General features: G+C 63.4%; 49 protein-coding genes and 1 riboswitch (1 of these 50 running past the window's edge). Of the genes, 21 read left to right on the top strand and 28 right to left on the bottom strand.

The window, feature by feature from the left end:
* Nucleotides 1–679, top strand: the 3' portion of a protein-coding gene (locus Bravens_RS10165) for a glycerate kinase (protein ID WP_062023148.1). 434 nt of this gene lie to the left of the window's left edge; only the last 679 of its 1,113 coding nucleotides appear in the window; its start codon lies off the left edge, out of view; it ends in the stop codon at nucleotides 677–679.
* Here the strand turns inward: Bravens_RS10165 and Bravens_RS10160 are convergent.
* Together Bravens_RS10160 and Bravens_RS10155 are read right to left on the bottom strand one after the other, a co-directional pair.
* On the bottom strand, nucleotides 663–1,274 hold the full coding sequence (locus Bravens_RS10160; protein WP_244878160.1) for a copper resistance CopC family protein: 612 nt from the start codon (nucleotides 1,272–1,274) through the stop codon (nucleotides 663–665). The genes Bravens_RS10165 and Bravens_RS10160 overlap by 17 nt on opposite strands.
* Nucleotides 1,275–1,314: 40 nt before the next feature.
* Nucleotides 1,315–1,827 (bottom strand): low molecular weight protein-tyrosine-phosphatase, encoded by a 513-nt coding sequence (locus Bravens_RS10155; RefSeq protein ID WP_062023144.1) that lies wholly within the window; start codon nucleotides 1,825–1,827, stop codon nucleotides 1,315–1,317.
* Between the two features lie 79 nt (nucleotides 1,828–1,906).
* On the opposite strand from Bravens_RS10155, the gene Bravens_RS10150 reads away from it, so the two are divergent.
* The 3 genes from Bravens_RS10150 (at nucleotide 1,907) to Bravens_RS10140 (ending at nucleotide 5,208) form a co-directional block, all read left to right on the top strand.
* Nucleotides 1,907–3,865, top strand: coding sequence for a M13 family metallopeptidase (locus Bravens_RS10150; protein ID WP_062023141.1), 1,959 nt, complete (start codon nucleotides 1,907–1,909; stop codon nucleotides 3,863–3,865).
* Between the two features lie 54 nt (nucleotides 3,866–3,919).
* Nucleotides 3,920–4,528, top strand: a complete 609-nt coding sequence (locus tag Bravens_RS10145) for a PepSY domain-containing protein (RefSeq protein ID WP_062023138.1) — start codon at nucleotides 3,920–3,922, stop codon at nucleotides 4,526–4,528.
* 83 nt (nucleotides 4,529–4,611) lie between these two features.
* Entirely contained in the window at nucleotides 4,612–5,208 is a 597-nt protein-coding gene (locus Bravens_RS10140; RefSeq protein ID WP_062023135.1) for a PepSY domain-containing protein, read from the top strand.
* A 177-nt stretch (nucleotides 5,209–5,385) separates the two neighbouring features.
* On the opposite strand, the gene Bravens_RS10135 is transcribed toward Bravens_RS10140, so the two are convergent.
* Nucleotides 5,386–6,792, bottom strand: coding sequence for a DUF1684 domain-containing protein (locus Bravens_RS10135; protein WP_062023132.1), 1,407 nt, complete (start codon nucleotides 6,790–6,792; stop codon nucleotides 5,386–5,388).
* Between the two features lie 75 nt (nucleotides 6,793–6,867).
* Nucleotides 6,868–8,052 (bottom strand): MFS transporter, encoded by a 1,185-nt coding sequence (locus Bravens_RS10130; protein ID WP_157452753.1) that lies wholly within the window; start codon nucleotides 8,050–8,052, stop codon nucleotides 6,868–6,870.
* A gap of 136 nt (nucleotides 8,053–8,188) precedes the next feature.
* On the opposite strand from Bravens_RS10130, the gene Bravens_RS10125 reads away from it, so the two are divergent.
* Nucleotides 8,189–9,535 (top strand): M18 family aminopeptidase, encoded by a 1,347-nt coding sequence (locus Bravens_RS10125; RefSeq protein ID WP_082791139.1) that lies wholly within the window; start codon nucleotides 8,189–8,191, stop codon nucleotides 9,533–9,535.
* Between the two features lie 10 nt (nucleotides 9,536–9,545).
* A complete protein-coding gene (locus Bravens_RS10120; protein WP_062023126.1) occupies nucleotides 9,546–11,666 on the top strand; it encodes a thioredoxin domain-containing protein in 2,121 nt (706 codons plus the stop codon).
* 72 nt (nucleotides 11,667–11,738) lie between these two features.
* On the opposite strand, the gene Bravens_RS10115 is transcribed toward Bravens_RS10120, so the two are convergent.
* The 3 genes from Bravens_RS10115 to Bravens_RS10105 are packed head-to-tail and all read right to left on the bottom strand — an operon-like array spanning nucleotide 11,739 to nucleotide 14,113.
* Nucleotides 11,739–12,869 (bottom strand): alcohol dehydrogenase catalytic domain-containing protein, encoded by a 1,131-nt coding sequence (locus Bravens_RS10115; RefSeq protein WP_062023123.1) that lies wholly within the window; start codon nucleotides 12,867–12,869, stop codon nucleotides 11,739–11,741.
* Nucleotides 12,866–13,300: an FmdB family zinc ribbon protein gene (locus Bravens_RS10110; RefSeq protein ID WP_062023120.1), complete on the bottom strand. Its 435-nt coding sequence runs from the start codon at nucleotides 13,298–13,300 to the stop codon at nucleotides 12,866–12,868. The genes Bravens_RS10115 and Bravens_RS10110 overlap by 4 nt, the downstream gene beginning before the upstream one ends.
* Nucleotides 13,301–13,309: 9 nt before the next feature.
* Complete coding sequence (locus tag Bravens_RS10105; RefSeq protein WP_082791140.1) at nucleotides 13,310–14,113, bottom strand: N-acyl homoserine lactonase family protein; 804 nt, start codon at nucleotides 14,111–14,113, stop codon at nucleotides 13,310–13,312.
* 146 nt (nucleotides 14,114–14,259) lie between these two features.
* Here Bravens_RS10105 and Bravens_RS10100 point away from each other — a divergent pair, with 146 nt between their 5' ends.
* A complete protein-coding gene (locus Bravens_RS10100; protein ID WP_062023114.1) occupies nucleotides 14,260–16,035 on the top strand; it encodes a helix-turn-helix domain-containing protein in 1,776 nt (591 codons plus the stop codon).
* A 9-nt stretch (nucleotides 16,036–16,044) separates the two neighbouring features.
* Here Bravens_RS10100 and brnQ read toward each other — a convergent pair whose 3' ends face one another.
* On the bottom strand, nucleotides 16,045–17,430 hold the full coding sequence (gene brnQ / locus Bravens_RS10095; RefSeq protein WP_062023111.1) for a branched-chain amino acid transport system II carrier protein: 1,386 nt from the start codon (nucleotides 17,428–17,430) through the stop codon (nucleotides 16,045–16,047).
* A 129-nt stretch (nucleotides 17,431–17,559) separates the two neighbouring features.
* Here brnQ and Bravens_RS10090 point away from each other — a divergent pair, with 129 nt between their 5' ends.
* Both Bravens_RS10090 and Bravens_RS10085 read left to right on the top strand, forming a co-directional pair.
* Entirely contained in the window at nucleotides 17,560–18,762 is a 1,203-nt protein-coding gene (locus Bravens_RS10090) for an aminotransferase-like domain-containing protein (protein WP_244878159.1), read from the top strand.
* A gap of 192 nt (nucleotides 18,763–18,954) precedes the next feature.
* A complete protein-coding gene (locus Bravens_RS10085; RefSeq protein ID WP_062023106.1) occupies nucleotides 18,955–20,436 on the top strand; it encodes an alanine/glycine:cation symporter family protein in 1,482 nt (493 codons plus the stop codon).
* 12 nt (nucleotides 20,437–20,448) lie between these two features.
* Here the strand turns inward: Bravens_RS10085 and Bravens_RS10080 are convergent, their stop codons facing one another.
* Entirely contained in the window at nucleotides 20,449–21,471 is a 1,023-nt protein-coding gene (locus tag Bravens_RS10080) for an alpha/beta hydrolase (RefSeq protein WP_062023103.1), read from the bottom strand.
* A 171-nt stretch (nucleotides 21,472–21,642) separates the two neighbouring features.
* Between Bravens_RS10080 and Bravens_RS10075 the strand changes: the two genes are divergently transcribed.
* Genes Bravens_RS10075 through Bravens_RS10060 form a run of 4 tightly spaced genes read left to right on the top strand, consistent with a single transcriptional unit; the run spans nucleotide 21,643 to nucleotide 27,467 of the window.
* Entirely contained in the window at nucleotides 21,643–22,623 is a 981-nt protein-coding gene (locus Bravens_RS10075) for an ABC transporter permease (RefSeq protein ID WP_019174325.1), read from the top strand.
* Nucleotides 22,620–23,597 carry an ABC transporter permease gene (locus Bravens_RS10070; protein ID WP_244878158.1) on the top strand — a complete coding sequence of 326 codons (978 nt, stop codon included), beginning with the start codon at nucleotides 22,620–22,622 and terminating at the stop codon, nucleotides 23,595–23,597. Before Bravens_RS10075 ends, Bravens_RS10070 begins: the two co-directional genes overlap by 4 nt.
* Entirely contained in the window at nucleotides 23,590–25,749 is a 2,160-nt protein-coding gene (locus tag Bravens_RS10065) for an ABC transporter ATP-binding protein (RefSeq protein WP_062023097.1), read from the top strand. Before Bravens_RS10070 ends, Bravens_RS10065 begins: the two co-directional genes overlap by 8 nt.
* 23 nt (nucleotides 25,750–25,772) lie before the next feature.
* On the top strand, nucleotides 25,773–27,467 hold the full coding sequence (locus Bravens_RS10060) for an ABC transporter family substrate-binding protein (RefSeq protein ID WP_062023094.1): 1,695 nt from the start codon (nucleotides 25,773–25,775) through the stop codon (nucleotides 27,465–27,467).
* A gap of 888 nt (nucleotides 27,468–28,355) precedes the next feature.
* Here the strand turns inward: Bravens_RS10060 and Bravens_RS10055 are convergent.
* The 6 genes from Bravens_RS10055 to Bravens_RS10030 form a co-directional block, all read right to left on the bottom strand.
* On the bottom strand, nucleotides 28,356–28,919 hold the full coding sequence (locus Bravens_RS10055) for a hypothetical protein (protein ID WP_157452752.1): 564 nt from the start codon (nucleotides 28,917–28,919) through the stop codon (nucleotides 28,356–28,358).
* Between the two features lie 209 nt (nucleotides 28,920–29,128).
* A complete protein-coding gene (locus tag Bravens_RS10050) occupies nucleotides 29,129–30,544 on the bottom strand; it encodes an L-serine ammonia-lyase (protein WP_062023088.1) in 1,416 nt (471 codons plus the stop codon).
* Nucleotides 30,545–30,672: 128 nt separating this feature from the next.
* Nucleotides 30,673–31,071 carry a glycine cleavage system protein GcvH gene (gene gcvH / locus Bravens_RS10045; RefSeq protein ID WP_019174319.1) on the bottom strand — a complete coding sequence of 133 codons (399 nt, stop codon included), beginning with the start codon at nucleotides 31,069–31,071 and terminating at the stop codon, nucleotides 30,673–30,675.
* Nucleotides 31,072–31,134: 63 nt separating this feature from the next.
* Entirely contained in the window at nucleotides 31,135–32,313 is a 1,179-nt protein-coding gene (gene gcvT / locus Bravens_RS10040) for a glycine cleavage system aminomethyltransferase GcvT (RefSeq protein WP_062023085.1), read from the bottom strand.
* Between the two features lie 13 nt (nucleotides 32,314–32,326).
* A complete protein-coding gene (gene gcvP, locus Bravens_RS10035; protein WP_425304155.1) occupies nucleotides 32,327–35,293 on the bottom strand; it encodes an aminomethyl-transferring glycine dehydrogenase in 2,967 nt (988 codons plus the stop codon).
* 115 nt (nucleotides 35,294–35,408) lie between these two features.
* A riboswitch (glycine riboswitch) is annotated at nucleotides 35,409–35,507 on the bottom strand.
* Nucleotides 35,508–35,592: 85 nt separating this feature from the next.
* Complete coding sequence (locus Bravens_RS10030) at nucleotides 35,593–37,272, bottom strand: amidohydrolase (RefSeq protein WP_062023082.1); 1,680 nt, start codon at nucleotides 37,270–37,272, stop codon at nucleotides 35,593–35,595.
* Nucleotides 37,273–37,425: 153 nt separating this feature from the next.
* Between Bravens_RS10030 and Bravens_RS10025 the strand changes: the two genes are divergently transcribed.
* Genes Bravens_RS10025 through Bravens_RS10010 form a run of 4 tightly spaced genes read left to right on the top strand, consistent with a single transcriptional unit; the run spans nucleotide 37,426 to nucleotide 41,243 of the window.
* Nucleotides 37,426–38,409, top strand: coding sequence for a siderophore ABC transporter substrate-binding protein (locus Bravens_RS10025; RefSeq protein ID WP_062023079.1), 984 nt, complete (start codon nucleotides 37,426–37,428; stop codon nucleotides 38,407–38,409).
* A complete protein-coding gene (locus Bravens_RS10020; RefSeq protein ID WP_062023075.1) occupies nucleotides 38,406–39,359 on the top strand; it encodes an ABC transporter permease in 954 nt (317 codons plus the stop codon). The genes Bravens_RS10025 and Bravens_RS10020 overlap by 4 nt, the downstream gene beginning before the upstream one ends.
* The gene (locus tag Bravens_RS10015) at nucleotides 39,352–40,491 is read left to right on the top strand and encodes an iron chelate uptake ABC transporter family permease subunit (protein ID WP_157452751.1); all 1,140 of its coding nucleotides are present in this window, start codon (nucleotides 39,352–39,354) and stop codon (nucleotides 40,489–40,491) included. Before Bravens_RS10020 ends, Bravens_RS10015 begins: the two co-directional genes overlap by 8 nt.
* A complete protein-coding gene (locus Bravens_RS10010; RefSeq protein WP_062023072.1) occupies nucleotides 40,488–41,243 on the top strand; it encodes an iron ABC transporter ATP-binding protein in 756 nt (251 codons plus the stop codon). Before Bravens_RS10015 ends, Bravens_RS10010 begins: the two co-directional genes overlap by 4 nt.
* Nucleotides 41,244–41,304: 61 nt before the next feature.
* Here the strand turns inward: Bravens_RS10010 and Bravens_RS10005 are convergent, their stop codons facing one another.
* Entirely contained in the window at nucleotides 41,305–42,219 is a 915-nt protein-coding gene (locus Bravens_RS10005) for an inositol monophosphatase family protein (protein WP_062023071.1), read from the bottom strand.
* 23 nt (nucleotides 42,220–42,242) lie between these two features.
* Here Bravens_RS10005 and Bravens_RS10000 point away from each other — a divergent pair, with 23 nt between their 5' ends.
* The 4 genes from Bravens_RS10000 to Bravens_RS09985 are packed head-to-tail and all read left to right on the top strand — an operon-like array spanning nucleotide 42,243 to nucleotide 44,864.
* Nucleotides 42,243–42,632 carry a universal stress protein gene (locus tag Bravens_RS10000; RefSeq protein WP_061944770.1) on the top strand — a complete coding sequence of 130 codons (390 nt, stop codon included), beginning with the start codon at nucleotides 42,243–42,245 and terminating at the stop codon, nucleotides 42,630–42,632.
* Nucleotides 42,633–42,685: 53 nt separating this feature from the next.
* Nucleotides 42,686–43,432, top strand: a complete 747-nt coding sequence (locus tag Bravens_RS09995; RefSeq protein ID WP_061944767.1) for an HAD domain-containing protein — start codon at nucleotides 42,686–42,688, stop codon at nucleotides 43,430–43,432.
* Nucleotides 43,429–44,196, top strand: a complete 768-nt coding sequence (locus Bravens_RS09990) for a glutamate racemase (protein WP_019174308.1) — start codon at nucleotides 43,429–43,431, stop codon at nucleotides 44,194–44,196. Before Bravens_RS09995 ends, Bravens_RS09990 begins: the two co-directional genes overlap by 4 nt.
* A 14-nt stretch (nucleotides 44,197–44,210) precedes the next feature.
* Nucleotides 44,211–44,864 carry a DUF308 domain-containing protein gene (locus Bravens_RS09985; protein ID WP_062023068.1) on the top strand — a complete coding sequence of 218 codons (654 nt, stop codon included), beginning with the start codon at nucleotides 44,211–44,213 and terminating at the stop codon, nucleotides 44,862–44,864.
* A gap of 10 nt (nucleotides 44,865–44,874) precedes the next feature.
* On the opposite strand, the gene Bravens_RS09980 is transcribed toward Bravens_RS09985, so the two are convergent.
* The 12 genes from Bravens_RS09980 to rpmB form a co-directional block, all read right to left on the bottom strand.
* A complete protein-coding gene (locus tag Bravens_RS09980; protein ID WP_062023065.1) occupies nucleotides 44,875–46,068 on the bottom strand; it encodes a hypothetical protein in 1,194 nt (397 codons plus the stop codon).
* 16 nt (nucleotides 46,069–46,084) lie between these two features.
* On the bottom strand, nucleotides 46,085–46,792 hold the full coding sequence (locus Bravens_RS09975; RefSeq protein WP_062023062.1) for an IclR family transcriptional regulator: 708 nt from the start codon (nucleotides 46,790–46,792) through the stop codon (nucleotides 46,085–46,087).
* Nucleotides 46,793–47,047: 255 nt separating this feature from the next.
* Nucleotides 47,048–47,794 carry an IclR family transcriptional regulator gene (locus tag Bravens_RS09970; protein ID WP_061944746.1) on the bottom strand — a complete coding sequence of 249 codons (747 nt, stop codon included), beginning with the start codon at nucleotides 47,792–47,794 and terminating at the stop codon, nucleotides 47,048–47,050.
* A gap of 1 nt (nucleotide 47,795) precedes the next feature.
* Entirely contained in the window at nucleotides 47,796–49,184 is a 1,389-nt protein-coding gene (locus Bravens_RS09965) for a formimidoylglutamate deiminase (RefSeq protein ID WP_062023059.1), read from the bottom strand.
* The gene (locus tag Bravens_RS09960) at nucleotides 49,181–50,398 is read right to left on the bottom strand and encodes an allantoate amidohydrolase (RefSeq protein WP_244878157.1); all 1,218 of its coding nucleotides are present in this window, start codon (nucleotides 50,396–50,398) and stop codon (nucleotides 49,181–49,183) included. Before Bravens_RS09960 ends, Bravens_RS09965 begins: the two co-directional genes overlap by 4 nt.
* Nucleotides 50,398–51,978: a histidine ammonia-lyase gene (hutH, locus tag Bravens_RS09955; protein ID WP_062023053.1), complete on the bottom strand. Its 1,581-nt coding sequence runs from the start codon at nucleotides 51,976–51,978 to the stop codon at nucleotides 50,398–50,400. Before hutH ends, Bravens_RS09960 begins: the two co-directional genes overlap by 1 nt.
* Nucleotides 51,975–53,183, bottom strand: coding sequence for an imidazolonepropionase (hutI, locus tag Bravens_RS09950; RefSeq protein ID WP_062023051.1), 1,209 nt, complete (start codon nucleotides 53,181–53,183; stop codon nucleotides 51,975–51,977). The genes hutH and hutI overlap by 4 nt, the downstream gene beginning before the upstream one ends.
* Nucleotides 53,184–53,192: 9 nt before the next feature.
* Nucleotides 53,193–54,890, bottom strand: a complete 1,698-nt coding sequence (hutU, locus tag Bravens_RS09945; protein WP_062023048.1) for a urocanate hydratase — start codon at nucleotides 54,888–54,890, stop codon at nucleotides 53,193–53,195.
* Between the two features lie 1,201 nt (nucleotides 54,891–56,091).
* Complete coding sequence (locus tag Bravens_RS09940) at nucleotides 56,092–56,376, bottom strand: HU family DNA-binding protein (RefSeq protein WP_019174298.1); 285 nt, start codon at nucleotides 56,374–56,376, stop codon at nucleotides 56,092–56,094.
* Nucleotides 56,377–56,434: 58 nt separating this feature from the next.
* Complete coding sequence (gene rpsN, locus Bravens_RS09935; protein WP_019174297.1) at nucleotides 56,435–56,740, bottom strand: 30S ribosomal protein S14; 306 nt, start codon at nucleotides 56,738–56,740, stop codon at nucleotides 56,435–56,437.
* Nucleotides 56,741–56,746: 6 nt separating this feature from the next.
* Nucleotides 56,747–56,914 carry a 50S ribosomal protein L33 gene (gene rpmG / locus Bravens_RS09930; protein WP_019174296.1) on the bottom strand — a complete coding sequence of 56 codons (168 nt, stop codon included), beginning with the start codon at nucleotides 56,912–56,914 and terminating at the stop codon, nucleotides 56,747–56,749.
* Nucleotides 56,914–57,150 (bottom strand): 50S ribosomal protein L28, encoded by a 237-nt coding sequence (gene rpmB, locus Bravens_RS09925; protein WP_019174295.1) that lies wholly within the window; start codon nucleotides 57,148–57,150, stop codon nucleotides 56,914–56,916. Before rpmB ends, rpmG begins: the two co-directional genes overlap by 1 nt.
* Between the last annotated feature and the right edge of the window lie 521 nt (nucleotides 57,151–57,671).

Below are 57,671 nucleotides of genomic sequence, written 5' to 3'. Positions count from 1 at the left end.
GCTCATGGGGCTTGGCGCTGTCGTCTTCGACGCGCACGGCCAGCGGGTTGACGATCCGCGTGGAGCGCTGGGGCGTGCGACTGAAGTTGATATGTCGGGCCCGCTGCAGCTTCTGGACGGCATTGAGCTCACGGTGGCGTGCGATGTCGACAATCCGCTCACCGGAGAGCGGGGTGCCGCCGCTGTGTTCGGACCGCAGAAAGGTGCGGACGAACAGACTGTCGAAGAACTCGATGTTCAGCTGGCCGAATTCGCCCGGCTGCTCAAAGCTCAGGACACTGCTGGACTGGCCGGTGCCGGAGCCGCCGGCGGCATGGGCTTCGCAGCGCTCGTGCTCGGCGCGCACATGGAGTCCGGAGCCGATCTTGTCCTGGACCTCACGGGCTTCGATAAGGCGCTGGCTGAAGCTGATGTCGTCATCACCGGCGAAGGGCGCTTTGATGTGCAGACACTCAGCGGAAAAGGCCCCGCTGTTGTCATAGACCGCGCCCACAGGGCCGACCTTCCGGTTTTTGTGGTCTGCGGTTCAGCTGATCCGGACGTACCGAGAGAAGGCCTGGCAGGGCTGTTTCAGCTGACAGACAAGGCCCCGGTCGAACAGGCGATGTCCGATCCGGGGCCCGTGCTCACAGCCGTTGCGGGTGATCTGGCTGCGGCAGTCCTCAGTTGTCTTCGGTGATGTTCTTCTTGCGGGTGAACATCATGATGACCGCGGCGAGCGCACCGAGGCCGGCAACTGCCAGCAGAATCAGGACGACCGGGGAAACTCCGGCGCCTTCTTCACTGGCCTTTTCCTGATCCGAGGCGTTTGACTGCTGGTCGCCTTCGGCCTTGTCTGCTGCCCCGTCCGCGGCTTCGTCATCGCCAGCACCTTCAACTTCGCCGCCGCTGCCGGCGGAGTCAAGGATGGTGAATTCAACCGTGCCGGAAATGGGGTGTCCGTCCTGGCTGACAACCCTCCAGGCAATCGTGTAGTCGCCAGGCTTGAGATCGTCCGGCAGAGCCGACTTGACGGTGCGGCCCTCCACTGTGATTTCGCCAGCGGAGTAGTCTTCACCGTCTCGCTCGACGCGGATTTCCGTGCCGATGTCCTGGATTTCACCCGAATAGTTCAGTTCGATCCACTCGGGCTGTTTATCCAGTTTGGCACCCTGCTTGGGATTCGAGCCGATGAGCTGGTCGTGCGCCTGTGCGGGCACCGAACCGAACGCCAGAGCCAAGCAGGCGAAAAGCGCGGCTGCAAGAAGCCGGGAAAGCGAAGAACGGGTAGTCATCAGTACTTCTCCAGTCGGTGTGCGGGCGAGGTTCGTGCCCTCAATTGTCCCTTATGGCGTCCACCGCGGTGATGATCCCCGGCTGTGCGTCAGCGAGCTCTCGGTAAGTCGTTATGAAATCGTCAGCTGTTCCGTACCAGGGATCAGCGACATCGGCGACCGCCGCTGTTTCAGGGTCTTCATTCGGATTCGCACCCTCGTCAAACTGGTGGAGCATGCGCACCGTCGGCACATGTCCACCTGCCTGCTTCTCCAAACGGCGGATGCCCGCTACGTGACGCGACGTCATGGCGATTGCCAGATCGATATCAGCCAGGTGCTCTGCCCGCAGCTGGCGAGGGCTGTGTTCGGTGACAGGCACCTCGTTCTTCTCCAGTTCAGCACGCGCCCGATAGTCGATCGGGTTGCCGACCTCCTCGTCGCTGATGCCGAATGATTCGACCTCAATATCGGTCCGGCCCAGGCCGGCCAGTTCGTGTTTGAGCATCATTTCGGCCATAGCGGAGCGGCAGATATTGCCGGTGCACACAAAGGCAATGCGGAAGGGCTTCATAGTCACTACGATGGCACATCGACTTTCACCCGGCAGAGCCTGTCAGCGATACCGGCCCCGCCCGGGTAGCGTGGATGCCATGACTTCAGCTGAACTGCCCTACGGAGACCCTTCCGCAACTTTCCGGGACGACCTGTTCCGCCGCGTCAACGGCGCGTGGCTGGAGGGCCACGTGATTCCCGACGACCGCGCCGGCGACGGAGCCATGCGCGGACTGTTCGACGCGGCCGAAGAGAACGTCCGCACCATCATCACCGACCTGCAGCAGGCCGATTCGGATGCCGACCCGGACACCCAGATGCCGGCGGACCTCTACGCATCGTTCATGGACGTCGACACAATCGAACAGCTGGGTGTCAGCCCACTGCGCGGACAGTTCCAGGCGATTGCCGACGCCGGCAGCAAGGACGAGCTCTCCGCCGTCATGGGCCGGCTGGAACAGGAGGGTGTGGGCGGTCTGCTGGCCGGTTTCGTGTCCGCAGACGCCAAGAACTCCGACCGCTACGCACTGTACTTCGAACAGTCCGGCCTCAGCCTGCCGGACGAGTCCTACTACCGGACGGAAGAATCGGCGCCGATCCGCGAAGCCTTCCTCGTCCACCTCGAGGCAATGTCCCGCCTGGGCGGGCTGAGTGAATACTCTGGCCTGTCGGACGCTGATTTCGCCCGCACCGTCTTCGACTTCGAAACCGCAGTTGCCGAACACCACTGGGACAACGTCCGCACGCGCGATGCCGAAGCCACCTACAACCCGACCACGCCCGAACAGCTGCGCGAACTCGCTGCCGGGTTCGACCTCGACTCGTGGCTTGAAGCCCTCGGCATCAACCCGGAGCCGGAGCAGTTCATCGTGCGCGAGCCCGACTTCGTCACCGGAGCAGCCGGGCTGTGGAACAGCACCGAGCTTCCCACCCTCAAGGCGTGGCTGCTGTTCGGTGTTCTCAGCCGCTACGCGGGCTACCTGAGTTCCGACATCGTCGAAGAGGACTTCGGCTTCTTCGGCCGGACCCTGTCCGGCACTCCCGAACTGCGCGAAAGGTGGAAGCGCGGGATCAGCACCGTTGAAGGCCACCTGGGCGAACTGGTGGGCAAACTCTACGTGCAGAAGCACTTCCCACCGGCCTCAAAGCAGGCCATCACGGAACTCGTCGACAACCTGCTGAAGGCCTACGAAAACTCCATCAGGGACCTCGGCTGGATGACAGAGACCACGAAGACTCGCGCCCTGGAGAAGCTGTCGAAGTTCTCCGTCAAGGTCGGCTACCCCGATGTGTGGCGGGAGTACAGCTTCACAGTGGCCACCGATGACCTCGTGGGCAACATCCGCCGGTCCGCGCAGGCAGAACACCGCAGGCAGCTGGACCGCATCAGCGGGCCTGTTGACCGCACCGAATGGTTCATGACCCCGCAGACGGTCAACGCCTACTTCCACCCCGTGCTCAATGAAATCGTGTTCCCCGCAGCCATCCTGCAGCCGCCCATGTTCGACGCTGAGGCTTCCGATGCCGCGAACTACGGTGCGATTGGGGCTGTCATCGGCCACGAAATCGGCCACGGCTTCGACGACCAGGGGTCCCGCTACGACGGTGACGGAAACCTGGTCAACTGGTGGACTGACGAAGACCGGGCGGGCTTTGAAGAGCGCACCCGCAAACTCATCGACCAGTACTCCGCGCTGTCACCGTGGGAAGTTACGGACGGCAGCACCGTCAACGGCGAACTGACGATCGGCGAGAACATCGGCGACCTCGGCGGTTTGGGAATCAGCTGGAAGGCCCTGCAGCTGGCCGCGGAGAACAGCGGACAACCGCTGAGCCAAGCTGACCGCGAAGCGTTCTTCTGCCAGTGGGCCGCTGCGTGGCGCTCGAAGTTCCGCGAAGAAGAGCGCAAGCGCCGCCTGGCGATCGACCCCCATTCTCCCGAGGAGTTCCGCTGCAACCAGGTGGTCAAGAACATGGACGCGTTTGCCGAAACCTTCGGCACCAAGCCCGGTGACGGCATGTACTTGGCTCCGGAAGAGCGCGTCACCATCTGGTGATGCACTTCACCAGCACTGAAGAAACTCTCAGAACCTCTTTTTAACGTGAGGAATATGAAGAAGAACCCCCTGCTGTCCTCGGTTCGCCTGCCCTCGTTCCGCACTGCCGCCGTCATCGGCGGCTCGCTCGCACTCGCTCTCAGCGGCTGCGCCGTCAAGGAGGATGCTCCGAGCGAAGCACCCGCAACCCAGGAAGAACCTTCTGCCTCTGAAGAGCCGGCCGGCGGCATCGCCACGGTCGGCGGCGGGCAGGACTCCAACAAGTCGTCCGACGCAGCACGCACAGCTGTTCTCACAGCTGTTTCGGAAGTGGGCGACAGCGGTCAGGCCGTCGGCCTGAAAAAGGAAGACGACGGCTGGCTGGTGACCGTCTACGACGGCGGGAAGAACACACCGGTTCACGTCAGCGCTGACGGTGCGGAAGTGACGGATAAGGACAAGGCCGAAAACCCGCCGTCGGGTGCCGCGAACCAGTACTCGCCCATGCGCCAGACAGTCGACCAGGCCATCCAATCGGCAACCCGCAACACACGCGGTGAGGTTGTTGAAGTCGGCCCGGACACGAAGGACGGCCAGCTGGCATGGAAGGTCAGCATCAAACAGGACGGTGCTGACAAGCCGAAGGACATCTACATCCACCACCGCTCCGGCGACGTCCTCTGACGGGTCAGCCGTACGCGGGTTGACCCCCACACTGACGGCACTGACTTAGTGCACGCACACAACGAAAGGACAGTGCATTCCTCATGACGAAGCTTTCAACCCTCCTTGCCGCGTCCGCTGCTGCCGGCGCTCTGGCTCTGGCCGGCTGTGGAAACTCTGAAGAAGAACCGCAGATCGAAGATGCCCAGCCGACCACGCAGGCTGAGGACACCGAATCAGCAGACGACGCGGGCGGTGATGACGCCGCGGCAAACGAAAAGGGCGGCAGCCTGGAAGCCGCTCAGGCTGCGATCGACCTGGCGGAAAAGGAAATCGGCGGCAAGGCGATTGAGATCGACTTCGACGACGAAAAGACCTGGGAACTGACTGTTCTCAAGGGCTCGGAAGAACACGAAGTTGAGATCAATGCCGAAGGCACCGAAATCGTCAAGAAGGAAAAGGATGACGACGAGGCCGAAAGGGAAGACGTCGACGCCCTGAAGAAGGCGAAGACTTCGCTGAAAGACGCTCTGAAGAAGGCCATCGACGAGCAGGCCGGCACCATTGATGAGGCTGACCTTGAGTCCGACGGAGAGCCCACCTGGAGTGTTGAGATCTACCCCGAGGGCAAGACTGATTCGGTCGACGTCTATGTTTCGGCAATGAACGGCGAGATCGTCGACGAACCGGAAGACGACTGACGCTTCCGAACAGCTGGCTAAAAGCTGCTCTGCCGTCTAGGGCGTACGCGGAGGCAAAATCGCACTTTTTGCCTCAATATCTGCCCTGATCAGCAGAACGCTCGAATAACAAACGCACGAGGTGCCGCCCGGCTGGGACCGGGACGGCACCTCGGCTGTTTACTGGGTCGGGCCCGTTCAGCTGCGCTCAGTGTGGAGCATGCGGATGAAGCGGTTGACCAGGTCGTTCCACGAGCGGATGAGCGATTCGTCTTCGCCTTCCGTGCTGGCACGCAGCCGGCCCAGCGGGGCGTTGGGGCTGGTGACCATGTTGCGGAACAGCGCGTCTTCGGCAACGTCGTCGCTGAGGCTGACTTCCACCGAATCGACTTCCGACACGAGCGACTGCGGAACAGGGAGATCTCCCCCGTCAATCTGCGCTCCGGCGGCCACCTCCAGCAGTCGGCAGGCGTCACCGACGGCAATGGTTGGAATGTGCGAGCTCATGGCGTCATCGAGGAACCCGATGACATCGTCGCGTGAGACCGTCCACCGCTGTTCGTCGTCACCGTCGGCAAAGCCGAAGATGATGACGCCCTGATAGCCGATGAGGCTCGGCAGCTGTTCGCCTTCGTGCAAGCGTACGAAATCGCAGTGGATTCCGCCTTCGGCCAGCTGGTCGAGCGTGCGGCCGAAGAAGAGGTCGTCGCTGGTCTCGACAATGACGATCGGGGTGCGCAGACCGTTTTCGCTCAGGGTCTGCCGAGGTGCCTGTTCGCCGGCCGTGATCGGTTCGCTGATCCTGTTCTCGGGTACCGGAGCGGGGCACGTGGCAAACGGGGTGAAGGCCATGGGGTAGTTGACGGCGCGGTTGAAGTCGACGATGACACGTCCCGATGAGTCGGGGGTGCCGATCGACAGGCGACGCCACTGCGAGGTGGTGCCGCCGTTGGTGCCGTCGTAGAAGTCCAGGTGGAGACCGGTTTCGGGGTGGCCCGTGGCCAGCAGTGTGTGCGTGGTTCCGTGCAGATCGAATTCGACGGTGCCCACAACATAGGTGTTGATCTGCAGGCCGGGAGCCGCCGTGTCGATCCGCCGAAGCTCCGGCTGGGCGTACGGGGTGAACTGGCCCTGAGCTGCAAAGCTCCTGTCGAGTTCGAAGGCGGGTATGTCGATGAAGCTGCTCAGAAGCTTCGAACGGGAATCGCGGATCCGCAGACCCATGTAGCCGTCGCGGTTGAGGGCTTCGATGACAACGGGCCCGTCGGTCAGCCACATGAGCGAAGCGCCCTGCGGCAGCCAGACGGACAGCCGGCCGGTATCGACGCTGCGCACGACCTGCACGCGCTCGGCCCGCGGGAAGGTGATGTCGTCTTCCATGACGTCAAGAGCTGAGGCCGTAGGACCTGCCGAGCTGCCCGGTTCGGGGTCGAAGTGCAGCCATTCGCTGCTGCGGGTGAACGTCCCGGGAATCTCACGGATTGTTCGCTCATCACCTTCGGCCAACCAGATGAGGCCCGTGAGTGAGAGCCACCCGTTCGGGGTCGCCAGACCGGCGATTCGGGAGTCGTGCCACTCCTCCCAATCTGCTCTGTACTGTTCCACTGATCACCTTCTGTTGAGCAGTTCTGCACGGACCAGGATCAACAATAGCGTCGATGGCTGCACGAGAACAGGGTTCTACGCCCGAAGCGAAGCCGCCGAAACATCAATCCGACGACGGTACATATTGAGGCAGCTGAGCGCAAAGAGCGCAGCGCAGGCACTCGAGGTCACAAGGAAGCCCGCCGAAGTGCCGTAGGCGTCGATGAGAGAGCCGACGATCGCGCTGATGAGTGCCTGGCCGACGACAACGCCCGTGGTCATCATGGCCATCACGGTTGTCACACGGCCCACAGGGGCGACCTCCGCGGCAATCGAGAACAGCGTCACGAGCGTCGGGCCGATGCCCACACCGCACAGAACCAGGCCCACGAGAACCGCGGGGAAGACCGGCAGCACCGTAAACAGGAGGGTTCCTGTGAATGCCACCGCGGCAAACACCATCCAGCGGGCCGCGAAGGTGAAGCCACGAGGCAGAAGCACAACGGCAAAAGCACACAGCGCCGATCCCACACCCATGACGGCGTAGTACATGCCCGCGGCAGCCGCCTTGTCGAACTGCTCCAGGAAGCTGGTGAGGCTGGCAAGCGTCGAACCGAAGAACATACCGATGCAGGCCATACCGGCCGGCGGCAGCAGAACGGACAGCCGGAAGATCTCGGAAGCCGGAGCAACAGCGGGAGATTTCTCCGCCTCGTCAGCTGTGGACTGCTCCATCAGGTTCCGAACGTGGCCGCGCACAAAGCGCGAAGACGGGTGCAGTGCAAAGCCGCTGATGCCGATGAGAGTGGTCAGCGCTGCAACATCAAGCGGCACAACAATGCCGAAGGCCACCGCAATGGCGCCCACAATGATCGGTCCGGCGACAAAAACAGCCTCGTCGGTGAACGATTCATAGGGCAGAACGACCGAGGTGGCCTTCTCGGCTTGGGTGCCGGAATAGGAGCCGCGGATGGCCTCAAGCCAGCGGGAGCGGACCATGGACGCCGCCTGCGGACTCGTGGCGCCGATTGCGAAGGCAGCGGCGTAGAGGACCCACGTGGGGGCGTCAGCCCGCAGTGCCCAGCCCAGACCCCACAGTGAAGCCGCATTTGTGATCGCAAGGCACAGAAGCAGGCCCCGCTGACCGAAGCGGTCGGCAAACCAGCCGAAGAACGGGCCGGAAAAAGCGGTGGCCAGGCCCACGAGAGCAGAGGCCACACCGGCCTGCGTGTAGGAACCGCGTACGCCCACGACAGATGTCATGACGGCTACAACCGACATGGCATACGGTAGTTTTGCCAGTATCGCCAGGGGGAAGAACCCCCAGCCCACCAGCCGCGCTAGACCAGAGAACACCGTGCAAGGCTAACAGGCGGCTCTGAGTCCAGCGCTGTGACGACAAGCTCAGGAGGAGCGCATGTCCACCGCCGCTGAAAAGACAGCCGCGCAGAATTCCTCGGCGCAGACCGCCGCCCAGTTGACCCCAGCGTCATTGACCCCAGCGCAGAAGACCGCGCTGGAACTCGGCGAGTACGCCGCAGCATCGCCGTCGTCCTACCACGCAGCCGACGAAGCCTCCCGCAGGCTCCAGGCTGCAGGTTACGAGCTGCTTGACGAAGCGCAGACGTGGAACCTGGTTCCCGGCGGCCGCTACGTTCTGGTGCGCGAAGGCGCCGTGGCCGCGTTCGCTCTGCCGGCTGATGTTTCTGCTGACGCTCTGCGCTACCGGGTTTTCGGTGCCCACACGGATTCGCCGGGCTTCAAACTCAAGCCGGGAGGGGCACACACCGCCGCCGGTTTCACCCAGGTGGGCGTCGAAGTGTACGGCGGTGTGCTGCTCAATTCGTGGCTTGACCGCGAACTGTGCTTTGCCGGCCGGCTGGCGCTGCGCGACGGCACGACAGTGCTTGCCCGCACGCCGGGCATCGCCCGCATCCCCCAGCTGGCCATCCACCTGGACCGACAGGTCAACGAAGGCCTCAAACTCGACCGCCAGCAGCACACCGTGCCGGTTATCGGCCTTGAGGTGTGCGGCGGCGACGTCCTCGCGCTGCTGGCCGAATCCGCCGGTGTTTCCGCTGACCAGGTAGTCGGCCACGATGTCATCACCGCACCGGTGCAGGAAGCCGCCCTGTTCGGAGCATCCCAGGAGCTTCTGGCGTGCTCCCGCATGGACAACCTGTCCTCCACGTTCGCCGGCCTGCGGGCAATGGAAGAACTCGACACGAAGAACCTGACAGCCGTGTCGGTCTTCATTTCCAACGACCACGAAGAGGTCGGCTCAGAAACCCGCACGGGTGCATCGGGCCCAATGCTCGCAGACATTTTGGAGCGGGTGTCCATCAGCGTGGGAGCTGACAGGGAAGCACACCTGAGGGCAATAGCGGGCTCCATCTGCATCTCCGCTGACGCCGGCCACGCCGTCCACCCGAACTATCCAGAGCGCCACGACCCACAGGTGCGGCCGACCCTCGGTGAAGGGCTGCTGCTGAAACTCAACGCCGTACAGCGCTATGCAACGGATGCTGTGGGGACCGCCGAATGGGCCCGCCTGTGCGACGAGGCCGGTGTGCAGTACCAGCCGTTCGTATCGAACAACGCCATGCCGTGCGGTTCGACCATCGGCCCGCTGACGGCCACCCGCCTGGGCATGACGGTCGTTGACGCGGGAATCCCGCTTCTGTCCATGCACTCTGCCAGGGAAATGGCGGCGGTTGAGGATGTCGAAGCCCTCGTCAAGGTCGCCGCAGCGCACCTTGGGTGAGGACTGGCGGATGACTGAGGCCGGAAGCGCCGGACACGCCAGCCGTTTGGCTGAGGCGACCTCGCCGTACCTGCGTGCCCACGCCGAACAGCCGGTCGACTGGTATCCGTGGGGCCCGGAGGCTTTTGCAGAGGCCAAACGGCGCGATGTGCCGGTCATGGTGTCGATCGGCTACTCCACCTGTCACTGGTGTCACGTCATGGCGCGAGAGTCCTTCAGTGACCCGGCAATCGCAGCGCAGATCAACGAACACTTCGTTGCGGTCAAGGTCGATCGTGAGGAACTCCCCGCCGTCGACGAGCAGTACATGAACGCGCTGCAGGCCATGCGCGGTCACGGTGGCTGGCCCTTGACGGCATTTGCCGATGCCGACGGGGTGCCGTTCTTCCTGGGCACCTATTTCCCACCGCAGCCGCACATGGGTCAGCCGTCGTTTTCCATGGTCCTGCAGGCTGTTGCCAACACGTGGCAGGAGCGGCGAGCGCAGGTTGCGGACATCACGGCGAAGATGCGATCGACTCTTGAACAGCTGGCGGCCGGTCCGGAATCCGCGCAGACTCAAGCGCAAGCTGCACAGACCGGGACACCGGGGCAGGCTTGCCCTGCTGACTCAGCCGCGCAGAACGACCAGCGGCACCTCGACCGTTCCTTCGCCGACGCGGTATCCGCCGACATTCTGGGCGCCCAGCACTGGGCGCTCATGGACGAAGCCGATGCCACAAACGGGGGTTTTGGCTCCGCGCAGAAGTTCCCGCCGCTCATGTCGCTCATGGCTCTCATCAAGAGCCACCACCGCGGTCCGGAACGGCTGAAGTTCATCCGCCGCACGTTCTTGTCGATGGCTTCGCGCGGTCTGCGCGACCATGTTGCCGGCGGGATTTTCCGCTACTGCGTCGACCCGCACTGGTCGGTGCCGCACTTCGAGAAGATGCTGTACGACAACGCTCTCTACCTGCGGGCGACCGCCGCGTGGTTTGGGCTGGAAGAGTCGCTGGAGCCCGGTTCTCGCTGGGCTCGGCTGGCCCGCCGCGAGGCCTATGACACCGCCGAATTCCTGCTGCGGGACATGCGCCTGGATTCCGGCGGCTTTGCCACCGCGCTCGACGCCGATTCTCTCGATGCGCACGGGCAGCCGGCCGAGGGCGCCTACTATCTGGAAAATCACGAGGTGGAGCTCACCGGATCTCCCTACGCACCTGTTCTGTCCGAAGAGCTGGGATTTGTGCTCCACGCTCCGGGAATTGAGCAGTGGGCTGAGGGAGCAGACGGTGCGGCTGGTGACAACAGCGGTGACAGCAGGCCGGAACCGTGGCTGACAGAGACAGCGCTGGCTGCCCGCGAACGCCTGCTGCGAGCGCGCGAAGACCGTTCCACTCCTTTGCGTGATGACAAGCTCATCACGGCGCACACGGCTATGACAGCATCGGCTTTTGCATTTGCTTCAGCTGTTTTTGTCGAGCCCGAATGGCTCACTGCAGCTGAAGAAGCCTTTGCAGCTACCGCAGCTTTGCGCACGGACAGCGGTTTGGCCCGCTCGGCTTTTCAGGGTGAGCCTGGTCCGGGTGCGGCGGGGCTTGCGGACTGGGCGCAGCTGGCGGCAGCCGCGGCGGAACTGGGCAAAACCAGCGTGGCTCAGGAGCTTCTCACCGAGCTCAGCGAGCGCTTCCTCACGGGCACCGTACGGGACTACGAACACGATCCCCTGCTGACCACAGGTGGGATGAGCGCGTTTGATGACACCGAGCCGTCCGGTGTGGCAGCTGCCGCCCACGCGGCTCTGTGCCTGGGGCTGCTGGATGAAACAGCTGACGGTCCGCAGTGGCTGCAGACGGCACAGCGCCTGGTGCTTGCCGCATCGGACATCATGTACCGCGCACCGCGGGCGGCCGGCTGGCTGCAGGTGACGGCAGAAGGACTGCTCAACGCCGTACGGGTTGAAAGCGACGACCCCCACCTGCTGAGCATCGGCGCCCGCCACCCCGTGACGACCGTTCTCCGTCGGCAGGCCCCCGGAAGCGAGGTCGGCCAGCCGCAGACCGGCACGGCAACCGTGTGCCGTGGTTACGAGTGCAGCCTGCCCACAGCGGATCCGCAGCAGGTGCGACGGCTGCTGGACGGCACCTCGTCATAGAAAACGAGCACCTCGTCATAGAAGAGCGGGCGGGGCAGATGGCCTGCCCCGCCCGCACTATTCGCCCGAATGTCAGGCTGTGGCGGTTTCAGCGGATTCGTCGAACACGATCACCTGGCGGATGGCGCGCCCGTCGGCCAGCTGGTCCATGGCCTCGTTGATTTCGGACAGACGGATGCGCGAGGAGATCAGCTCGTCCACCGGCAGCTTGCCCTCCAGGTACAGCTTCGCGTAGGTCGGGATGTCACGGGACGGCACCGCCGAACCCAGGTAGGAGCCCTTGACTTCGCGAGCCCCGGCGGTCAGTGCCAGGGGCGCAATTGTCGAGGTGGCTGCCGGGTTGGGCAGGCCGACCGTCACCATGGACCCGCCGAAGCCGATCGCGCTGTAGGCGGTCTCGAAAGCCTTGGCGTTGCCGGCAGCTTCGATGACCCTGTCGGCGGTGATGCCCTGTTCGGCGACTTCCTGAGGTGTGAAAACGCGGTCAGCACCGAGTTCCTTGGCGCGCTCGAGTTTTTCCTCAAGGGCGTCGACGGCGATGACCTCTTTGACGTCTTGAGCCAGCGCCACGATGAGGGCAGCCATGCCGACACCGCCCAGACCGACGATCATGACGGAGTCTTCCGGGCCGGGCTTAGCAGCGTTGAGCACCGCCCCTCCCCCGGTCAGCACGGCACAGCCGAGCACTGCCGCGATGTCTGCCGGAAGTTCCGGCGGCACAACGACCGCGCTGGCGGCGTCGACAACCGCGTGGGTGGCAAAGCCGCTTACACCCAGGTGGTGGTAAACGTTTTCGCCGTCACGAGTCAGGTGGGCCGAACCGTGCAGCAGAACTCCGTCGTTGTTGGTCTTTGACCCGACAGAGCATGGGAGTTTGCCGTCAGTGCGGCACTCGCGGCATTCACCGCAGCGCGGCAGGAACGACATGCTGACCCGGTCGCCCACAGAAATGCCTTCGACGTCGCTGCCGATCTCTTCGACAATGCCCGCCGACTCGTGCCCCAACAGCATGGGTGTGGGGCGGGGGCGGTTGCCGTCGACCACCGAAAGGTCAGAGTGGCAGACACCCGCCGCTTCGATGCGCACGAGGATTTCAGTGGGTCCCGGGCCTGCCAGTTCGACCTCGGAAATGCTGATGGGCTGCGACTGCGCGTAGGGCCGTTCAGCATCCATGCGCTCAAGCACTGCGCCGGTGATCTTCATCGGGAACCTCCTGAAATCTGGGCGGTGGTCGCCGCATCCGAGCTCGGCGCCGGGCCGAAGGCTGCACGGGCCAGAGCATCGCTGCCAGCGTCACCGGCACGAACTGGACTCGCCTCGAACTTCCCTTCGTGAGCGATGACCGGGCGACGGTCGCCGCCGAGTTCCGGATACTTCTCTTCGAGCTTTTCGCGTTTGCGCATTTCTTTGTGCCACCCGCGAACGAGGTCGCGGTTGCCGTTGCCAATACCGCGCCATGTGTTCGGCATTTCGTCGCGCGAACGGCCGGCAGAGGCTGCGTTTCCCCTGTTGACTCGAGTAATCATGCGCCGAGTCGGCTCACCGCAGGTGCAGTCTGGTGTTGGCGAGTCCATGGTTTTGAGCATCGCCTCAAAACGATGACCCGCACCGCACTTCACGTCGTAAACGATCATCCTCGCCCCTTAGGAGTAGTAGCCGTTTGGCGAAATCTTCATGGTTTTGCGCTGTTCGGCATCGTGACCGAAGATCATCTTGGCTCCGGTCTGCTCCTGGATCCTGCGGAGCTTGTCGACAGACTCGAGCCACTGAACCGAGTCCCACACAATAGCTGCGCCGATCGCCGGCGGCCCCCAGGAAGCCCCGAGGTACACCGCATCGGACGTGAAGATGTGTGTTCCATCATTGGGCAGATCAACGCGAAGGCTCATGGTTCCCCATGTGTGACCCGGTGTGTGGATGACCGAAACTCCGGGCGCGATTTCGTCGTCACCGTGAATCGCTTCGAAAGGCAGTCCGGCGAAGTCCGAAACCAGGTGCCCACCGACGCCTTCCCCCTGAATTGACTTCACACCTTCGATTTCATCGGCGTGGCACAGGATGCGCGTCTTGCCGTTGTTGAAGTCCTGAGCGTTGGCGGCGTGGTCAAAGTGGAGGTGAGACAGCACGAGGACATCAATGTCATCGGGGGTCAGTTCGAGATCAGCGAGGGCGCTGTCAAGATAGCCGGGACCCGCTGGGTCTTCTTGCACCGGGAAGAACTCCTGCATGCCAATAGGAGCCCACCTCTGTTCCCAGTCGCGCGCAACACCGGTATCCCACAGGATCTTCTGGCCGTCGGTTTCGATGAGGACCGCGTGCGTCGGAGCTTCACCCCATGGCGGCGGGTCATTCTTCTGGGATCGGCTCTTGATGGTGTTCCCACCTTCCAGCAGAAGCCAGGTGAGGTCGCAGTCCATGACACCGGTGGAAAGGAAATGAAGTTTCATATCGCTCATGACAGTGCTCTCTCTGTGATTCGGACGAATGTGACTGCTGTCGTCACTGCCAGCAGTCACATTCACGCTATGGCACAGAACACACTCCGCATATAGTAAGTCCTACATACTTTCTGCGGCTGAGTGGAGGTTTTCACATGTCGTCACCTAAAGCCCTGACAGCCGGACATGATCCTCACGTGGTCGATCTAGAAAAGAGCATTGCGTCGCTCGTTGAACGCAGCGAACTTCTCAACGAGGTCGGCGAAATCGCCCGCATGATGACCTCCACGCAGGACATTTCACTGGTCATGCACGATGTCCTCACCAGAACGCGGCGCCTGACCGGTTCAGACATGGCCTACATTTCACTCAACCGAGGCCGCGAAACCTTTATCCGCTATTCCGTCGGCATACGAACGCAGGGATACCGCGACATCCGCATGCCACTGGGCACGGGTGTCCTCGGGCGGGCCGCGACCGGACGCGAGCCAGTGCGAACCATCAACTACCTAGAAGATCCACGGCTTCTGCATCTTCCGGACATCGACAAGCGCGTGCGGGGAGAAGGCGTTCGTTCAATTCTGGGGATGCCGATGACTCTGCATGGCGTCACTCACGGCGCCCTCTTGATTGCAGACCGTCATCCCGTTGAATACAGCGCGGACATCAAAGCGGTGCTTGAGACCTTGGCACTGCACACGGCTGTCGCTTTGGAGTACTCGACTCGTCTTGACGAGGTCGAAGCCGCTCTAGACCGCCTGAACACTCGGCATGAGCTCGAGGCTGAGCGCGTGATTGACCTCCAGGAGGTCCTTCAGCTGGAAAGCAGGTTGCTGGAGTCGATTATGCGCGGTGACAGTCCTGAATCGGCGGCAGAAACAGTGCAGCAGCTGTTGGGTGCGCCCGTCACGGTCCTGCCGGGCACGGAGGAACCTCCTTCGCACCTGCATGAGCCGATTCAGACCGCGCGGCACTCCGCACAGCCGATAACCGTTGATGGTGTGACAGCCGCCTGCGGCTTGGGCGGAGGCGAACACCTGGCAACGCTGATAGTCGAAGCCGAACTTCCGGAAGGGCTGTTTCCAAGGCTGCAGCGGATCGCCACGTTTCTGGGCCTGGCAGTTCTCATGGAGCGAGCACAGAAAGACGAATCCGTCAGGCAGGATCGCGTTCTCCTCGACACACTTCTGGGCACGATCCCCCACAACCCAGAAACCAAGAGGGCGGTAGAGGAACTCGGCATTTCTACTGACCGCCCGTTCCGCCTGCTGAGCGTCTCAATCGAGAGCAGCGATGAACTCGAAGCCGAGCATTCCACCGTTCTGCTGCAAAAGCTTCGATCTGCGCTGGTCCACACCGATCGCGCTGTCGTTGCCCGTCACCACGGCCACATCTGCGCCCTCATTCCAGAAGAAGCGTGGGTCAGGGGCATCGGCGAGCGCTGTGAAGAACTCGTGCGCAGCAAAGATTCCCAAGGGACGCACCCGCGGATCACCGCGGGAGTCAGCAGCACGTTCACAGAGCCCGCCAGTGCCCACGAAGCTCATCGCAACGCAGAACGCGCACGAAGCATGCTGAAGGTACTGGGTGCTTCGGGCCGAATTGCTGTCGGCGAAGACCTGGGAACCGTCGGGCTGCTCTCCGAAGCCCTCGCAAACCGACCGGATGCGGATTCACCGCTGAAACACATTGAGCCGCTCCGGGCCTATGACCGCGCCCACGGCACCAAGCTTCTGGAGACAGCATGGGCACTGGCAGAAACCGGTTCGCGCGTCTCTGAATGCGCGGAAAGGCTGCACGTTCACCCGAATACTGTCCGTCAGCGCATGGAGCGGATTTCCACCCTACTCGGAGCCGACTGGCGAGAGCCCGCGCGATTTCTGGACATCCACGTGGCACTGCGAATGTGGGCACTTGCCCACAACAGCTGAACCGAGGGTTTACAGCGTTCCGCCGGACTTTTCCTTCATCCGGGCGTCAAGACGGGCCGTGTGATCCTGATCGTGGCGGCCCAAAACAAAGTGCAGGACAACGCCGATTGCCACACCCGCCAGAGCGGGCACGACCCAGCCGAGACCATCAGCACCCCACGGCAGCGCGTTGAGGATCGAATCGATCGCCTCGCCGCCCAGACCGGCTTCTTTCAGGCCGCCAAGAACACTGATGACAGCCGTGAAGATGACGGCCAGACGGTAGACCAGACGGTCACCTCGGAAGAGCTTCTCGAAGAAATACAGGAGCACCAGAACCAGAGTGACCGGGTAGACCGCCATGAGCATCGGCAGAGCAAGCGCAATGAGCGCATCCAGACCGACATTGGCAAACAGGAAGCCGATGAACGAAAACACGACCGCCCACACGCGGTAGGACACCTTCGGAACAAGGTCAGAGAAGAACTCCGCCATCGACGACACCAGACCAATCGAGGTGGTCAGGCAGGCCATGATGATGACAGCCGCCAGAAGAGCACCGCCGATGTCACCGAATAGGGCACGCGACACCTCGGCAAGCAGAGCCCCGCCATTGTCCTGCTCACCCACAGCGGCACGGCTGGTGGCTCCGATGTAGCCCAGCGAAATGTAGACCAGCGACAGCCCGATCGACATGACGAGAACAACCCACGGCATCTTCCGGCGAATGATGGTCGGGTTGGTCACCCCAACACCGGCAAAGCCGGAAACAACAAGAATGCCGAGCACCAGGGCGGCAACCGCATCAACCGTCAGATAACCCTGCACAAAACCAGTCTGCAGAGCCGCATTTGAATAATCGCCCACCGGCTCACCGAACCCGCCCAGCGGGCTGATGAGCGCTTTCACGGCAAACACCGCAATAACCAGCACCAGCACCGGCGCGAGCATTTTGCCGATCCAGTCGACGATCTTTGTGGGGTTGGCGGCCAGCACCAGGGTGATGATGAAGAACACCAGGGCATACAGCACCAGCGGCCACTGCGAATCACCCGCGTTCGGCAGAAGCGGGGCAACCCCTACCTCGTACGACACGGTTGCGGTACGCGGGATTCCGAACGACGGCCCGATCAGCAGATAGGCGATGATCGTGAACACAACACCGAAGGCGTGGCCGACCCGGGCGGACAGGCGCTCAAGCCCTCCCACTCGGGACACAGCCACAAGCGCAAGTGCGGGCAGACCCACACCGGTCAGTAGAAAACCGATCATCGCCAGCGGAAACGCGGTTCCGGACTGCTGCCCCAGAAGCGGCGGGAAAATAATGTTCCCCGCACCCATGAACACTGCGAAGAACATCAGCCCCAAGGCGATGACGGTTCTGAAAGGCACGGTCTGAGCAGTCTGATTCGGCACGGGATCTCCGTTGTTAGAGCGGGTCTGAGCTCCCCGGGGAAGAGGGTGTTTCCCCGCGGCACAGATTCGAGAACGAACACTACCCCTTTTGTGCCCCTTTCCGCTTCCTGATGCCTTACTATTCCTCTCATGACAGATTTTCGTTCAGCGTTGAACAGGCATCTGGCAGGCATTGGAGCCTCCCCTATCCGCACACTCTTCGACCTTGCCGAATCCCCCGACATCATCAGCTTCGCCGGCGGCCACCCCGACCCCGAACTGTTCGATGTTGAAGGCATCCGCGAAGCCGCGAACATCGTACTCGACACGATCGGCGGTGACGCTCTGCAATACGGCAGCACCATGGGCGAAAGCGGCATGCTGGCCGCAGCAGCCCGCGAACTGTCCCGCAAAGGACTGCCCACAGAACCCGAAGACGTCGTCATCACCTCGGGATCCCAGCAGGGACTCGGGCTGATCGCCCAGACCCTCTTCAACGAGGGCGATGTTCTGCTGGTGGAAAACCCCACCTACATGTCCGCCATCCAGGCTTTCGGACTGCAGGGTGTGGACTTCCAGCCCGTTCGGGTAGACGAAGACGGCGCCGACCCGGACCACCTTGCCGAACAGATCCGCAAACACCAGCCGCGCGGGGTCTACCTGATCCCCACCTTCCAAAACCCCACCGGCGTGACAATGCCGCAGTCCCGCCGCGAACAGGTCGCCGACATCATCGCCGAAAGCGAAACCTGGCTGATCGAAGACGACCCCTACTCAGCCCTGTGGTTCGACCAGATTTCGGACCTCCTGCCCATTTCCGCCGACCCGCGCCTGGCCGACCGCAGCCTGCTGTGCAACACGGTGTCGAAAACACTGTCACCCGGTCTGCGAGTGGGCTGGGTGCGCGGACCGCGTGGTGTCCTGTCGCACATCGGTCTGGCCAAGCAGGGCAGTGCGATGCAGACGGGAACCCTCGATCAGCTGATCACCGCCCAGTACCTGGACACCACCGACCTGGACGCGAAAATCGCCGTCCACCGCGCCGCCTACAAGCAGCGCATGGAAACCATGCTGGAAGTGCTCGGCGAAATCCTGCCGGAAGGGTCCGAATTCAACCGGCCGACTGGCGGCATGTTCATCTGGGTTCGCCTGCCAGAAGGCTACCGGGCCTCCGAAATGGTTTACAGCGCAATTGAACACGGCACCATCTACGTGCCCGGAAAAGAATTCCACGTGGCAGACCACGACGACCGCACCCTGCGCCTATCGTTCGTTTCCCACACACCCGAAGTCATCCGCGAAGGCCTCAGCCGCCTCGTGCCCGTCTTCGAAAAGTACCGGGCACAGGACTGAACCTTTCGTTCGCTTCTCTCTTATTCACTCTCCCCGCGGGGCGCAGCTGCTGACAGGCACTGCGCCCCGCCGGCATTTCCACGCCTTTTCCTGCCCTACAGTGGAACCCGTTCTACAGTGGAAGAAGCGAGCGCCGACAACAGACGCATCGTGTGACCACCACACCCCCGTCAGAAACCTTGGGAGTCCCCTATGGAAGCCTTCAACGAACTGCTGTCGACCGTCGATGGATGGCTCGGGTGGGTCTTGCTGTTCGCCCTGCTGCCGCTGGGCCTGTACTTCACAGTGCGCACCGGGGTTGTGCAGCTGCGACTGCTGCCGGAGATGTTCCGCGTCATCAAAGAACCGGCAGGGCACGACAAAGACGGCAACAAGAACATCTCGCCTTTCCGCGCCTTCTCGATCTCTGCCGCATCACGCGTGGGCACCGCCAACATCGCAGGTGTCGCGCTGGCAATTTCAGTCGGCGGACCGGGTGCCCTTTTCTGGATGTGGGTGACCGCAATCGTCGGCGGTGCCACCGCTTTCGTCGAATCGACCCTCGGACAGCTCTACAAAGTGAAGGACGGCGCGGCATTCCGCGGCGGACCGGCCTACTACATTGCCCGCGGGCTCAAGAGCCCGTGGCTGGGCTCCGTTTTCGCCGTCATCGTGATCGTCACCTACGGCATCGTGTTCAACACCGTGCAGTCGAACTCGATCGTGGATTCCCTGTCCACCTCGTTCAACATGGATACCCCCGGCTTCGGATTCAAGGCAATCGTCGGCATCGTCCTCGGTGTCGCCGGCCTGGCGATCTTCCTCGGCGGTGTGCAGCGGATTTCCAACGTCACCGCGTTCATCGTGCCCGTCATGGCCGTCCTGTACCTGTTCCTCGGCATCCTCGTGGTGATCACAAACCTGTCGGCCGTCCCGCCGATGCTCGCGCTCATCGTCCAGCAGGCGTTCACCATGGAATCCGTGTCCGGTGCCGCAATCGGCGTCATCATCACCCAGGGCATCAAACGCGGTCTGTTCTCCAACGAGGCAGGTATCGGTTCGGTGCCGAACGCCGCTGCCACCTCGTCGGCCTCGCACCCGGCCAAGCAGGGCCTCGTACAGGCACTCGGCGTGTACTTCGACACGATCCTCGTGTGCACCATCACCGGTTTCATCGTCCTGCTGTCGAACCCCGAATACGACGAAGCAGTCGGCGCTCAGCTGACCCAAACCGCCCTGGCTGCCCAGCTGGGCCAGTGGGCCGTGCACTTCCTGACGATCGCGATCTTCTTCTTCGCGTTCTCGTCGATCATCGGCAACTACTACTACGGCGAATCGAACCTCGAGTTCATCACGAAGTCCAAGGGCGCAATGCTCGCCTACCGCATCGTCGTGATGGCCTCGGTGTTCATCGGCGCCGTCGTCGCCCTCGACACCGTCTGGACGGCGGCGAACATCTTCATGTCGATTATGGCGGTCATCAACCTCGTGGCCGTCGTCATCCTGTCGGAGAAGGCGTTCACCGTCCTGCGGCACTACATGCAGCAGCGCCGCAGCGGAGAAGAGCCGATCTTCCACCAGAAGGACTTCCCCGAGTTCGAAGGCGTCACCGCGTGGGACGGCACCGACGAAGTGACCACGAAGGAATTCTGGGAACGCCAGCGCCAGAAGAAAGCCGACAAGAAGAAGAGCTGACCGCAGCGAGGGTCAGTCTGCGATGTAGCCGCGGGCAAAGCGGCGCAGCTGCTCGGCGGCAACATCAAAAGCCCCACGGTCGGACAGAAACACGTCGTGAACAGCATCCGGCACGCGGGCCAGCACGGTTTCTAGGCCCAGCCTGACGGCGCGCCGGGCGATCCGATCAACGTCCAGCACAATGTCCGAATGCGCCATCTTCGTCGTGTACGAGGTACCACGGAAGCTTTCCTGGGAGATCTGCACGAGCACCGGTTCCTGAATGTCTAAGCCGGCTGCCACCTCCTCGTGCCCATCGAAGATCGCGCGCAGCCACTGCCCGTAAACCGGGAAGCCGTTCGGCGGTTTGAGCGCCAGATCCCACGGCGGGGCGCCGTGATTCTCGCTGGCCGCCTGCACGTAGAAGTTCGGGATGGCCAGCGGAAGTGCACGAGGCGCCCTCTCCTTGCGCTTGCTGCTTCCCAGGAATGGGGTGGTGATCCGCCGGGCCGCGGCAGAGAACTGAAACTCAAGCCACGGCGCGTTGAGGGCCAGGGCTTTAAGCCGACCCGGATTTCTGTTGGCCCACAGTGCCGCAATGAGCCCTCCAGTGGAGTGCGCCGCAAGAACTGTCCGACTAGTCGGATTCTCTGCGCTGATGATGGCGAGCGCGGCCTCAATCTCTTCGTCATAGGCCGCCAGGTCATCGATGTAGCCGGGCATTTGGTCAGGATCGCCGGGCCGCAGGTTACGGCCGTAGTCCCGCAGGTCCAAGGCGTAGAACCGCGCACCGAAGCTCGTCCACAGGCGCGCCAAACGGCGGTTGAAGAAGTAGTCTGACCAGCCGTGCAGGTAGAGAACCGCTGTGTCGCGCAGGAAATTTTCCCCTGCCGGCTGACTTCCCGATTCGTCTTCGGGCACGCGCTCTGCCGCAAGTGCCGCATCAAGTGCCGAATCGCACCGGACAAGTGTCGCTCTCTGCCCGTCGGCAAGCGGAAGGGCGAGCTGCTGAAAACCGGGACCGAGGATGTCCCGCTGCCATTCGCAGGTTTCCATGACTCAACTTTACTGGAGGGTTTTTTGACGATTTTTTGAGGGTTCGGCCACAGGTGTCCGTGACTTGCATTACTATCGATGCATCTGATGTGCTTCACATCACGGCACTGGTGCCGAGATTGAAGAACATCGGGCACCCCCTGTGAATGTCCCCGACACCAATGAGACCAGATGATCGCCTACATCCTTCGGCGGGTTGTCAACTACGTGATCCTCACGGCCTTGGCAACCACGTGCGCGTACATGCTGACCTCCAGCTTTATGGACCCGGCGAAGCGCTACCGCGGTAAGAATCCCCCACTTCCCGAAAGCACCATCACCGCTAAACTCGATGAACTCGGCGTCAACCCCGACACTCCGCTCATCACCCGCACCTGGAACTGGGCGACCAACATCCTCTTCCACGCAGACTTCGGTCTGACGGTAGGCGGGCAGCCCGTGCTGACCGAAATGCTCGGCCGCTCCGTTGTCAGCCTGCGCCTGCTGATCGTCGGCAGCATCCTCGGCGCCCTCCTGGGTGTGGCAATCGGCGTGTGGGGCGCGGTCCGCCAGTACAAAGCGTCCGACAACATCATCACCGCGCTGACCTACGTCATCAACGCAACCCCGACGTTCGTCTTGGGCATCATCCTCATGATCCTCGCGACCGGGTTCAACAACGCGGTGGGCACGCAGCTCATCAGATTCGTGGGGCCGGCAACGCCCGGGGTGCACGGCTTCTGGCCGCAAGTGGCCGACACGATATCCCACATGCTCTTGCCCACCATCGCACTCGTCGTGTTCGGTGCGGCCATCTACTCCCGCTACCAGCGATCAATGATGCTCGACGTCCTGGGAGCCGACTACATTCGCACGGCCCGCTCCAAGGGCCTCACCCGCAAAACAGCGCTGTGGAAGCACGGCGTGCGCGTCGCCATCATCCCCATGTCCACGTACTTCGCGTACAGCTTCGGCACAATGCTCGCCGGCTCGACGTTCCTGGAGATCATCTTCTCCTGGAACGGCATGGGACAGATGGCCCTTGACTCCATCACCGGCTCCGACATCAACGCGGCCGCCGGCACCACCTTCTTCGCGGCAGTGCTCGTTCTGATCTCCTCCACGCTGTCAGAAGTGCTCTACGCCGCGCTCGACCCCCGAGTGAGGTCATGATGAACAAGAAAACCGCGCACAACGCAGACCCCTCAATCAACGCAGCACCCACCGCAGACATCGAACGTCCGGCAGGCAACATCGGCGAAGACGCTCTGAAGACAGTTGCCGACACACAGCCGGTGTCCCGAACCCGCCTGATCTTCCGCAGGCTGTTCTCATCACCGCGCTTCTGGATCGGCGGTTCGATCCTTGCGTTCATGGTTCTGTTCGCCGTGTTCGGCAACATGTTCAACATCTACGGGCCGAACGATCAGGACGCCTTCAACCTCAACAAGGCGCCGTCGGCCGAACACTGGTTCGGAACCGACACCGACGGCTACGACATCTACGCCCAGGTGGTCGTCGGCCTGCGCAAGTCGATCATCATCGGTCTTGCCGCCGGCATCATCGGCACCATCATCGCCGCCATCATGGGCTCGCTCGCCGGCTACCTGGGCGGCAAGGTCGAAATGGCCATCAACTGGCTGATCAACTTCATGCTGGTGTTGCCGTCGTTCTTCGTCCTGCTGCTGTTCGCCCCCGCGCTCAAGGGACTGTCGTGGGTCGCGATCATCATCATCGTGGCGCTGTTCGCGTGGATGGTCACCGCGCAGGTCGTCAAGGCGCAGACCAAGTCCCTGCGCAACGCCGAATTCGTCCAGGCCGCCCGCTACATGGGCCTTGGCACACCCACAATCCTGGTTCGCCACATCATCCCGAACATCGCATCGCTGCTCATCGTCGACGCCACCCTCGGTGTGGTCGGAGCCGTGCTGGCTGAAACGTCGCTGTCGTTCTTCGGCCTGGGCGTGCAGTCGCCTGACATTTCAATCGGCACCCTGCTCTCGGCGGGAACCTCCGGCGCGGTCACCCGCCCCTGGGTCTTCCTGTTCCCCGCCGCCGCCCTCGTACTGCTGCTGACAGCAGTGTCCGTCGTCGCCGACGCACTGCGCGATGCCATCGACCCCACCTCAGGAGTGAACCGTGGCTGACACCGAACTCTCCACCCAGACCACCGCCTCGGGCGGTGCTGTAGACGAGGCTCCCGTCCTCGAAGTCGAAAACCTTTCCGTCACCTTCCCCCAGCGGAAGTCCGCCCCCGTCCAAGCCGTCCGCGGAGTCAGCTACTCCGTGAAGAAGGGCGAGTTCTTGGCGATCGTCGGTGAATCCGGTTCCGGTAAGTCCGTGTCATCCACCGCGGTCATGGGGCTTCTGCCGTCAACCGCGCAGATCAGCGGCGACATCCGCTACAAGGGCGAATCGCTCATCGGCAAAACCGACCACCAGATGTCGCGCCTGCGCGGATCGAACATCGCGATGGTCTTCCAGGACCCGCTTTCGGCACTCAACCCGGTCCACCCGGTGGGCAAGCAGATTGTGGAAGCGCTCATCATCCACGACCCCAAGCTGTCGAAGGAAGCAGCGTGGGAACGCGCGGTTGAACTGCTGCGGATCGTCGGCATTCCCGACCCCGAAAACCGGGCGAACGCCTTCCCCCACGAATACTCCGGCGGTATGCGCCAGCGAGCCATGATCGCAATTGCGATCGCGAACGACCCCGACCTCATCATCGCCGACGAACCTACAACGGCACTTGACGTGACGATCCAGGCGCAGATCATGGAGCTTCTGCGCAAGGCACAGGAAATCACGGGGGCGGCCATCGTCCTCATCACCCACGACCTCGGTGTTGTTGCCGGCTACGCCGACAAGGTCGCCGTCATGTACGCCGGGAAGCTCATTGAGACCGGCAGCATTGACGACATCTTCTACCGGCCACGCATGCCGTACACCATCGGCCTGCTGCGGTCCGTGCCGAACGTCGTCACCGCCGGCAAGGAGCGCCTGGTGCCGCTTGAAGGTCGGCCTCCGCAGCTGAACGCCCTGCCGAAAGGCTGCCCCTTTGCGGAGCGCTGCCCGATTGCCGTCGAGGCCTGCCTTGAAGCCGAACCGGATCTTCAGGAGGTCCACGGCGAGGTGCCGGCTGCGGAATCCGCAGTCGACCCCGAGGGTCACTTCGCGGCATGCATCAGGGCGGACGAAATCGATTCGGGTGCGCTGAAAGCCCACGAGATCTTCCCGCGCCCCGAACCGGTTGAAATCGTCGACCGCTCCGGCCGGGAAAAGGTGCTCGAGGTGACTGACCTCGTCAAACACTTCCCACTGACGAAGGGCGCTGTATTCCGCCGTCGCGTGGGCACCGTCCGCGCGGTCGACGGGATCTCCTTTGAGTTGCAAACCGGGCAGACGCTCGGCCTGGTCGGCGAATCCGGCTGCGGTAAGTCGACTGCTGTCACGCAGGTCATGGAGATGAAGAAACCCCAGTCGGGCACCATCACCATCAACGGCATCGACGTCGAAAGCGCAAGCCCTCAGCAGCGTCGGGAAATGCGCAAGGACGTGCAGATCGTCTTCCAGAACCCCTCGGCTGCTCTCGACCCGCGCCTGCCGGTGCTCGACATCGTGGGCGAACCGCTGACCGCCCACGGCGTGGCAGCAGCAGACCGCGAAAAGCGGGTCGGCGACATGCTGGAACTGGTCGGACTCGACCGCAGCATGGCATCGCGCTACCCGCACGAATTCTCCGGCGGTCAGAAGCAGCGCATCGGCATTGCCCGGGCGCTCATCACCGACCCGAAGGTGCTCGTGCTGGACGAACCGGTTTCAGCACTCGACGTGTCGATTCAGGCCGGTGTCATCAACCTGCTGGAAGACCTGCGCGACCGCCTGGGACTGTCCTACGTCTTCGTTGCCCACGACCTCGCAGTTGTCCGCCAGATCTCCGACGTCATTGCCGTTATGTACCTGGGCCGCATCATCGAATACGGGCCCGTGGCAGACGTCTACGAAAACCCCAAGCACCCGTACACGCGTGCGCTCATTTCGGCTGTACCGGTTCCAGACCCGGAGGTCGAATCCAAGCGCACCCAGGTGCTTCTGGAAGGCGATCTTCCTGCACCCACGCAGGAATTCACGGGGTGCGCGTTCGTGTCGCGCTGCCCCCTCTACAAGCTGCTCGACGCTGACGCCCAGGCCAAGTGTCGAGAGGTCAGTCCCGAACTGCGCAAGGTTGGGGAATCGGCAGCCGCGTGCCACCACACGGAAAACAGCGGGCTATTGGAGAAAAGCCACCCTACGGTCTGAACGACCCCGGAGAAAGGAAACTCATGGCAATCAAGAAGACGCGCGTGAGCGCCCTGGTAGCCGCGACGGCGGCGGCAGCGATGGTGCTGTCGGCGTGCCAGAGCGGCGACAGCGGCTCAGCTGGCGGCGGTGAAGGCGGCGGCGACCAGCCTGATCTGCCCAACGTCGACATGACGAAGGCCGAAGCCGACGAAGTTCAGGACGGCGGCGAACTGACCCTCCCCCTGACGGAATGGCCCGGCAACTTCAACATCAGCCAGGCTGACGGCGCCCTCGTCGACGTTGACGACATGTACGGTCCGACCGTCGGCGGCGGCATCAAGTTCGACGCTGACGGCAAGGCTGAAGCGAACCCTGACTACATCGAGTCGATGGAGCTCACCGGCGACGACCCGACGACCGTCAAGCTGAAGTACAACAAGGACGCTGTCTGGGACGACGGCACCCCGATCGACGGTGAAGACCTCAAGGCCTTCTGGGAAGCCACCAATGGCAAGAAGGAGGACTACCAGGTCGCTTCCACCCAGGGCTGGGAGAGCATCAAGTCCGTTGAAGTCGGTTCCGACAAGAAGGAAGTCACCATCACCTACGACGGTGTCTTCGGTGACTGGCAGAACTACGTGTTCCCGCTGCTGCCGAACGAAGTTTCGTCTGACGCCAAGAAGTTCAACGAAGGCTTCAAGGACGAATTTGTGCCGGCTTCGGGCCCGTTCAAGGCAACCAAGCTCGACAAGAGCGCCAAGACCGTGACGATGGAACCGAACGACAAGTGGTGGGGCGACAAGCCGAAGCTGGACAAGATCACCTACCGCGTGGTCTCGCAGCCGCAGCAGGGTCAGGCCTTCGCCAACAAGGAAATCGACCTCGTTGACATCGGCACCGACGGTGACGCCTACGAAACCGCTAAGAACCGCGGCGACGCGAAGATCTACAAGTCGACCGGTCTGATGTACACGCACCTGACCATGAACGCCACCCGCCCGGGCCTGAAGGACGAAAAGGTTCGCGAGGCCATCGGTATGGCAGTCAACCGCGACGTCATCGGCCAGGCTGCTGTCGGCCCGGTTGAAGCTCCGGTCATCAACGTCAACAACTACACGTTCATGCCCGGTCAGGACGGCTACCAGGACAACACGGACGGCTGGGCACAGCACAAGCCCGAAGACGCCGAGAAGATCCTGCAGGATGCCGGCTACGAAAAGAACGACGACGGAGTCTACGAAAAGGACGGCGAAAAGCTCGAATTCTCGGTTGTCGTTCCGGCTGACACCGCTTCGAACGAAAAGCGCGCCAAGCAGGTCATGAACGACCTCAACAAGATCGGCATGAAGGTCAAGCTGGACACCGTCCCGGCTGACAAATACTTCACCGACTACGTGACCCCGAAGAACTTCGACATGGTGACGTTCTCCTGGCAGGGCACCCCGTTCCCGATCACCACGAGCGCGAACCTGTTCTACCCGGCTGAATCCCAGCAGAACTACTTCGGCATTTCGAACGAGGACATCGGCGACGCCGTCAAGGCTTCACAGAAGGAAGCTGACCCGGAGAAGCGCCTCGAACTGGCCAACGAAATGGACAAGCAGTTCTGGGCTGAAAAGGTCATGATCCCCTTCTACGCCACCCCGACCGTCCACGGTGTTTCTGAAGATGTCGTGAACCTCGGTGCAGCACAGTTCGAAACCACGGACTGGACCATCGTCGGCCACAAGAAGTGATCGGCTGAAGCGCTGATGCAGAGGCTGAGGCGCTGGCGCTGACACGCTTAAGCGGGGCTCGGGTAAACACCCGGGCCCCGCTTCTTTGTGCCGGTAGGTTGGCGGGCTGGCACAGCGCCCGCACGCCAGACTCACGCGCTAATGCAGAATCACGCACTAATGCGGCACATTAACCCGTGAACACGCATTACACCGCAAATCTGCGTCACCGGGCCGAACAACGAGGCGGAGGGACGAAATTATCGGCAACGTCCGGCTTGGTTACCGACGGGCTGGCTGCCAGAGGGCCGAACTCGCGGCGGCCGGCTGGGCTGCCGGCGGCTGAAGCGCAGCCTTAGCGGTCCAGACTCACGCTTTAATGCAGAATCACGCACTAATGCGGCACATTAACGCGTGAAAACGCAATACACCGCAAACCTGCACCACCGGGCCGAACAACGAGGCGGAGGGTGGGTTTGTTGACAAGGCCGGGCCCGGTTGCCGGGCGGGCTGGGCTGCCGGCGGCTGAAACGCAGCCTTAACGGTCCAGACTCACGCGCTAATGCAGAATCACGCCGTAATGCGCCACATTAACGCGTGAAAACGCAATACACCGCAAACCTGCACCACCGGGCCGAACAACGAGGCGGAGGGTGGGTTTGTTGACAAGGCCGGGCCCGGTTGCCGGGCGGGCTTACAGCACCTGGGCGGCAACAATGCTCACCGTTGCAAGCCCCGCACACGGCGCAGCCTTAGCGGTCCAGACTCACGCGCTAATGCAAAGTCACGCTTTAAAGCGCCGCATTAACCCGTGAAAACGCATTACACCGCAAATCTGCACCGCAAGGCAGAACGACGAGGTGAAGGGCCGGGCTTGTTCGCAAGGCCGGGTTCGGTTGCCGGGCGGGATTACAGCACCTGGGCGGCAACAACGCTCACCGTTGCAAGCCCCGCGCACACAGCCCACGGAACCCAGAGGAAGCGCACGCGCACACCGTCGGAGTCGTCCGACGCAGCCCCACCAGTCGCTTCAGCACCGCCGCGGGCGTCGGCGGCCCGGCTGCGAATGAGAGTCGCGGCATCGTGAGCGGCATCATCCCCCGCGAAGCGACGATTGCGCTCCGGCCCCGCCCACGCTGAATAGCTGCGGTCGTCGGTAGTCACTGTTACAACGGCACGAACCTGCACATCGCGAACAGCCGCATAGGGCACGGTGATTTCTCGCACCGGACCTCGCAGCACCAAATCCTCCTGGCGCAGGCGCAAGCACGGCTTGTAGATAAATTCCCACGCAGCCACACACACAGCCAGCAGCGCCGAACCGGCAATGAGCCACAGGGCAGGCGTTCCCCGCAGCAGAGCATCGAGCAAGAAGATTCCCGCAGCGAGGATGAGAGCACCAGCCGTGACGACACTGAGCTTCGAACGATAGACGTCGTCGCCCACAGCGTCACCAGTCGTCTTACCTGGCATAACAGTCGCCCTCCCGAGCCAGCCGGCACCTCGACACCAAAAACCAACACCCTATTGTGCCCCGGCGGCCAAGCCGCGCAGAATCACGCGCTCATGCAGATTCACGCTTTAATGCGCTGCATTAACCCGCAAAAACGCATTAAAGCGTGAAACCAGCGCCAACCGGCGGCCAATCCAGTCAACCAGCGCCAACCGCCGGCCAACACCCATCAACACTCAACGACGTTGACGGCGAGGCCTCCCGTGGCGGTTTCTTTGTACTTGTCCATCATGTCCTCGCCGGTGGCCTTCATCGTGGCGATGACTTCGTCGAGGGACACGCGGTGCGTTCCGTCGCCCCACATGGCCATTTTCGCGGCGTTGATCGCCTTGCCCGAAGCGATGGCGTTGCGCTCAATGCAGGGAATCTGCACGAGCCCGTTGATTGGGTCGCACGTGAGTCCCAGGTTGTGTTCCATGGCGATTTCAGCGGCGTTTTCCACCTGCATGACGCCTCCGCCGAGTACCGCGGCAAGACCGGCGGCGGCCATTGAGGAAGCTGACCCCACCTCGCCCTGGCAGCCGACTTCGGCACCGGAGATCGAGGCGCGCTCCTTGTACAGCACACCGATTGCCCCGGCGGTCAGCATGAAGCGGACGATCGCCTCGTCCCGGCTCATCGAGATTTCGGAGTTGATGCCGCCGTGGCGGGCTCCGCCTTCAACACCGCGCACGTAGTTCAAGGCGTAGAACATGACAGCCGGGATGATGCCGGCGGCTCCGTTGGTCGGCGCGGTGACCACCCGCCCGGCGCTGGCGTTCTCTTCGTTGACGGCCAGCGCTACGAGGTTGACCCATTCCTGGTAGTACTCGGGCCTGCGTTCGGGGTCTTCCTGCAGCAGACGCTGGTGCCACTTGTGCGCGCGCCTGTGCACGTTGAGGCCGCCGGGCAGAATGCCGTCGCGGGCCACGGAGTTCCGCTCGCACTCCTCCATGACGGAGTAGATGTGCAGCAGTCCCGCGCGGATCTCCTCTTCGCTGCGGTGGGCCTTTTCGTTCTCCAGCATCACCTGCCACACCTCGAGCCCGGATGTGCGGCACTGTTCAACGAGTTCCGCTCCCGAGGTGAAGGGATAGGGGGCTTCTGCTCGCTCCTCTTCCGCTTCTTCTTGGAGGCCGCCGTCGAGTTCGGACTGGCTGACGACGAACCCGCCGCCGACCGAGTAGTAGGTTTCTTCGGCAATGACACCGCCGTCGGCGTCCTTTGCCTGAATGGTCAGCGCGTTGGTGTGGTGGTCGAGCACGGTCAGGGGGCGTTTGACCATGTCTTTTTCGCTGAATTCGATGTCCCACTTGTCACCGAAGCGCAGCACGCCCGTCTTTTCGATCCGCTCGGTGCGCTCTGCGAAGTCATCCGGCTGGATGCGGTCGGGTTCGCAGCCTTCGAGGCCCGCGAGGATCGCATCGAATGTGCGGTGACCGGCTCCCGTTGCGGCAAGGGATCCGAAAACATCGACTGCGAGCGCTGCGGGCTGTCTGTCTCCGACCAGCTGCACGAAGCGCGCGGCTGCCCGCATGGGGCCGACGGTGTGGGATGACGATGGGCCGACGCCCACTTTGAACAGATCAAAAACGCTGACGGTCATGTTTCCTCCTGTTGTGCGACGCTGCACGGCCAAGGTGGTGACGGGGGGATGCCCGAGGTGGGGCGAGGGGGTGGGGATGCGTGCCCGGACCGGGAGGGGGGTCCGGTCCGGGCGACCAGGTGGGTGGATCAGACGTGGTTTGCTTCTCCGTAGGCGGCGGCGTCCATGATGTCGCCGACTTCTGTGACGGAGACTTCGAAGAGCCATCCTTCACCGTAGGGATCGGAGTTCAGCAGCGACGGGTTGTCGTCGACGTCTTCGTTGACGGCCGTCACTTCGCCTGAAACGGGGCAGTAGAGGTCGGAAACCGACTTGGTCGATTCGACTTCACCGCAGACTTCACCGGCGGTGACGGTGTCGCCGACTTCGGGGAGGTCTGCGAAGACGACTTCGCCGAGCGCGTCAGCGGCTACTGCGGTGATGCCGACGCGGACGGTGGTGCCGACGATGTTATCGCCGGTGGCGTTGATCCATTCGTGTTCTGCCGAGTAAGAAAAGTTTTCCGGCAGCGGGGGCAGTTCAGCCATTGTGGGTTCCTCTCAATCAGGTGGTCTGGGGCCGACTGTTGTCAGCGGTGCACAAACCGGGTGTCAGTGGGCACCGCTGTTGTAGAAGGGCGTTTCGACGACGCTGAAGTCGTAGGACTTGCCGCGGATGTCGACGGTCACGGCGGTGCCGGGTTCGGCGTGTGCCGTGTCGAGGTAGGCCAGGGCGATGGGGTGGCCCAGGGTGGGCGACGGCTGGCCGGAGGTGATGACGCCGACCTCGGCGCCGTCCACGAAAACACCAGCACCGGCGCGTGCGGCACGGCGGCCTTCCGACGACAGTCCGACGAGTTTGCGCGGCGTGTCCTCGGCCTGGTCGGCGTCGTTGAGCTTCTGCATTGTTTCACGGCCGTAGAAGTCGCCCTTGTTCTTGAGCGCTCCGCGGACCATGCCGCCGAAGCCCGCGTCAAACGGCGTGGTTTCGCGCGTCAGTTCGTTGCCGTAGAGCGGCATGCCCGCTTCCAGGCGCAGGGAGTCGCGCGATGCCAGTCCGCACGGAAGTGCGGCACCGTCGAATTCGGCTTCGTTGATGCTCATCAGGCGGTTCCACAGGGCTTCGGCGTCGGCGTTCTTGATGTACAGCTCGAAGCCGTCTTCGCCGGTGTAGCCGGTGCGGGCCAGGAATACCTCCACGCCGTCGACCGTGATGAACGTCCACGCGTAGTATTCGAGGTCTTTGATCTTGGTGCAGTCTTCGCGGTCGTCGCACTCGGTGCTGCCGCACACGGCCGCCAGCAGGATTTCCTCGGACTTCGGGCCCTGCACGGCGATGAGCGCGGTGTCGTCGGATTCGTTGCGCACTTCGAAGTCCGCGGCAGCGCCGGCTGCCTTGGCCTTTTCGGCGCGGTCTTCGAGTGCGGCCACGACGGCCGGCGTGTTGCCGGCGTTGGGCACGATGAGGAATTCGTCATCGCCCAGTCGGTAGGTGATGACGTCGTCGAGGATGCCACCGGCCTCGTCGATGATGACGCCGTACTTTGCCTTGCCGTTCTTCATGATGGAGTAGCGCGACAGGAGCGCATAGTCCATGAAGGCGGCCGCATCGGCGCCGGTGACGCGGACTTCGCCCATGTGGGACAGGTCGAAGATGCCGGCGAATTCGCGGACGGCACGGTGTTCGGCGAGTTCGGAGCCGTATTTGAGCGGCATGTCCCAGCCGCCGAAGTCGGTGAAGTTCGCGCCGAGTTCAGCGTTGATCTGGTGCAGGGGCGTCTGCTTGGTCATGGGGTCTCCTCTGTCAGGCTTCGGCGTCGGCCGATTCGATGTCGAAGGCTTCTGGCGGCGGGCATTCGCAGACCAGGTTGCGGTCGCCGTAGGCACCGTCGATGCGGCGCACCGGCGGGAAGTACTTGGTCAGCTTCAGGCCGGGCACGGGGAAGACCGCGGTCTCGCGCGAGTACTTCTGGTCCCAGCCGTCCATGACGCAGGTGGCGGTGTGCGGTGCGTTCTTCAGCGGCGATTCTTCGTAGGTGTATTCGCTGCCGATTGCGCGGATTTCTTCGCGGATGGTCTTCATCGCTTCGATGAAGCGGTCGAGTTCGCCCTTGTCTTCCGATTCGGTCGGTTCGACCATGAGCGTGCCGGCCACGGGGAACGCGAGTGTCGGGGCGTGGAACCCGAAGTCGATGAGCCGCTTGGCTACGTCTTCTGCTGTCACTCCGGTTTCGGCGGTGATAGCGCGCAGGTCGAGGATGCACTCGTGTGCCACCAGCCCGTTCTCACCCGTGTAGAGAGTCGGGAAGTCCTCGCTGAGCGACTTCGCGATGTAGTTGGCTCCCAGCAGCGCAGAATAGGTGGCTTCGCGCAGTCCGTCCGGGCCCATCATCTTGAGGTAGGCGTACGAGATCGGCAGGACGCCTGCCGAGCCGTACTTGGCCTGGGAGATCGGCAGCGAGGTGTAGTCCTCTTCGCCGCTGACAGCGCGGCTGTCGCTGGAATCACCGGGCATGAAGGGGCGGAGGTGTTCGCGGGCTGCGACCGGGCCCACGCCGGGGCCGCCGCCGCCGTGCGGGATGGTGAAGGTCTTGTGCAGGTTGAGGTGGCTGACGTCGCCGCCGAACTGGCCGGGCTTGGCCACGCCGACGAGCGCGTTCATGTTCGCACCGTCGATGTACACCTGACCGCCGGCGTCGTGGATGCACGAGCACACGCGGCGCACATCGGCTTCGTACACACCGTGGGTGGACGGGTAGGTGATCATGATGCCGGCGAGCACATCACGGTACTTCTCAATCTTGGCGTCGAGGTCTTCAAGGTCGATCGAGCCGTCTTCTGCGGACTTCACGACAACCACCTTCAGCCCTGCGAGGATGGCCGATGCGGCGTTGGTCCCGTGGGCGGAGCTGGGCACCAGCATGACGGTGCGCTCGGGCTGGCCGTTGGACACGTGGTAGCCGCGGATGGCCAGCAGGCCTGCCAGTTCGCCCTGTGAGCCTGCGTTGGGCTGGATCGACACGACGTCATAGCCGGTGACTTCGGCAAGCAGCTCTTCGATGTTGTCAATCAGTTCGCGCCAGCCGGCGGTCTGGTCTTCCGGTGCCAGCGGGTGGATGGATGCGAAGCCGGGCCAGGTGATGGCTTCCATTTCGGCTGCCGCGTTGAGCTTCATGGTGCACGAGCCCAGCGGGATCATGGTGCGGTCCAGCGCGAGGTCGCGGTCTGCCAGCGTGCGCAGGTAGCGCATCATGAGGGTTTCGGAACCGTAGGTGTTGAACACCGGGTGGGTGAGGAAGTGCGTGTTGCGCTGCAGAGCTTCCGGCACGCGCGGTGCGGGAACAGCTGCCGGACCGAAGGCGCCGGTGCCGGCTGCTTCGAATTCTTCTGCGTCGATGCGGCCGGTGGCACCGAGGGCTTCCAGCAGGGTGTTGGCGTCGGCAACCGTATGCGGTTCGCCGAAGCTCACACCCACGTGGGTGTCGTCGATCCGCAGGATGTTGATGCCGGCTTCGCAGGCGGCGGCAACTGCCGCGTCAGCGTCCGGCACGCGCACAGCAACCGTGTCGAAGAAGCTTTCCGACACAGATTCGAGGCTGCCATCAAGCTTGTCCGCGAAAGCCACGGCCAGGCGGTGGATGCGGCTGGCGATCTTCGCAAGACCCACGGGACCGTGATACACGGCGTACATGGATGCGACATTCGCCAGCAGCGCCTGGGCGGTGCAGATGTTCGACGTGGCCTTTTCGCGGCGGATGTGCTGTTCGCGCGTCTGCAGGGCCAGGCGGTAGCCGGGCTTGCCGTCAGCGTCCTTGGATACACCCACCAGGCGGCCGGGGATCTGCCGCTTGAGCTTTTCGGTCACCGCCATGAACCCGGCGTGCGGACCGCCGAAGAACAGCGGAACGCCGAAGCGCTGAGCAGAGCCGACGGCGATGTCGGCACCCTGCTGAGCGGGGGTGCGCAGCATCGTCAGAGCAAGGAGGTCACACACGAAGGTGACCATTGCAGAACGCTCCTTGGCACCTCGTACGGCGTCGGTGAAGTCGCGCACGGCACCCGATGTACCCGGCTGCGCACAGACGATGCCGAACACGTCTTCGCCGATCAGGCCCTGGGACAGGTCAGCGATCTGCACCTGGAAGTCCATGGCCTTGGCGCGGGCGCGGATGATCGCGATGGTCTGCGGGTGCAGTTCGGAGTCGAGAACAACCGAGGAGCCCTTTTTGTTGGCCCGGCGCATGAGCAGCACGGCCTCTGCGACCGCGGTGGCCTCATCCAGCAGCGACGCGTTGGCGATGTCGAGGCCGGTGAGGTCCTGAACCATCTGCTGGAAGTTGAGCAGACCCTCAAGCCGGCCCTGCGAGATTTCCGGCTGGTAGGGCGTGTAGGCGGTGTACCAGGCGGGGTTTTCCACCAGGTTGCGGCGAATGACGGTCGGGGTGATCGTGTCGTAGTAGCCGCGGCCGATCATCTGCGTCTTCTGCACGTTCTTCGCGGCGAGTTCACGCAGGTGGGCGAGCATTTCGACTTCCGACAAAGCGGCAGGGGTCTGCACACCGCCGTCCTGGATGTTCTCCGGAACAGCGGCGCGCGCCAGAGCTTCGAGGGAATCAAAGCCGACCGTTTCGAGCATGGCGGCGGTTTCGTGAGCGCGCGGGCCGATGTGGCGGTCAGCGAAAGGGCGCTCGGAGTCACCGGTGAAGGAGGTGACGTGGGACAGAGCTGCGGTAACGGCTTCCGGGGCAGCGGTGCGGTTCTCGAAAGTCACAGGCGTTCCTTGGGTCGGAGTCTTGCTGGCCAGCTGGCGCAGCTGCGGCTTCCTCCCCGCTCTGTTGCCGTGCGGTCGGCCTCGCGGCGCGTTCCGACAGCGGTTTCAGAGTTGCCTCCGCTCTCCAGTACTGGGCCTGAGAGTTTCCCGGGGAGGGAATTGCACCTACGGCGCCGACGCGATGGCTTCGCGTGGGCTCTCCCGAAGAGCGTGATGACGGCAATTTCTGTGAGCCATGATACTTAATCGGCGCACATGAGTCAGCACAGGCTGTTTCTCCCTGCGGCCGGGCCAGCGGATCAGCGGCTGAAGCGAACCTGGCCACCGACAACAGCGGTCTCAACACGGGCATCGCGGATGGCCTCAGCCTGCTCGAACAGGGCGTCATCATCGGGGTAAGCCTGTTCGAAGGACACTGCCCCGTCAGCGCCCTCGCGGGCCAGCGGGTCGGTGTCGACGGTGATGAAGTCGGCTTCCATACCCGGAGCAATCCGCCCCGACACGTTTTCCCTGCCGGCCGCGAAAGCCGCACCGGAGGTGTGGGCGGCGATCGCGCGGTAAGCGCTCATGCGCCGCTCCGGCTGGTAGGCACTCGACCTGTCACCGCTGATGTCCGCCCTGGTCATCGCCGCGTACACGGCGGCCCACGGGGTGCTCGGCTCCACTGGCGCATCGGATCCGAAGGCGAGCGCCGCCCCTGCGTCTTCCAGCTGCGTCCACGCGTAGCCGGCCAGTGCGGCATCCAGGGGAATCTGCGCCAGCAGGTGAAGGTCGGAAATGCAGTGGCGCGGCTGCATTGAAGCGATGACTCCGAGATCGGCAAAACGCTGAATGTCGCCGGGCTGGACGAACTGCGAGTGCTCAATGCGGCGGCGCAGCGTACGACCCAGGCGCTTTTCGGCCGCGCTGTGTTCGCCCGCTGAGCGTTCGTAGGCGCCCAGCACCTGGTGGACCGCCTGATCGCCGATGGCGTGGACGATCGGCACGATCCCAGCCCGGTACGCCTCGATCATGGCGTCCGTGAGCGCGTCTTCCGAGATCACCTCGGCCCCGTAGTTAGGGGCTTCTTCACCGTCTGCCGGCGGGAACGGCGAGGACATGTGGCACGTGTGCGAGCCGAGCGCACCGTCAGCGAAAAGCTTGAGTCCGCCGTGGTGGAACCAACTGTCGCCTTCGCCTGTTGTCCAGCCGGAGGATTTTGCCCAGGCGAGCTCTTGCGGACGGAGGTATTTGACCACGCGAATGTCCTGTTCGCCGCGCTGACCGAGTTCCAGCCAGGCGCGGCGGGACAGTTCGCCTTCGATTTCGTGTAGGCCGGTGAGGCCTTCGGAAAGCCACGTGCGCTGCTGAACCTTCAAAGCGTCAGCCGCGGCCGAGGCGGAGGGGTCTGGGATTGCGGCTTTCACCAGTTCTGCGGCGCCTTCTCGGATGATCCCGGTGAGCCTCCCGCCTGGTTCGCGAACATACTCGCCGTCGTGCGGGTCGGGGGTGCGCGGGCCAACACCCGCCTCTTCGAGGGCGAGCCCGTTGACCCACAGCGTGTGGTAGTCGATCGACCACAGGGCCACGGGGTTGTTCGGTGCGGCTTTTTCGAGGTGAGCGCGGTCCGGCTGTGCGTCGAGGCCCCACTTCGTGAAATCCCAGCCAGCGCCGGTGATCCATTCGCCATCCGGCACACCTGACGCGTAGTCGGCCAGCGCCGTCATTGCCTGCTCGAGGGATTCCGTGCCGAAAAGGCTGAGCTGTTCAGCTCCGAGCGCCTGCGACAGACCGTGAATGTGGGCGTCGACGAAGCCGGGCATCGCAGTGGCTCCGCCGAGGTCAACGGTCTCAGCGCCTGCGGTGTGAGCCCGCAGTTCGTCAGCCTCTCCTGCAGCAACGATCTTTTCGCCGTCGACGAGGACGGCTGAAGCTTGCGGCTGGGACTTTTCGAAGGTGAGGAAGCGGGCACCGAGAAACAGGCGGCGGCGTGATGACATAGCCGCAAGTCTAGGTCCCACGGCGGTGCGACAAAGAGCCGGCCATTAAGCTAGACTTTTCTTTCGCAAATACTTCCCCTATGCTGTGTTCGGGCCCTTTAGGTAAGCCTTACCTAATCTTCAACTTCCCGACGCATACACGAAAGAAACAGCATGAAGACTGCACGACGCCTCGCCGCACTCATCGGTGCGAGCTCCCTCGCACTGACCCTTGCTGCATGCGGCTCCGGTACCGCTGAAAACAGCGAATCCGGCAGCGCTGAAACCGTCAGCATTGAAACGAACGACGGCACCGTCGAGGTTCCGAAGAACCCGAAGAAGGTTGTCGCCCTGGACAACCGCTCCTTCCAGACGCTCGAAGACTGGGACATCAAGCCCGTCGCCGCGCCGCGCAAGATTGTTCCGAAATCGCTGGAGCTGCGCGAAGACGAATCTGTCGTCGACCTGGGCAACCACCGCGAACCCGACCTCGAAGCGATCGTGGCCGCTGAACCTGACGTGATCATCACCGGTCAGCGCTTCACCCAGCACACCGACAAGATCAAGGAGCTCGCCGGAGACACCCCGATCGTCGACCTCGAACCGCGCGACGGCAAGCCCCTGGACGAAGAATTCAAGCGCCAGACCACCGCTCTGGGCGAAATCTTCGGCAAGGAAAAAGAGGCTGACGAACTCGTCCAGAAGTTCGAGGACGCCGAAAAGGCAGCCAAGGACAGCTACAACAAGGACGAAACCGTCATGGGGCTCATCTCCACCGGCGGCAACCTCAACTACTCCGCTCCCTCCCAGGGCCGCGGTGCCGGCCCGCTGTTCGACATGGTCGGCCTGAAGCCCGCCCTTGACGTTCCGGAAGCCTCGGAAGACCACGAAGGCGATGACGTCAGCGTTGAAGCGATCGCCAAGTCCAACCCTGATTGGATCATCGTCATGGACCGCGATGCCGCCATCACCATGAAGGACGGCGAAAAGTACCACCCGGCAAAGGACGTCGTTTCGAACTCCGCCGCTCTGAAGAACGTGACCGCCATCAAGGAAGGCCACGTGCTGTACATGCCGGAGGACACCTACGTCAACGAATCCATCCAGACCTACACCGAGGTCCTTGAGAACCTCGCGGAGGAATTCGGCAAGCAGTGACACGCCCCGCCCTGCTCACGTGGCGATTCGGCGCCGCAGTCGCCTTGACTGCGGCGCTGGTCGTTGCTTCTCTTTTTGTCGGCGTCTTCGACATCTTCGGCGAGGGCGGTGCCGAAATGTTCGCGATCACGCGCGTCCCCCGGACCATTGCACTCGTGCTCTCCGGTGCGGCCATGGCCATGTGCGGCCTGGTCATGCAGCTCATGACCCAAAACCGCTTTGTCGAACCGACGACCACCGGAACCACCGAATGGGCGGGGCTCGGGCTGCTGCTCACTATGATCATCGCCCCCGATTCTGGACTGCTGGTCAAGATGGCCGGGGCGATCATCATGAGCTTCATCGGAACGCTCATCTTCTTCGCGTTCCTGCGCCAAGTGACTCTGCGCTCGTCCGTCATCGTGCCGATCGTCGGGCTCATGCTCGGCGCGGTCGTCGGCGCGGTCTCCACCTACATCGCCCTGGCAACCGACATGCTGCAGAGCCTCGGCATCTGGTTTGCCGGCTCTTTCACCTCGGTGCTGAAAGGCCAGTACGAACCGCTGTGGATTATCGTCGCAATCGCCGTCGCGATCTTCATCGCCGCTGACCGCTTCACGGTTGTAGGGCTGGGCGAAAGCGTGGCCGTCAACGTCGGCATCAACTACAACCGGGTCATCCTGCTGGGCACGGGGCTCGTCGCACTGGCGACCGGTGTCGTCACGGTCGTCGTCGGCAACCTGCCTTTCCTCGGCCTGGTGGTCCCGAATATCGTGTCTATGTTCCGCGGCGACGACCTGCGCTCCAATCTTCCGTGGGTGGCCCTCATGGGCATTGCCGCCGTGACCGTGTCTGACATCATCGGGCGGATCATCATCGCCCCGTTCGAAGTTCCGGTCAGCCTGATCCTGGGCGTTGTCGGCTCGGTCGTGTTCATCGCTCTCCTGCTGAGGAAGAAGTCTCGTGTCTGACACTCCCCGCTCCCTGCCTCCGCGGGTTTCGGCCAATGAGCGCCTTCCCGCCGGTCACCCCATCCTGTTTGAGGAGTGCCTGGTCGCCGACTCCCTCCGGGCGGCCCCCGAGCGCTTTTCCGGCGCTCTTCCCACCAAGGCAAAGAAGCGCCGCTACTGGCTGATGATGATCGGACTCGCCGTACTCGCCGTTGCGATCACGGCTGCCACGCTCGCATGGAAGAGCCCCGTCCCCATGAGCCACCCGGGCTTTTGGGCCATTTCGAAGCTGCGCGCCTCCACCCTGGTCATCATTGCCGTCGTGGCCTTCGCACAGTCCACCGCAACGATTGCCTTCCAGACGGTGACGAACAACCGCATTCTCACCCCGTCGATCATGGGCTTCGAATCCCTGTACCGGCTCGTGCAGACCGCGGCGGTGTTCTTCCTCGGCGCCAGCGGCACGGCCGCGCTGACCGGAGCCGTGCCGTTCTTGGCCCAGGTTGCCATCATGACCGCCATGGCAGGCCTGCTCTACGGGTGGCTGTTGGGCGGTTTCGGCGGCAAACGCGATGTTTCCGGTCACGATCTGCAGATCACCCTGCTCATCGGCCTTGTGCTGGGCGGCGGTTTGGGCGCTCTGTCCACCTTTATGCAGCGACTGCTGACTCCGAGTGAGTTCGATGTCCTCACGGCTCGGCTCATCGGCTCGATCGCCAACGCCGACGCGCGCTACCTGCCGTACGTTCTGCCCCTGATGGTGCTGGCCGGCGGCGGGCTGTGGTTCATCAGCCGCAAGCTCAACCTCATGGCTCTCGGCCGGGAAGCCGCCGTGAACCTGGGGCTCGACCACAAGCGGCTGCTGATCGGCTCACTGCTGATGATCGCCGTTCTCATGGCGATTTCCACCGCACTGGTCGGCCCGATGACGTTCTTCGGCTTTCTGACCGCGATGATCACCTACCAGCTGGCGGACACCTTTGACCACCGTCTGCTGTTCCCCATGGGTGTGCTCGTCGGCTACGTGATTCTGGCCGGTTCGCACTTTGTTCTGAAGAACCTGTTCTACGCCGAAGGCAGTGTGGGCATCATCATGGAAGTCGTCGGCGGCACGTTCTTCCTCGTCTACATCCTCCGAAAGGGGCGCCTGTGATCAACCTGTCCGACGTCGCGCGGAATTACGCTGATGACGTCTGCATCGGTCCGGTCGACCTGGAGATTCCGGCGCACGGCATTACGGCACTCGTCGGCCCCAACGGTGCGGGCAAGTCGACCCTGTTGACGATGATCGGTCGACTCATGGCCATGGACTCCGGCCACATTACGGTTGGCGGCCACGATGTGACGACCACCAAGAGCGACGAACTGGCGAAGATCGTGTCGATCCTGCGCCAGGAGAACCACTTCGTAACCCGCCTGACGGTCCGTCAGCTGGTGGGCTTCGGACGCTTTCCCCACTCCAAGGGCCGCTTGACTCCGCAGGACGAAACCGCGATCAGCGAAGCCATCGACTTCTTGGGACTCAGCCGTTTAGAAGGCCGCTACCTCGATGAGCTTTCCGGCGGGCAGCGCCAGCGGGCCTATGTGGCGATGGTGTTGGCGCAGGAAACGGACTACGTCCTGCTGGATGAGCCTCTGAACAACCTCGACATGCAGCATTCGGTCATCATGATGCGCCACCTGCGCCGCGTGGCAAATGAGCTGGGTCGCACGGTCGTCATCGTGCTGCATGACATCAACTTCGCTGCCGCTTACGCGGACAGCATCTGTGCTGTCAAAGAGGGCCAGGTTGTCGAATTCGGCACCCCGGAGGAGATCATGCGCAGCGAGGTCCTCACGCGCGTGTTCAACACTCCCGTCCAGGTTGTCGACGGCCCGCACGGTCCGCTGGCCGTGTACTACTGACCGACCAACGCGCAATCAACTCTGCACAAACACCGCCGGACTGTCCCTGCCGCGCGGTCCCTTACGCGTGGCGGCGCAGGAACTCCATGCGTTCGGCAGTGTCGGCGATGATGACAGGTTCGCTGCGGTCTGTGGGCAGCTGCACGTATAGGCCGGCTTCGCGGGCGATGATCGCCCCTCCAGCCCAGTCGTAGATTCCCAGACCGCGTTCGAAGTAGGCGTTGACTTTCCCCTCCGCCGCTAGGCAGACGTCGATTGCGGCTGATCCCATGCGGCGGACGTCGTCGAACTCCTGCAGCACGGGGCTGAGCCTGCTGACCTGTTCGGCGCGCCTTTCGGGCGCATAGCCGAAGCCGGTCGCAGCAACTGCTCCCGGCAGTCCCGCCGGGGTTCCGCTGATTCTGGTCGCCGAGGCGCCGGTCGTCAGTTCTGCTTCTTGCGGCAGTCCTGTGCGCACCCAAGCCCCAGCACCTGCGCGGGCGTACCAGACGGTGTCCAGGACGGGAGCTGCGACGAAGCCGATTTCCCACTGCCCTTCAGCCGGGTGGCGGTCGTCGGGGCGACGAGCACCCAAAGAGATGCAGTGGGCGGGCAGTCCACGCACGAAGTTGACGGTTCCGTCGATCGGGTCGACGTGCCATTCCAGAGGCTCGACTTCACGTAGACGCGCTGCGAACTGCGGGTCTTCTGCCAGGGTGGGAACCACGAGACCGGACAGGAGAGCGGCACCGTCCTCCACCTCGTGGGCGTTCAGGGGTGCGGCGGATTCTTCGCCCACGACCGTGTCCTGCGGGCGGAAACGGGCAAAGTAACCGCGCACCAGGCCTTCGATTTCAGCGTCGGCTTCGGTGACGAGGTTGTTGGGGTCGTCTTTGGCTTCAACGTGTGCGCGGGACAGTTTCGAGGCCCACAGGCCCATGCGCGACCACCCGAGGAAAGCGGCATCGCGGGCGAGCGCCAGCAGCGGATCGATCATGCAGTCCACGTTACAGTGGGCACATGACGGTCATCATCGGCTATCTCCCCTCCCCCGAAGGTCAGGCTGCTCTCAAGGCGGGCTTTGCCGAGGCGAAGGCCCGCGGCGTGCGCGCTCTCGTGGTGAACTCTCCCCGGCTGGGTGCGGCAAGTGAAGTGACAACCCTCGATGCTTCTGAAGCGGCGGCACTGGAAGAGCAGGCCCGCAAAGCCGGTGTCGAAGCCGAGGTTCTGCAGCCGGAACACGAAGACAACCTGGTCGAAACCCTCAACCGGTGCGCCAAAGAAAACGATGCCAGCATGATTGTGATCGGTCTGCGCAAGCGCAGCGCGATCGGCAAGTTCATTCTGGGCTCTCAGGCACAGCGGATTCTGCTGGACTCCGATGTTCCCGTGCTGACGACGACACCGTAGACGCCGACGGCGGGGCTGTCTGCTCAATCAAAGGCGACGGCTACCATGAAGTTATGGTCCAAGCCCAGTCGCCCGTGCGGATTTTTCTCGACGTCGACGGCGTTCTCAACTCCTATCCCGTGCCGGAACCCCGGTTCAAACGGGAAAAGCGTCGGGCTGTTCACGCTTGGAACTACGAACTGCACTACCGACCGCACATTGTGCAGCTCATGGAGCGTTTTCTGCGCCGCCGCTACGCCCAGCTGGTGTGGCTGTCCACGTGGTCGCACCTGTGCACCGAGGAAATCGAACCGAAGCTCGGATTCACCCGCCGGTATGCGGTCGAAGCCATGCCGGATTCGTCGTTTAACTACTACGCGGATGACCCACACACGTGGTGGAAAGCCAAAGCGGTCGAAAAGTTCCTACGCGACAATCCCGACGACCGCGCCATCTGGATTGACGACGACCTCGTCCACACCACCACCCTGGAGCACTTCACGACGCTTTTCGGCGATCGTCTGCTCATGATCGCCCCGGAATACAGTACGGGGCTCACAGAGGCGCACTTTAAGCAGATGCGCCGCTTCACCCCACCCGCCCCCAGAACTCCGCACCGGACGACACCCGCAGGTCTAGGCACCTCGGGCAGCCACGCGGGTGCCGCCGAACCGACCGGACCCGCGGGCCCCAGCGGCACCGCGGCCGCCAGCCCAGCCGGCGCATCCATCCCAGCCGGCCCCGACCCAGAAAGCCCCGCCGGAACAGCGCAGAACAACCCGTACTCGCTGACACCTCGACCCAGAAAGCTGCGGCTATGACCACCATCGGCGTCTTCGATTCCGGCTTGGGCCTCACCGCGTTCGCCCACGCCATCCACCGGGCCGCCCCGCAGGCCGACCTTGTACTGGCCATGGACCCTGACTTCGCCCCCTACGGCAGGCTGTCCGGTGCCGATGTCACCAAACGCGCACTGTTTTCAGCCCGCACCCTGGCCCAGCACGAACCCGATGCGATCGTCGTGGCCTGCAACACCGCCTCGGTCAATGCGCTGCCAGCCCTGCGCAAAGAGTTCAAGATCCCAATCATCGGCACCGTGCCGGCCATCAAACCCGCCGCGGAAGCCGGCCGACCGTTCGCCGTGTGGGCAACCCCGGCAACCACCAACAGTGAGTACCAAAATGAGCTGATCGGGAAGTTTGCGGCCGGTCTTGACGTTCACCAAACAGCGGCCTTCGGACTGGCGCAGGCCATTGATGCGGCTGACCCCGTGAGCATTCGCGCGGCAGTCGCCCAGGCAATGGCCGACACCCCCGAAGGCATTACCGACATTGTGCTCGGCTGCACCCACTACGGCCTGGTGGCTGACGTCATTCGCGCCGCCCGCCCGGGCATCAGGCAGCTGTACGATTCGCACGGCGCCGTTGCCCAGCAAACGCTGCACCGACTGGGACTGAAGCCCAGTCCCGAGGCTCAGCCCACCGGCCGGCTGCGGCACGTGTACCTGTCGGGACGACCGGGGGAACTCCCGGCCGCAGTCGGCGCATACCCTGCCGGTCAGGCGCTTTTGGACATTGCTGTGTGAGGAAGGGATCTACCGTGGCAGTCCGACCGATCAACCTGTTCTTAGTTCTGCAGGGCGTCTTCGCGCTCATTGCTTCGATTCTTCTGGTGGTGTGGCCAGGCCACAGTGCCGTGGTGTTCTCCTACCTGGTGGGCTTCTGGTTCTTGGCTGATGCCGCGCTTGCACTGATCGCCTCAGTGCGCCGCAAGTCCGGTCTGGCTTTGGGGCATACGATCCTGTCGGCGCTGCTCGGCATTCTGATTCTGGCGGCACCCAATGCTCTTCTGGGCTTCCTCGTGGTGGTTATGAGCATTGCGGCCGTTCTGTTCGGCGCGGGTGTCATCCTTGTGTCTGTTCTCATGCGCAGCCTGGGTGTGCGCTCGTGGTGGTTGGGTCTGGTGCTCGGCATTGCCGCGGTCTTCGCCGGTTTCCTCATGCCCGTCTTCCCGGCTGACACCATCACGATCGGCATGTACCTGGCCGCGTTCCTGCTGGCCATCTACGGTGTTCTCAGCTTGATGCTGGCCCGCCGGATCACCACGACTTTCCGCGCCTTCCGCACGCAGAACGGGCAGGCTCAGGGGTGGACGGCTTCCGGTCGGATCGGCGGCCCGGGTGGTCGAGGCGGCAGGAACGGCCGAGGTGAAGGCCCCCAGGTGATCGAGGGCGAGGTCGTCGACGACGACTGATCGGGCTTCCTCACCACCAGCGGTCAGTGTCGGCTTCGAGGATTTCCAGCAGTTCCCCGGCGAAGGACTGCGTGCCCACCGCCAGCACATCACTGCCGGCGGCCTGGGCGTTATGCACTGCCTGCTGGGTTGTTGTGTCGGCCTGTGATCGGCTGTAGTTGAGGTATTCGCGGCCCGCACCGACGAATGTCACAGGCAGCCCCTCAAGTTCGGCTATGCAGCCGTCGACGTCTTTGACATCCGGAAATGCAGCCAGCACCCGAAAACCGGGACGCAGGATCCCTTCGGCGCGAGCACGAATATCAGCCACACCTTCCGGGCTGATGGACGTGTCGATGCACCACTGCGCCCCGCTGACCGTGTGCAGGGACGCGCGGCCCGGCAGAATCAGCTTTTCTACGAGCTCTTCGGCATTCGGCAGGGCTGCCTGCTTCCGGTCTGGGAAGCTGACTTCCAGCAGACTGCACGCAGTTTTGGCGCCTACTCGGATATTGCGCTCCAGGGTTGCGCCGGTTTCAACGAAGTCTGTGTGCTCAGGCAGGCGGCTGTGTGCTTGGAGCGGCTGCGGTGAAAACGCCACCACCCGCTCTGTGGCGTCGTCAATGACTCCCAGCAGATCAGCCGCAACAGCATCGAGCGAACCGCCCAGAACGTCCAGGTGTTCCGCAAAGATCTGCGTGACCCCGACAACCGGGTAGGAGAACAGCGAAACATCGTCGCTCAGACCGCCCAGGCCCTCCTCGACGACGAGGACATCGACCCCTGCATCCAGCAACCAGCTCAGCCCAATGAGGGTATACATGCCCGAAGGCGGCAGATAGCCGTCATCTGAGGAGGGCAGAGCCTCAAGCGCACGGGCGGCCCGCTGGGACAGCGCCTCGTAGTCCGCTTGGGAAATCGCGCGGCCGTCAATGCGAACGCGTTCGCGATTGTGGCGCAGCGGCGGGCTCGTGATGGTTCCCACGCGCAGACCCGCGGCGTGCAGGGTTGCGGTTGCTGCCGCCACCGCGGTGCCTTTGCCCTTTGATCCGACTGCGAGACAGGCGGGGACGGGAAGACCCCGGTGCAGTCCCAGGTGTTCCTGCAGGAGGGTTGAGCGCTTACGGGACCGTGTAATTGTCCGCTGGCCTCCGTTTTCACGGCGGCGCGCTTCGTTCCATTCACGGAAGAAGGGCTCGTCTGCAGGGTCGTGTCGCAAAGTCACGAAACAACCCTAACCGTCAGTTGAGACGGTCAGAAAGCCTCTTGACGGTGAGCTTGAGGGCTTTCGCAACGCGCAGTTCGTTGTCAGCACTCCAGTAGTTGGCCGGCAGGACGATGGAAAGGGCCGCAACCAGCGAACCTGATCTGGGCTGCAGAGCGGCGCTGATGGTCCACGTGCTGGAATCGTCGCAGTGTTCGATGGCATAGCCGCGCAGACGAACCGCGCGAAGCTCTTCCAGGACCCTGGGCATCAGGTGTTCGTCGATGAGTCCGGCAATCGCACCTTTGGGCAGGCAGGACAGAATCGCCTGGCCGGCTGCTGATGTTGCGACCGGCTGCACATCACCGGGCCACGACGGGCACGCGGGCGCGTCAGGACCGCGGTCTGCCGTGAGGATCTGTGCTTCATTGCCGCGCAGCGTGGACAGGTGGACACAGCCGTCAATGGCGTCTGCCAGCGCGCGCATGGCCGGAGCTGCCGCATTGACCAACGGCACGGAGCGCAGATACGCAGCACCCACGCCAGTAGACGCCGGCCCCGGCACGTAGCCGTTCTTGCGCTTGCTGACAACGTTGAGCTCTTCAAGGACCGCAAGGATGTCGTAGACGGTGGAGCGGGGAATATCGAGTTCCCGTGACAGCTGTCCGGCGCTCATGGGCTCGTTGCTGAGGGAAACAGCGCGCAGCATCGCAACTGCGCGCCGAAGAGCCGGGACATCCGCCATTCTGCTCCTTTCTGCGTATGCGCCTGTTACAGCGCAGCGGGTGACGCCAAGTTCACCCTTACGAATCTCAGCCTACCGATAACCACTGACATAAAACCGGCTCGGCGATAGATGAGACGTATCTGTGCGCTTCGTGAACGTGTGATTCTGTCCGAAAAACCCATTCTGTACTGAATTCGTATTTTTTCAAAGCTTCCACTCTCCTCACCGCCGGCTGTTTCGGTGCGCAGCGGAGAACTGCTCCTGGGCAAAGGCTCAGCGCAGACGCACTGAGATTCCCTCAGCGGCTTCTACTGCCAGGGCGCTGACTTCCCTTTCACGGTCTTCCCCGCTGTCATCAGTGGGCAGCGAAATGCCGAATGCGGCAATCGGCCTGCCCGCGGCATCGACAATGGGGGCGGCAACAGTCCAAATGCCGTCGCTGATTTCACCGTGCTCAATCGAATAGCCGCGGGAGCGAACACCGGCCAATTCGCTGTTGAGTTCCCGCAGCGACGTAGGCCCCTGCCCCGTGCGCTGCGCAAAGACGAGTTCAGAAGAGAAGATCGCCACCACCTCGCGCCTCTCCAGCCGGGACAGGATCGCCCGGCCGGTCGCGGTGAGATAGGCGGGCATGCGGATGCCGGCCTCGGTGACGATCCGCGGCGCCCTCTTGGCTGACTCCTTCAGCAGGTACACCGTCTCCCAGCCGCGCAGAACCGCCAACTGGACGGAACCGCCGGCCGCTTCAGCTGTTTCGAGCGCAGCCGGCTGGGCAATCCGCTGCAGAGACGCGTGACGTGAGTGCGCGGCGTCGAGTTCACTGATACCAGAGCCCAGCACATAGCCGGTGTCGACTTTGCGCACCATGTCGAGCTCTTCGAGAACAGCCAGGAGGTCGTACAGGCTGGAGCGGGGAATGTCCAGGGTGCGTGCGAGAGCTCCGGCGCTGATGGGCCGCAATGACGAGCCCAGATGGCGCAGAATCCCAACGGAACGCCTGAGTGCCGGAACTTCTGCCACGTTATTCCTCCTTGAAAAACCGTGCGTAGAGCCTCCCCAGCGAATCCTGTTCAGCGCCCTTAGGACGAGAGCGGCGAACCCGGCCGGCAACGATGACGGCGCTGATATCCGCAGCGGTGGCCGACATCACCACCTGTTCTCCGCGTGAACCGGCGGTGCGAACACTTGCGTGCTCAACAGTGACGATGTCTGCTGGGCACCCTACCGCAATCCCAGAGCGCAGACCCAACGCCGAAGCCCCGGACTGCGTCAGGGCGGTGATGAGTTCGGCTGGGCTGAAGCGTCCCCTCTGGCCCGATGCCAGCCGCTCACCGGCTTCCAGTGCCTGCAGTTCCCGCATGGAGTCCAGCACAACGTGCTGGTCAGAGCCCAGGCAGATGACCGCTCCGGCGTCCGCGAGCGCACGTGCCGGCCCGATCCCGTCGGCGAGATCCGCCTCGGTCGTGGGGCACATGACGATGTGCACCCCGGCATCCCCCAGCAGCCGAATGTCGTCATCGCTCAGGTGAGTGGCGTGCACCGCCGACAGGCGCGGTGACAGGAGCCCCGCCTCGGCGAGCAGCCGCGTGGGGGTCTTCCCGTAGGCGGCGAGCGCCTGTTCGTTTTCGGCAGGCTGTTCGGACAGGTGGATGTGCAGGGGGCCATCGAGTTCAGCAAAGCGCGGAAGGTCTTCCGCGGCGACGGCGCGCACCGAGTGGATGGCCGCACCGACGGTGACCAGCGGGCTGAAGTCGGCAAGTGCTTCGCGCAGACTGGCGTGCCTGCGCATGTACCCGTCGATGCTGCCATCGCCGAAGCGCACCTGTTCGGGTGCGAGCTCTTTGCCGATGCTGCCTTGCAGATAGCACGTGTCCAGCAGGACCAGGCGGATGCCGGCTGTTGCTGCCGCTTCGGCCAAGGCGCGCTCCATGGCGTGGTCGGGGTAGGCGGTGCCGTCCGGGGCGTGGTGGACGTAGTGAAACTCGCCGACCGAGGTGTAGCCGGCCTCGATCATCTCCCCGAACACCGCCGTGGCGACTTCGCGGTACAGCTGCGGAGTCAGGGAGGCAGCTGCCGCGTACATTTCCTGCCGCCACGTCCAGAAGGTGCCCCCGTCATCGTGCGTCCTGCCGCGCAGCAGGCGGTGGAAGGCATGCGAGTGCGCGTTGTGCGCACCCGGGAACGCCGTGCCGGTGAAGACGTGGATGTCTTCTGACGAGGTGCCGGTTGGGAAACCGGGCGAGGTGCCGGGGGCGGCTGGCACGGAGGCAGCTGGCACGGGGGCAGCTGGCTCCGGGGCGGGCGGGGTGCCGCATTCGACAGCGGTGATGGTGCCGCTCTCATCAGCCGTGACGAGGACATCGGTGCGGATTTCGCCGTCTATGTAGGCGCGCGGAAAGAAGAGCTTCATGCTGTGGCTTTCAGTTCCGCGGCCAGAACATCGGCAAGGGCGGCCGCTCCGGCGATCTGGTCGGATTCTTCGCACGCCTCTTCCGGCGCGTGGGAAACACCCGTGGGGTTGCGCACGTAGAGCATGGCCGAGGGCACGTGGGCGGCGAGAATGCCGGCGTCGTGGCCCGCTCCTGACGGCATGCGCGGTGCGTTCGGCAAGACCGCCTGCAGCCTGTCGTTGAGGGCTGCGTGGAAGTCCACGGTCGGCGAATAGGATTCGCGCCGCACTTCGGCGGTGAGCCCCTCAACACTCGCCGCAACATCCTGGGCGCGGTCGGTGATGTCGGCGAGCACCGCCTCGACAACCGTGTCGTCAGGGTGGCGGATGTCCAGCCAGAAGTCCATGGACGAGGCGATGACGTTCGTCCCGCCGGGGTGAATGTGCGTCCTGCCGACCGTGGCGACAGAACCGCTGTGTGCCCCGGTGATCTGCGGAATCCCGCCGATCACAGAACTTGCCGCAGCAACCGGGTCAGCCCGGTGGCTCATCGGGGTTGTTCCGGCGTGGTTGCCCTGCCCCGTGAACCGGAAGTTCCAGCGGCCGTGACCGATGATCGAACTGCCGATCGACACCGGCTGGTCGGTGTTGATGAGCCCCACGCCCTGTTCGACATGCAGTTCGATGAACGATCCGATTTGGTTCAGGCGGTCGCGGTCAGCGCCCATGTGCTCCGGTGTGAGGCCGTAGGCGCTGGCCGCCTGGGCGAACGTCACGCCGTCGGCGTCCTTGAGTGCCAGCGCCCTGTCACGGTCGATGGCTCCCGTCAGCAGGCGCGAGCCCAGGCAGGCAACGCCGAAGCGGCTGCCCTCCTCTTCGGGGAACACGGCAATCGCCAGGGGCCTTTCCGCCCGTTCGAGGCGCCCATCGGCTTTCAGCTGGTCGACCGCAGCCAGGGCCGAGGCGACACCCAGCGGACCGTCGAACTCGCCTCCGCCGGGGACGGAGTCCAGGTGCGATCCGGTGACCACGGCGTTCGGCCCAGGCCCGGTCACCCACGCCCACGTGATGCCATTGGAGTCGATTTCGACGTCAAAGCCGCGCTTACGGCACTCGGCGATGAACCATTCACGCAGAGTTCGCTCTTCAGGGCTGAAGCCGAAGCGCCGATAGCCCAAGCCGGACGGGTCGCGCCCGACATCGCGGATTGCGGCCATAAGCCCCAGAACCGACATCAGCTGACCCCGGTGAGCACCGTGCCGTCGACATCCGCGAGCGTGTGCTCGAACGTTCCCGCTTCCGAAGCGGCGGTGAGGACAGCGCCGCTGGTCACAAGCTCAACAGTCTGCGCGAGTTCGGGCGACATGAAGCGGTCCGAGCCGGGGCCGGGAACGGTTTCGCGCAGCAGGCTGATGACAGCACCGGTCACGGGGCTGGCGGCCGCGTCACGCAGATCCGCCGCCCGCGCTGCCGCATAGATTTCGACTGCCAGAACACGCGCAAGGTTGTCCAAAGACTGGCGCAGTTTGCGGGCCGCACCCCACCCCATCGACACGTGGTCTTCCTGCATCGCCGACGACGGAATCGAATCAACACTCGCCGGTGTGGCCAGTCGCTTGGATTCCGACACCATGGCCGCCTGCGTGTAATGCGCAATCATCAGACCCGAATCCACACCCGGGTCGTGCGCCAAGAACGAGTGCAGGCCCTCATTGCGCGTCTTGTCCATCGCCCGATCCGTGCGACGCTCCGCAATTGAGGCGACATCGGCAGCCACAATCGCCAAGAAGTCCAACTGGTGGGCAAGCGGAGCTCCGTGGAAGTTGCCATTGGAGGACACGGTGCCGTCCGGGAGAACCACCGGGTTGTCCACCGCCGACCGGATTTCGCGTGCGGCCACCTGCGCCGCAAACACTGCGGCATCCCGGGCGGCTCCGGTCACCTGCGGCGAACAGCGGAGCGAATACGCATCCTGCACCAAATGCTCCGAATCCCGGTGGCTGGCCATGATCTCGGAATCCTGCAGAGCCGCAAACATATTGCCGGCACTCGTGCGCTGGCCCGGATGTGGGCGCAGAGGGTAGTGCAGTTCGGGCTTGAACACCTGGTCGGTGCCCAACTGGGACTCAACAGACATAGCCGCGCTGATATCAGCGGTCGTCAAAAGCTTTTCAAGGTCGTACAGCGCAAGGATGAGCATGCCCAGCATCCCGTCGGTTCCATTGACGAGCGCCAAGCCCTCCTTTTCCTCCAACTGCACCGGAGTGATGCCGGCTTCGGCAAGGACGGGGCCAGCATCGACGGGCTCACCGTCCGGGCCGTGCACCTTCCCTTCGCCCATCACCACGAGCGCACACGCCGACAGCGGGGCGAGGTCACCAGAACAGCCGAGCGAACCGTGCTCATGCACCCACGGGGTGATGCCGGCGTTGAGAATCTCAACATAGGTCTGCAGGGTCTCAACCTTCACACCCGTCCGCCCGGTGGCCAGAGTGCGGGCGCGCAGCAGCATGAGCGCACGCACCACCTCGACCTCTACCGGGTCGCCGATGCCCGCAGCGTGGGAGCGGATGAGCGACTTCTGCAGCTGCGCGCGGCTCTCGTGCGGAATGTGGCGCTGTGCGAGCGCTCCGAAGCCGGTCGAAACTCCGTAGACGGGCTTCGGGTGGGCGGCCAGAGCATCCACCGCACGTCGGGCCTCTGCGACATCGGCGAGAACGGAATCGGGGATGGTGACCTGTGCGCCGTGCCGGGCAACAGCTATGACATCGGCAAACGACAGAGCCTGGGGATCAAGAGCGACAGAAGTCGTCACGGGAGCTCCTTACATGTGAATGGGGATGGGTTCGAGGAGATGAGTGTGCCGGCGCGGTAGACCTCAGCGATCTGCTGCACGCCGGGCCGGTAGACCAAATGCCGATAGGACGGGGCATCCAGAATGCTGAAATCAGCCCGACTGCCCACGGTCAGCGCACCCACATCGGTCCGCTGCAGGGCGCGCGCACCGCCGGCCGTGGCCGACCACAGCGCCTGCTCGACCGTGAAGTGCATATCGCGTACGGCAATGGCCATGCAGAAGGGAATCGAATTCGAAAAGCCGCTGCCCGGATTGCAGTCAGATGCAATCGCCACCGTGACCCCCGCCTCGTGATACCTGCGGACATCCGGGTACGGCTGGCGAGTAGAGAACTCAATGCTGGGCAGCAGCGTGAGCACAGTTCCCACCTCGGCAATGCGAGCCAGGTCCTCATCACTGACAAAAGTCGCGTGATCAGCCGACACCGCACCGACCTCAGCAGCCAGGGCCATGGCGCCCATATCGCTCAGCTGATTCGCGTGCAGGCGAGGCTTCAGACCGTGGGCGAGCCCCGCGTCGACAATCCGGCGGGTCTGCGCGATATCAAAGGCGCCTTCCTCACAGAACACGTCAAGCCACTTGGCCAGGCCCTCCTGAGCTGCCCGCGGGATCATCTGATCGATGATGAGGTCGACGTAGTTATCCGGCGCTTCCTTGTATTCGGCCGGCACCACGTGGGCTGCCATGAGGGTCGTCTCCTCGGTGTGCCGGCGGGCAATGCGCAGCGCCTCGAGTTCGCTTTCGACCGTCAGGCCGTAGCCGGACTTGATCTCAAACGTCGTGGTGCCGCTGTGCTCCGCCTGCCGCAGCAGACGAACGAGGTTGTCCTCCAGCTGCTGGGCCGAAGCTTCGCGAGTCGCGCTGACCGTGGTGGCGATTCCGCCGGCCGAATACGCCTGCCCGGCCATGCGGGCGGCGAACTCCTCCGAGCGGTCGCCCGCGAAGATCAAGTGATTGTGACTGTCGACGAAACCCGGGATGACAGCGCGGCCTGAGGCAGGCACCACCTCGTCCGCGGCCGGCGCCTGCCCGGTGTCGCCGACCCAGGCCACCGTGCCGTCCTCAACGAGCAGCGCAGCGTTCTGCCGCACGCCCAGGAGGTCCTGCGCGTGCGGGTCGTTCGTGACGAGCTCAGCAATGTCGGTGACAAGCAGAGAAGTCATGACTTCAGCCTACGCGTCCTGCTCGGCGCGGCGGTTGAGATTTTCATCTGCGGGAACCCACAGCCCGCGCTCAGCGGCGACCTTGTGAGCGCGCTCGTAGCCAGCATCCACGTGGCGGATGACGCCCATCGCGGGGTCGTTCGTCAGCAGACGCTCGAGCTTCTGCGCGGCAAGTTCCGTGCCATCGGCAACCGAGACCTGGCCGGCGTGAATAGATCGACCCATGCCGACACCTCCCCCGTGGTGCAGGGACACCCAGCTGGCACCCGACGAGGTGTTGACCAGGGCGTTGAGCAAAGGCCAGTCAGCCACGGCATCCGAGCCGTCGCGCATGGCTTCGGTTTCGCGGTAGGGGCTCGCCACGGAGCCCGAATCCAGGTGGTCGCGGCCGATGACGATGGGGGCCGACACTTTGCCGTCGGCAACCAGCTGGTTGAACAGCAGGCCCGCCTTGTGGCGCTCCCGGTAGCCCAGCCAGCAGATGCGGGCGGGCAGACCTTCGAACTCGACGTACTCCTGTGCGGCGTCGAGCCAACGGTGCAGGTGGTCGTTGTCAGGGAAGAGCTCTTTGAGTGCTTCGTCAGTCACCCGAATATCTTCCGGATCTCCGGACAGGGCGACCCAGCGGAAGGGGCCGAGGCCCTCGCAGAACAGCGGTCGGATGTAGGCGGGCACAAAGCCGGGGAACTCAAAGGCACGGTCATAACCGGCCTTGCGGGCTTCATCGCGGATGGAGTTGCCGTAGTCGAACACGACCGCGCCCTTGTCCTGGAAGCCGACCATTGCGGCGACGTGCTTGGCCATCGACTCCTGCGCGCGCAGGGTGAACTTTTCGGGGTTCTCTTCGGCTTCTTCAGACCATTCGTCCACGCTGACACCAAGCGGCAGGTAGGACAGGGGGTCGTGCGCTGAGGTTTGGTCGGTCACGATGTCGACGGCAACACCGCGGTCCAGCAGCTCCGGCAGAATGTCCGCCGCGTTGCCCACCAGACCCACAGAAAGGGCGCGCTTGTCAGCTTTGGCTGCGAGAACCAGGTCGAGAGCTTCGTCGAGGTCCGAAACAACCTCGTCGAGGTAGCGTTTGCCCTGGCGGCGCTCCATGCGGGTCCGGTCGACGTCGATGATGAGGCACGCGCCTCCGTTGAGTGTGACTGAAAGCGGCTGGGCACCGCCCATTCCGCCGCACCCGGCGGTGACGGTGAGCGTGCCGGCGAGTGTGCCGTCGAAGTGTTCGTTGGCAACAGCGGCGAAGGTTTCGTAGGTGCCCTGGAGGATGCCCTGCGTGGCGATGTAGATCCACGAACCTGCGGTCATCTGGCCGTACATCATGAGGCCTTCGGCTTCGAGCTTGCGGAAGTGCTCCCAGTTGGCCCAGTCGCCCACGAGGTTTGAATTGGCAATCAGCACGCGCGGTGCCCATTCGTGGGTGCGGAGCACTCCGACGGGCTTGCCGGACTGAACGAGCAGAGTTTCGTCTTCGCGCAGTTCTTTGAGAGTATCGACGATCGCGTCAAAGGCTTCCCAGCTGCGGGCTGCTCTGCCAGTTCCGCCGTAGACCACGAGGTCTTCGGGCCTTTCGGCAACCTCGGGGTCGAGGTTGTTCATGAGCATGCGCATCGCGGCTTCCGTCTGCCAGCTGCGTGCGGTGATCTCCGTACCGCGGGGCGCACGGACTGTGCGGCTGGGATCGTGCCTGGTGTAGGACATCGTCGTCGGCTCTCCAAGGGCTCGTAGGGGTTGTCTCCTTTTATGGTCAACCTCTACGAGCCCTGTAAACCAGCGAAGCCTGTAAGTGTTGTCCAATATGTTGGACAACACTTACGGGGTGTTTTCGCGGCGCGCTGCCGAGGTTCGGCCCCGGCGTGAGGCGCTGGGGCACACCGGTTAGCAACGAATCCACGCCTTAGCCGAGGGGAGACTCCCTTCAGCAGCCAGCCCAACCTGACACCTCGGCGCCTCGCCCCACTTCCAGCACCCACCCACGCCTTAGCAACAAAAACTCCCGTTAGCAGTCACTGCTAAAGCGCAGATCCCGGCTAACGGGTGTCCCCTTGCGGCTAACGGGTGGATCCGTGCCTAAAGCGCAGAATCCGGCCACCGGGTGTCCTCAAAACCAAATGACCCCCACGGATACAACAGCCCCTCCAGCGCACAAGCAGCACAAACCAGCAACCACCCGACCAAACGCCTCGACGCGTCGCCCCACTTCCAGCACCCACCCACGCTTTAGCAACAAGCCCGCTCCCACCACAAACACGAGGCGCTGCTCCCCTGACCACCAGCACCCACCCACGCCTTAGCAACAAAAACTCCCGTTAGCAGTTACTGCTAAAGCGCATATCCCGGCTAACGGGTGCCCCCGTGCGACTAACGGGTGGATCCGTGCCTAAAGCGCAGAATCCGGCCACCGGGTGCCCGCGGCCAGCAACAAGCCCGCTCCCACCACAAACACGAGGCGCTGCTCCCCTGACCACCAGCACCCACCTCGGCGACCCGGCACCTCGGCCCACTTCCAGCAGCCAGCCCAACCTGACACCTCGGCGCTACCCAGCAGCCACCCACGCTTTAGCAACAAAAACTCCCGTTAGCAGTTACTGCTAAAGCGCAGATCCCGGCTAACGGGTGTCCCCTTGCGGCTAACGGGTGGATTCGTGCCTAAAGCGCAGAATCCGGCCACCGGGTGCCCCCAGCGCCAAATGACCCCCAGGAATCCAGCAGCCCCACCAGCAGCCCCTCCAGCGCACAAGCAGCACAAACCAGCAACCACCCCACCAAACCCACCCCAAACCGCACACACAAAACAACGAGGGGACCCCGACAAACGTCGGGATCCCCTCGCGAGTGCTCGCCGCTGCACCTAGGCGCTGCGGTCAGAGCTAAAGAACGTTGAAGTCCTCAGTCTGCTTGATCAGGGCTTGCCTGCAGCAGCCTTGAGCTTCGAACCAGCCGAAAGCTTCACGGAGTAGCCAGCGGGAATCTGGATTTCCTCGCCGGTCTGCGGGTTGCGGCCCTTGCGAGCGGCACGTTCGGTGCGCTCAACGGACAGCCAGCCCGGGATGGTGAGCTTTTCGCCCTTGCTGACGACATCTGCGAAGGCGTCGAAGACACCATCGAGAACGTCGGAGACCTGCTTCTGGGTCAGGCCGGACTTGTCTGCAACTTCTGCGACAAGCTCGCTGCGGTTCTTAGCCATAAGAACGTCCTCCTCTAGGACTTAGGTTTCGGTATAACCGAGACGAACAGGAAAAACCTTACCAGCTCGACTTGGTAACGCCGGGAAGCTCGCCCTTGTGGGCCATTTCCCGGAAGCGAACACGGGAAACACCGAACTTGCGGAGGTAACCGCGCGGACGACCGTCAACCTGGTCGCGGTTGCGCAGACGGACCGGCGAAGCATCGCGGGGCAGCTTCTGCAGACCCAGGCGTGCTTCCTCGCGCTGTTCGTCGGTGGAATCGGGGTGAACCAGCTGACGCTTGAGTTCGGCGCGGCGTTCAGCGTAGCGCTCGACGATGGCCTGGCGCTGCTTTTCGCGTGCGATCTTAGACTTCTTAGCCATTGACTATCAGCGCTCCTCGCGGAATTCGACGTGCTTGCGGACCACTGGGTCGTACTTCTTCATGACGATGCGGTCGGGGGTGTTGCGGCGGTTCTTCTTGGTCACGTAGGTGTAACCGGTTCCGGCCGTTGACTTCAGCTTGATGATGGGGCGTACGTCCTGTGCTTTTGCCATCAGAGCTTCACTCCCTTAGCGATGAGCTCGTTGACCACAGCGTCAATGCCGCGAGCGTCAATGACCTTGATGCCGCGGGTCGAAACCGTCAGCGTGACCTTGCGGCGCAGCGACGGCACGTAGTAGCGCTTCTTCTGAATGTTGATGTCGAACCGACGACGGGTGCGGCGGTTCGAGTGGGAGACGTTGTTCCCAAAACCAGGGGTGGCCCCGGTTACCTGGCAGACTGCTGCCATGACTCTCCTCCAGTTGACTTCTGCCGGCGGCGTTGTCCTCGCATTAAGTGCGTGAGGGCAGCCGCCGAGACATCTTCACAGTTCCACCGGGCTCGTTCCCCTGTCGGCGTTCGCGCCGACGTGAACACAGCGGTGGTTGCTCTTTGCCCGGTGAAGGGCTTGTGCGAAACCTTCGGGGTGGATAGTCCCTAGTTCCGACGATGTCTCACCAGCGTGTGTCAGGCCTGTGAGAGAAGGGCCTGTGCTCAGCATCGCTGTGTGAGCGCGTTGGGGCACAATTCGGCCACAACAGGGAATTATTCTAAACCGATGCGCGCCGATGCGCCAAATCGCGACGAGACTCATGGAAAGTCCCCGGGTGAACAGGGGCCGTGCCTCATGTATTTTTCCCCGTGAAATTTGTGGGTGTATGGCGACCATGGGGTATGGATCGTGAGGGATTGTCATTGAAGGCCAGGTATGGGATGAATAGGACGGACACTCTGGCTTATGCAGCGGCGTCGAAGAAGGAGAAGACCATC

The organism is Brevibacterium ravenspurgense (genome assembly GCF_001584615.1).
Lineage (GTDB): Bacteria > Actinomycetota > Actinomycetes > Actinomycetales > Brevibacteriaceae > Brevibacterium > Brevibacterium ravenspurgense.
Note: the sequence above shows the minus strand (reverse complement) of the source record. Positions and strands in the feature narration are given on the sequence as shown.

Bases quoted from the DNA above. Each gene is read 5' to 3' on its own strand.
- Bravens_RS10030 (WP_062023082.1), bottom strand. From the start codon at position 37,272: ATGTCATCACGCCGCCGCCTGTTTCTCGGTGCCCGCTTCCTCACCTTC.
- gcvH (WP_019174319.1), bottom strand. From the start codon at position 31,071: ATGGCTGAACTGCCCCCGCTGCCGGAAAACTTTTCTTACTCGGCAGAA.
- Bravens_RS09960 (WP_244878157.1), bottom strand. From the start codon at position 50,398: ATGTCGGTTCTGGGGCTTATGGCCGCAATCCGCGATGTCGGGCGCGAC.
- Bravens_RS10005 (WP_062023071.1), bottom strand. From the start codon at position 42,219: ATGATCGATCCGCTGCTGGCGCTCGCCCGCGATGCCGCTTTCCTCGGG.
- Bravens_RS10105 (WP_082791140.1), bottom strand. From the start codon at position 14,113: ATGAAACTTCATTTCCTTTCCACCGGTGTCATGGACTGCGACCTCACC.
- Bravens_RS10080 (WP_062023103.1), bottom strand. From the start codon at position 21,471: ATGGAAACCTGCGAATGGCAGCGGGACATCCTCGGTCCCGGTTTTCAG.
- Bravens_RS10085 (WP_062023106.1), top strand. From the start codon at position 18,955: ATGGAAGCCTTCAACGAACTGCTGTCGACCGTCGATGGATGGCTCGGG.
- Bravens_RS10140 (WP_062023135.1), top strand. From the start codon at position 4,612: ATGACGAAGCTTTCAACCCTCCTTGCCGCGTCCGCTGCTGCCGGCGCT.
- gcvT (WP_062023085.1), bottom strand. From the start codon at position 32,313: ATGACCAAGCAGACGCCCCTGCACCAGATCAACGCTGAACTCGGCGCG.
- Bravens_RS09990 (WP_019174308.1), top strand. From the start codon at position 43,429: ATGACCACCATCGGCGTCTTCGATTCCGGCTTGGGCCTCACCGCGTTC.
- rpsN (WP_019174297.1), bottom strand. From the start codon at position 56,740: ATGGCTAAGAAGTCTAAGATCGCACGCGAAAAGCAGCGCCAGGCCATC.
- Bravens_RS10130 (WP_157452753.1), bottom strand. From the start codon at position 8,052: ATGTCGGTTGTAGCCGTCATGACATCTGTCGTGGGCGTACGCGGTTCC.
- Bravens_RS10110 (WP_062023120.1), bottom strand. From the start codon at position 13,300: ATGATCGTTTACGACGTGAAGTGCGGTGCGGGTCATCGTTTTGAGGCG.
- Bravens_RS10050 (WP_062023088.1), bottom strand. From the start codon at position 30,544: ATGACCGTCAGCGTTTTTGATCTGTTCAAAGTGGGCGTCGGCCCATCG.
- Bravens_RS10125 (WP_082791139.1), top strand. From the start codon at position 8,189: ATGTCCACCGCCGCTGAAAAGACAGCCGCGCAGAATTCCTCGGCGCAG.
- Bravens_RS10025 (WP_062023079.1), top strand. From the start codon at position 37,426: ATGAAGACTGCACGACGCCTCGCCGCACTCATCGGTGCGAGCTCCCTC.
- rpmB (WP_019174295.1), bottom strand. From the start codon at position 57,150: ATGGCAGCAGTCTGCCAGGTAACCGGGGCCACCCCTGGTTTTGGGAAC.
- Bravens_RS10160 (WP_244878160.1), bottom strand. From the start codon at position 1,274: ATGACTACCCGTTCTTCGCTTTCCCGGCTTCTTGCAGCCGCGCTTTTC.
- Bravens_RS10070 (WP_244878158.1), top strand. From the start codon at position 22,620: ATGATGAACAAGAAAACCGCGCACAACGCAGACCCCTCAATCAACGCA.
- Bravens_RS10090 (WP_244878159.1), top strand. From the start codon at position 17,560: ATGACAGATTTTCGTTCAGCGTTGAACAGGCATCTGGCAGGCATTGGA.
- Bravens_RS10115 (WP_062023123.1), bottom strand. From the start codon at position 12,869: ATGAAGATCACCGGCGCAGTGCTTGAGCGCATGGATGCTGAACGGCCC.
- hutI (WP_062023051.1), bottom strand. From the start codon at position 53,183: ATGACTTCTCTGCTTGTCACCGACATTGCTGAGCTCGTCACGAACGAC.
- Bravens_RS10055 (WP_157452752.1), bottom strand. From the start codon at position 28,919: ATGCCAGGTAAGACGACTGGTGACGCTGTGGGCGACGACGTCTATCGT.
- Bravens_RS09995 (WP_061944767.1), top strand. From the start codon at position 42,686: ATGGTCCAAGCCCAGTCGCCCGTGCGGATTTTTCTCGACGTCGACGGC.
- rpmG (WP_019174296.1), bottom strand. From the start codon at position 56,914: ATGGCAAAAGCACAGGACGTACGCCCCATCATCAAGCTGAAGTCAACG.
- Bravens_RS10075 (WP_019174325.1), top strand. From the start codon at position 21,643: ATGATCGCCTACATCCTTCGGCGGGTTGTCAACTACGTGATCCTCACG.
- Bravens_RS09975 (WP_062023062.1), bottom strand. From the start codon at position 46,792: ATGGCGGATGTCCCGGCTCTTCGGCGCGCAGTTGCGATGCTGCGCGCT.
- Bravens_RS10150 (WP_062023141.1), top strand. From the start codon at position 1,907: ATGACTTCAGCTGAACTGCCCTACGGAGACCCTTCCGCAACTTTCCGG.
- Bravens_RS09940 (WP_019174298.1), bottom strand. From the start codon at position 56,376: ATGGCTAAGAACCGCAGCGAGCTTGTCGCAGAAGTTGCAGACAAGTCC.
- Bravens_RS10120 (WP_062023126.1), top strand. From the start codon at position 9,546: ATGACTGAGGCCGGAAGCGCCGGACACGCCAGCCGTTTGGCTGAGGCG.
- Bravens_RS10060 (WP_062023094.1), top strand. From the start codon at position 25,773: ATGGCAATCAAGAAGACGCGCGTGAGCGCCCTGGTAGCCGCGACGGCG.
- Bravens_RS10145 (WP_062023138.1), top strand. From the start codon at position 3,920: ATGAAGAAGAACCCCCTGCTGTCCTCGGTTCGCCTGCCCTCGTTCCGC.
- Bravens_RS09965 (WP_062023059.1), bottom strand. From the start codon at position 49,184: ATGAAGCTCTTCTTTCCGCGCGCCTACATAGACGGCGAAATCCGCACC.
- hutU (WP_062023048.1), bottom strand. From the start codon at position 54,890: ATGTCCTACACCAGGCACGATCCCAGCCGCACAGTCCGTGCGCCCCGC.
- Bravens_RS10100 (WP_062023114.1), top strand. From the start codon at position 14,260: ATGTCGTCACCTAAAGCCCTGACAGCCGGACATGATCCTCACGTGGTC.
- Bravens_RS10155 (WP_062023144.1), bottom strand. From the start codon at position 1,827: ATGAAGCCCTTCCGCATTGCCTTTGTGTGCACCGGCAATATCTGCCGC.
- Bravens_RS10000 (WP_061944770.1), top strand. From the start codon at position 42,243: ATGACGGTCATCATCGGCTATCTCCCCTCCCCCGAAGGTCAGGCTGCT.